Source organism: Hydrogenobacter hydrogenophilus (assembly GCF_900215655.1).
GTDB lineage: Bacteria > Aquificota > Aquificia > Aquificales > Aquificaceae > Hydrogenobacter > Hydrogenobacter hydrogenophilus.
This window is the reverse complement of the sequence record NZ_OBEN01000003.1, coordinates 57,672-114,515: the sequence shown is the minus strand read 5'-3', so window position 1 is coordinate 114,515 and position 56,844 is coordinate 57,672. Positions and strand designations below refer to the sequence as shown.

Annotated in this window: 54 protein-coding genes, 1 tRNA gene and 1 CRISPR repeat array (2 of these 56 running past the window's edge); of the genes, 24 read left to right on the top strand and 31 right to left on the bottom strand. The window is 42.1% G+C overall.

Features of this window, described 5'->3' with window-relative positions:
- The 6 genes from CP948_RS04370 to CP948_RS04345 form a co-directional block, all read right to left on the bottom strand.
- On the bottom strand, positions 1–1,244 hold the 5' portion of the coding sequence (locus CP948_RS04370) for a heterodisulfide reductase-related iron-sulfur binding cluster (RefSeq protein ID WP_096601590.1). 49 nt of this gene lie to the left of the window's left edge; the window shows 1,244 of its 1,293 coding nt (coding positions 1–1,244); the start codon lies at positions 1,242–1,244; its stop codon lies beyond the left edge, outside the window.
- Between the two features lie 81 nt (positions 1,245–1,325).
- Positions 1,326–2,414, bottom strand: coding sequence for an FtsW/RodA/SpoVE family cell cycle protein (locus tag CP948_RS04365; protein ID WP_096601587.1), 1,089 nt, complete (start codon positions 2,412–2,414; stop codon positions 1,326–1,328).
- A 1-nt stretch (position 2,415) separates the two neighbouring features.
- Positions 2,416–3,183, bottom strand: coding sequence for an undecaprenyl-diphosphate phosphatase (locus CP948_RS04360; RefSeq protein WP_096601584.1), 768 nt, complete (start codon positions 3,181–3,183; stop codon positions 2,416–2,418).
- Entirely contained in the window at positions 3,183–4,358 is a 1,176-nt protein-coding gene (locus CP948_RS04355; protein WP_096601656.1) for a class I SAM-dependent rRNA methyltransferase, read from the bottom strand. Before CP948_RS04355 ends, CP948_RS04360 begins: the two co-directional genes overlap by 1 nt.
- Positions 4,355–4,906 carry a DJ-1 family glyoxalase III gene (locus CP948_RS04350; RefSeq protein ID WP_096601581.1) on the bottom strand — a complete coding sequence of 184 codons (552 nt, stop codon included), beginning with the start codon at positions 4,904–4,906 and terminating at the stop codon, positions 4,355–4,357. Before CP948_RS04350 ends, CP948_RS04355 begins: the two co-directional genes overlap by 4 nt.
- Before the next feature lie 12 nt (positions 4,907–4,918).
- The gene (locus tag CP948_RS04345; protein WP_096601578.1) at positions 4,919–5,218 is read right to left on the bottom strand and encodes a hypothetical protein; all 300 of its coding nucleotides are present in this window, start codon (positions 5,216–5,218) and stop codon (positions 4,919–4,921) included.
- Between the two features lie 17 nt (positions 5,219–5,235).
- Between CP948_RS04345 and CP948_RS04340 the strand changes: the two genes are divergently transcribed.
- From CP948_RS04340 to CP948_RS04330, 3 genes are read left to right on the top strand one after another with little or no spacing between them, the layout of a single operon-like run.
- Positions 5,236–6,648, top strand: a complete 1,413-nt coding sequence (locus CP948_RS04340; RefSeq protein WP_096601575.1) for a GspE/PulE family protein — start codon at positions 5,236–5,238, stop codon at positions 6,646–6,648.
- Positions 6,645–7,799 carry a cell division FtsA domain-containing protein gene (locus CP948_RS04335; RefSeq protein WP_096601572.1) on the top strand — a complete coding sequence of 385 codons (1,155 nt, stop codon included), beginning with the start codon at positions 6,645–6,647 and terminating at the stop codon, positions 7,797–7,799. The genes CP948_RS04340 and CP948_RS04335 overlap by 4 nt, the downstream gene beginning before the upstream one ends.
- Before the next feature lies 1 nt (position 7,800).
- Entirely contained in the window at positions 7,801–8,838 is a 1,038-nt protein-coding gene (locus CP948_RS04330; protein WP_096601569.1) for a glycosyltransferase family 9 protein, read from the top strand.
- Here CP948_RS04330 and CP948_RS04325 read toward each other — a convergent pair.
- Genes CP948_RS04325 through CP948_RS04275 form a run of 11 tightly spaced genes read right to left on the bottom strand, consistent with a single transcriptional unit; the run spans position 8,791 to position 20,156 of the window.
- Complete coding sequence (locus CP948_RS04325; RefSeq protein ID WP_245810083.1) at positions 8,791–9,534, bottom strand: metal ABC transporter permease; 744 nt, start codon at positions 9,532–9,534, stop codon at positions 8,791–8,793. The two genes, CP948_RS04330 and CP948_RS04325, sit on opposite strands and share 48 nt — an antisense overlap.
- Positions 9,525–10,415 carry a metal ABC transporter solute-binding protein, Zn/Mn family gene (locus CP948_RS04320; RefSeq protein ID WP_096601566.1) on the bottom strand — a complete coding sequence of 297 codons (891 nt, stop codon included), beginning with the start codon at positions 10,413–10,415 and terminating at the stop codon, positions 9,525–9,527. The genes CP948_RS04325 and CP948_RS04320 overlap by 10 nt, the downstream gene beginning before the upstream one ends.
- Positions 10,416–10,426: 11 nt before the next feature.
- Positions 10,427–11,842: a hypothetical protein gene (locus CP948_RS04315; protein ID WP_096601563.1), complete on the bottom strand. Its 1,416-nt coding sequence runs from the start codon at positions 11,840–11,842 to the stop codon at positions 10,427–10,429.
- A gap of 51 nt (positions 11,843–11,893) precedes the next feature.
- On the bottom strand, positions 11,894–12,157 hold the full coding sequence (locus tag CP948_RS04310; protein ID WP_096601560.1) for a hypothetical protein: 264 nt from the start codon (positions 12,155–12,157) through the stop codon (positions 11,894–11,896).
- The gene (rlmB, locus tag CP948_RS04305; RefSeq protein ID WP_096601557.1) at positions 12,154–12,879 is read right to left on the bottom strand and encodes a 23S rRNA (guanosine(2251)-2'-O)-methyltransferase RlmB; all 726 of its coding nucleotides are present in this window, start codon (positions 12,877–12,879) and stop codon (positions 12,154–12,156) included. The genes CP948_RS04310 and rlmB overlap by 4 nt, the downstream gene beginning before the upstream one ends.
- Positions 12,876–13,940: a tRNA 2-thiouridine(34) synthase MnmA gene (mnmA, locus tag CP948_RS04300; protein ID WP_096601554.1), complete on the bottom strand. Its 1,065-nt coding sequence runs from the start codon at positions 13,938–13,940 to the stop codon at positions 12,876–12,878. Before mnmA ends, rlmB begins: the two co-directional genes overlap by 4 nt.
- The gene (locus CP948_RS04295; RefSeq protein WP_096601551.1) at positions 13,940–14,362 is read right to left on the bottom strand and encodes a hypothetical protein; all 423 of its coding nucleotides are present in this window, start codon (positions 14,360–14,362) and stop codon (positions 13,940–13,942) included. Before CP948_RS04295 ends, mnmA begins: the two co-directional genes overlap by 1 nt.
- Positions 14,363–14,373: 11 nt before the next feature.
- Complete coding sequence (locus CP948_RS04290) at positions 14,374–15,660, bottom strand: complex I 51 kDa subunit family protein (RefSeq protein WP_096601548.1); 1,287 nt, start codon at positions 15,658–15,660, stop codon at positions 14,374–14,376.
- Entirely contained in the window at positions 15,635–16,099 is a 465-nt protein-coding gene (gene nuoE, locus CP948_RS04285) for an NADH-quinone oxidoreductase subunit NuoE (protein ID WP_096601545.1), read from the bottom strand. The genes CP948_RS04290 and nuoE overlap by 26 nt, the downstream gene beginning before the upstream one ends.
- 17 nt (positions 16,100–16,116) lie before the next feature.
- Complete coding sequence (dnaG, locus tag CP948_RS04280) at positions 16,117–17,661, bottom strand: DNA primase (RefSeq protein WP_096601542.1); 1,545 nt, start codon at positions 17,659–17,661, stop codon at positions 16,117–16,119.
- Positions 17,628–20,156 (bottom strand): cation-translocating P-type ATPase, encoded by a 2,529-nt coding sequence (locus CP948_RS04275; RefSeq protein WP_096601540.1) that lies wholly within the window; start codon positions 20,154–20,156, stop codon positions 17,628–17,630. Before CP948_RS04275 ends, dnaG begins: the two co-directional genes overlap by 34 nt.
- Before the next feature lie 15 nt (positions 20,157–20,171).
- Here CP948_RS04275 and CP948_RS04270 point away from each other — a divergent pair, with 15 nt between their 5' ends.
- Positions 20,172–21,140, top strand: coding sequence for a GDP-mannose 4,6-dehydratase (locus CP948_RS04270; protein ID WP_096601651.1), 969 nt, complete (start codon positions 20,172–20,174; stop codon positions 21,138–21,140).
- Here CP948_RS04270 and dxs read toward each other — a convergent pair.
- Genes dxs through rgy form a run of 3 tightly spaced genes read right to left on the bottom strand, consistent with a single transcriptional unit; the run spans position 21,120 to position 26,865 of the window.
- Positions 21,120–23,006, bottom strand: a complete 1,887-nt coding sequence (dxs, locus tag CP948_RS04265; RefSeq protein WP_096601537.1) for a 1-deoxy-D-xylulose-5-phosphate synthase — start codon at positions 23,004–23,006, stop codon at positions 21,120–21,122. The two genes, CP948_RS04270 and dxs, sit on opposite strands and share 21 nt — an antisense overlap.
- Positions 23,007–23,026: 20 nt before the next feature.
- On the bottom strand, positions 23,027–23,428 hold the full coding sequence (locus tag CP948_RS04260) for a hypothetical protein (RefSeq protein WP_096601534.1): 402 nt from the start codon (positions 23,426–23,428) through the stop codon (positions 23,027–23,029).
- On the bottom strand, positions 23,425–26,865 hold the full coding sequence (rgy, locus tag CP948_RS04255) for a reverse gyrase (RefSeq protein WP_096601531.1): 3,441 nt from the start codon (positions 26,863–26,865) through the stop codon (positions 23,425–23,427). Before rgy ends, CP948_RS04260 begins: the two co-directional genes overlap by 4 nt.
- Before the next feature lie 68 nt (positions 26,866–26,933).
- On the opposite strand from rgy, the gene CP948_RS04250 reads away from it, so the two are divergent.
- The 9 genes from CP948_RS04250 to CP948_RS04210 are packed head-to-tail and all read left to right on the top strand — an operon-like array spanning position 26,934 to position 34,860.
- Positions 26,934–27,299 carry a TraR/DksA C4-type zinc finger protein gene (locus CP948_RS04250; protein ID WP_096601528.1) on the top strand — a complete coding sequence of 122 codons (366 nt, stop codon included), beginning with the start codon at positions 26,934–26,936 and terminating at the stop codon, positions 27,297–27,299.
- A complete protein-coding gene (locus CP948_RS04245; protein ID WP_096601525.1) occupies positions 27,292–28,509 on the top strand; it encodes an aminotransferase class I/II-fold pyridoxal phosphate-dependent enzyme in 1,218 nt (405 codons plus the stop codon). Before CP948_RS04250 ends, CP948_RS04245 begins: the two co-directional genes overlap by 8 nt.
- Positions 28,510–28,517: 8 nt before the next feature.
- Complete coding sequence (locus CP948_RS04240; protein WP_096601522.1) at positions 28,518–29,132, top strand: methylthioribulose 1-phosphate dehydratase; 615 nt, start codon at positions 28,518–28,520, stop codon at positions 29,130–29,132.
- Positions 29,129–29,629 carry a thioredoxin family protein gene (locus CP948_RS04235; RefSeq protein WP_096601519.1) on the top strand — a complete coding sequence of 167 codons (501 nt, stop codon included), beginning with the start codon at positions 29,129–29,131 and terminating at the stop codon, positions 29,627–29,629. Before CP948_RS04240 ends, CP948_RS04235 begins: the two co-directional genes overlap by 4 nt.
- A complete protein-coding gene (locus CP948_RS04230; protein ID WP_096601517.1) occupies positions 29,626–30,906 on the top strand; it encodes a TolC family protein in 1,281 nt (426 codons plus the stop codon). Before CP948_RS04235 ends, CP948_RS04230 begins: the two co-directional genes overlap by 4 nt.
- Positions 30,884–31,384: an efflux RND transporter periplasmic adaptor subunit gene (locus tag CP948_RS04225; RefSeq protein ID WP_096601648.1), complete on the top strand. Its 501-nt coding sequence runs from the start codon at positions 30,884–30,886 to the stop codon at positions 31,382–31,384. Before CP948_RS04230 ends, CP948_RS04225 begins: the two co-directional genes overlap by 23 nt.
- Positions 31,385–31,402: 18 nt before the next feature.
- A complete protein-coding gene (murC, locus tag CP948_RS04220; RefSeq protein WP_096601514.1) occupies positions 31,403–32,761 on the top strand; it encodes a UDP-N-acetylmuramate--L-alanine ligase in 1,359 nt (452 codons plus the stop codon).
- Positions 32,742–34,394 carry a single-stranded-DNA-specific exonuclease RecJ gene (gene recJ, locus CP948_RS04215; RefSeq protein ID WP_096601511.1) on the top strand — a complete coding sequence of 551 codons (1,653 nt, stop codon included), beginning with the start codon at positions 32,742–32,744 and terminating at the stop codon, positions 34,392–34,394. The genes murC and recJ overlap by 20 nt, the downstream gene beginning before the upstream one ends.
- Positions 34,381–34,860, top strand: coding sequence for a metal-binding protein (locus tag CP948_RS04210; RefSeq protein ID WP_096601508.1), 480 nt, complete (start codon positions 34,381–34,383; stop codon positions 34,858–34,860). Before recJ ends, CP948_RS04210 begins: the two co-directional genes overlap by 14 nt.
- Here the strand turns inward: CP948_RS04210 and CP948_RS04205 are convergent.
- A complete protein-coding gene (locus tag CP948_RS04205) occupies positions 34,855–36,165 on the bottom strand; it encodes a nucleotide sugar dehydrogenase (RefSeq protein WP_096601505.1) in 1,311 nt (436 codons plus the stop codon). The genes CP948_RS04210 and CP948_RS04205 overlap by 6 nt on opposite strands.
- Before the next feature lie 19 nt (positions 36,166–36,184).
- Here CP948_RS04205 and CP948_RS04200 point away from each other — a divergent pair, with 19 nt between their 5' ends.
- Both CP948_RS04200 and lpxC read left to right on the top strand, forming a co-directional pair.
- Positions 36,185–36,898, top strand: a complete 714-nt coding sequence (locus CP948_RS04200) for a uroporphyrinogen-III synthase (protein WP_096601502.1) — start codon at positions 36,185–36,187, stop codon at positions 36,896–36,898.
- A gap of 8 nt (positions 36,899–36,906) precedes the next feature.
- A complete protein-coding gene (gene lpxC, locus CP948_RS04195) occupies positions 36,907–37,740 on the top strand; it encodes a UDP-3-O-acyl-N-acetylglucosamine deacetylase (protein WP_096601499.1) in 834 nt (277 codons plus the stop codon).
- Here lpxC and tkt read toward each other — a convergent pair.
- Positions 37,731–39,710 carry a transketolase gene (tkt, locus tag CP948_RS04190; protein ID WP_096601496.1) on the bottom strand — a complete coding sequence of 660 codons (1,980 nt, stop codon included), beginning with the start codon at positions 39,708–39,710 and terminating at the stop codon, positions 37,731–37,733. The two genes, lpxC and tkt, sit on opposite strands and share 10 nt — an antisense overlap.
- Positions 39,689–41,584: a 2Fe-2S iron-sulfur cluster-binding protein gene (locus CP948_RS04185; RefSeq protein ID WP_096601493.1), complete on the bottom strand. Its 1,896-nt coding sequence runs from the start codon at positions 41,582–41,584 to the stop codon at positions 39,689–39,691. Before CP948_RS04185 ends, tkt begins: the two co-directional genes overlap by 22 nt.
- 106 nt (positions 41,585–41,690) lie before the next feature.
- Here CP948_RS04185 and CP948_RS04180 point away from each other — a divergent pair.
- Positions 41,691–41,778, top strand: a tRNA-Ser gene (locus tag CP948_RS04180).
- Positions 41,779–41,785: 7 nt separating this feature from the next.
- Here CP948_RS04180 and CP948_RS04175 read toward each other — a convergent pair.
- On the bottom strand, positions 41,786–43,027 hold the full coding sequence (locus tag CP948_RS04175) for a sigma-70 family RNA polymerase sigma factor (RefSeq protein WP_180764087.1): 1,242 nt from the start codon (positions 43,025–43,027) through the stop codon (positions 41,786–41,788).
- A 188-nt stretch (positions 43,028–43,215) separates the two neighbouring features.
- Here CP948_RS04175 and CP948_RS04170 point away from each other — a divergent pair, with 188 nt between their 5' ends.
- Positions 43,216–43,578 (top strand): hypothetical protein, encoded by a 363-nt coding sequence (locus tag CP948_RS04170; RefSeq protein ID WP_143441266.1) that lies wholly within the window; start codon positions 43,216–43,218, stop codon positions 43,576–43,578.
- A complete protein-coding gene (locus CP948_RS04165; RefSeq protein ID WP_096601484.1) occupies positions 43,575–44,780 on the top strand; it encodes a hypothetical protein in 1,206 nt (401 codons plus the stop codon). The genes CP948_RS04170 and CP948_RS04165 overlap by 4 nt, the downstream gene beginning before the upstream one ends.
- A gap of 32 nt (positions 44,781–44,812) precedes the next feature.
- Here the strand turns inward: CP948_RS04165 and nikR are convergent, their stop codons facing one another.
- Positions 44,813–45,220 carry a nickel-responsive transcriptional regulator NikR gene (gene nikR, locus CP948_RS04160; protein ID WP_096601481.1) on the bottom strand — a complete coding sequence of 136 codons (408 nt, stop codon included), beginning with the start codon at positions 45,218–45,220 and terminating at the stop codon, positions 44,813–44,815.
- A gap of 8 nt (positions 45,221–45,228) precedes the next feature.
- Complete coding sequence (gene tpx, locus CP948_RS04155; protein ID WP_096601478.1) at positions 45,229–45,738, bottom strand: thiol peroxidase; 510 nt, start codon at positions 45,736–45,738, stop codon at positions 45,229–45,231.
- A 100-nt stretch (positions 45,739–45,838) separates the two neighbouring features.
- On the opposite strand from tpx, the gene alr reads away from it, so the two are divergent.
- Positions 45,839–46,855, top strand: coding sequence for an alanine racemase (gene alr, locus CP948_RS04150; RefSeq protein ID WP_096601475.1), 1,017 nt, complete (start codon positions 45,839–45,841; stop codon positions 46,853–46,855).
- On the opposite strand, the gene CP948_RS04145 is transcribed toward alr, so the two are convergent.
- The 4 genes from CP948_RS04145 to CP948_RS04130 are packed head-to-tail and all read right to left on the bottom strand — an operon-like array spanning position 46,852 to position 50,115.
- Entirely contained in the window at positions 46,852–48,297 is a 1,446-nt protein-coding gene (locus CP948_RS04145; RefSeq protein ID WP_096601472.1) for an SAVED domain-containing protein, read from the bottom strand. The two genes, alr and CP948_RS04145, sit on opposite strands and share 4 nt — an antisense overlap.
- The gene (locus tag CP948_RS04140) at positions 48,281–49,027 is read right to left on the bottom strand and encodes a hypothetical protein (RefSeq protein WP_096601468.1); all 747 of its coding nucleotides are present in this window, start codon (positions 49,025–49,027) and stop codon (positions 48,281–48,283) included. The genes CP948_RS04145 and CP948_RS04140 overlap by 17 nt, the downstream gene beginning before the upstream one ends.
- A 19-nt stretch (positions 49,028–49,046) precedes the next feature.
- Positions 49,047–49,694 carry a hypothetical protein gene (locus CP948_RS04135; protein WP_096601465.1) on the bottom strand — a complete coding sequence of 216 codons (648 nt, stop codon included), beginning with the start codon at positions 49,692–49,694 and terminating at the stop codon, positions 49,047–49,049.
- The gene (locus CP948_RS04130; RefSeq protein WP_143441265.1) at positions 49,687–50,115 is read right to left on the bottom strand and encodes a hypothetical protein; all 429 of its coding nucleotides are present in this window, start codon (positions 50,113–50,115) and stop codon (positions 49,687–49,689) included. Before CP948_RS04130 ends, CP948_RS04135 begins: the two co-directional genes overlap by 8 nt.
- Positions 50,116–50,177: 62 nt before the next feature.
- Here CP948_RS04130 and CP948_RS04125 point away from each other — a divergent pair, with 62 nt between their 5' ends.
- The 5 genes from CP948_RS04125 (at position 50,178) to infC (ending at position 55,024) form a co-directional block, all read left to right on the top strand.
- Positions 50,178–52,160, top strand: coding sequence for an aconitate hydratase (locus CP948_RS04125; protein ID WP_096601459.1), 1,983 nt, complete (start codon positions 50,178–50,180; stop codon positions 52,158–52,160).
- On the top strand, positions 52,157–53,161 hold the full coding sequence (locus tag CP948_RS04120; RefSeq protein WP_096601456.1) for a malate dehydrogenase: 1,005 nt from the start codon (positions 52,157–52,159) through the stop codon (positions 53,159–53,161). Before CP948_RS04125 ends, CP948_RS04120 begins: the two co-directional genes overlap by 4 nt.
- Positions 53,142–53,987 (top strand): fumarate hydratase, encoded by an 846-nt coding sequence (locus tag CP948_RS04115; RefSeq protein WP_096601453.1) that lies wholly within the window; start codon positions 53,142–53,144, stop codon positions 53,985–53,987. Before CP948_RS04120 ends, CP948_RS04115 begins: the two co-directional genes overlap by 20 nt.
- A gap of 97 nt (positions 53,988–54,084) precedes the next feature.
- Positions 54,085–54,480 (top strand): hypothetical protein, encoded by a 396-nt coding sequence (locus tag CP948_RS04110; RefSeq protein ID WP_096601450.1) that lies wholly within the window; start codon positions 54,085–54,087, stop codon positions 54,478–54,480.
- A gap of 28 nt (positions 54,481–54,508) precedes the next feature.
- Positions 54,509–55,024 carry a translation initiation factor IF-3 gene (gene infC / locus CP948_RS04105; RefSeq protein WP_096601447.1) on the top strand — a complete coding sequence of 172 codons (516 nt, stop codon included), beginning with the start codon at positions 54,509–54,511 and terminating at the stop codon, positions 55,022–55,024.
- Positions 55,025–55,362: 338 nt separating this feature from the next.
- A CRISPR array of direct repeats spans positions 55,363–56,796; the repeat unit is 29 nt; unit sequence GTTTCTAATGTACCGTGTGGAGTTGAAAG.
- Between the two features lie 20 nt (positions 56,797–56,816).
- Here infC and CP948_RS04100 read toward each other — a convergent pair.
- A protein-coding gene (locus CP948_RS04100) for a TonB family protein (protein ID WP_096601443.1) crosses the window boundary here: on the bottom strand, positions 56,817–56,844 show its final stretch. Its footprint extends 701 nt past the window's final position; 28 of the gene's 729 nt are visible here — the last part of the coding sequence; the start codon falls outside the window, past its right edge; it ends in the stop codon at positions 56,817–56,819.

Genomic DNA, 56,844 nt, shown 5'->3' with positions numbered 1-56,844 from the left:
GGTCTTCTACCTGTACCGAGTTCTATCTGATTGCTTGCCAAAGGACAGTCTGATACATAAAGGTCTGCTTGAGCACCTTTTAGTTCCTCAAAGAGCTTAGAGCCTACCTTGTACGCCATGTCAAAAGTCTCCTTTCTTACGCCAAAAGTTCCATCATGTCCTGAACATCTTTCCACAATCCTTACCTTTGTGTTGGGTATGAGCCTCATAAGGTTTGCAGCTTTGTAGCCTACATTTAAGGACTTAAGATGACACGGAATGTGATAGGCTATGTTCCCCATAGATACTTTAAACTCCTTGTTTAATTTACCTTCTTCGTAAAGTTTCCAGAGATATTGGTGCACATCGTAAACCTTTTCCGCTACCGCCTTTGCATTCGGATCGTCAGGAAGGAGTAGCGGATACTCGTACTTTATCTGTAAGGCACAGGTAGGTATGGGAACTACTATATCGTATCCTTTATCCACATAAGCTTTCAGAGACTTTATATTAGCTTTTGCTTTTTTTATAACTGCATCCACATCGCCTATGTCAAAGAAGGGTATGCCACAGCACTCTTGCTGAGGTAGTTCTATGAGTATGTCGTTTTTCTCAAAAACTCTTACGAGGGCTTTTCCCTTTTCAAGATAGTTATAGTTCAAAAGGCAAGTATAAAAAAGGGCAACTTTCCCATTTTCACCTCTTACCTTTTTTCTGTTTTTTTCAAACCAATCTACAAAGGTTTCGGAGTTAAAGGGTGGGAGCTTTGCTCTTCTATCCACACCCATAAAGTTCTCCATAATAACCCTTACGGGTTTTACATCCTTTACGGAATTTACAAGGGAAGACATACCAACAGAGAGCTTACCCACAAGGTCTGTGTTGAGCATAAGTTTGTCTGTGAGTTTAGCACCCTCCTTTTTGAACTTCCATATTTTGTATCTCAGAGACAGGTGCGGAAAGTCTATCCTCCACTCGTGAGGAGGCGTGTAAGGACACTTAAAGTAGCACTGCTTACAGTGAAAACAAAGCTCCAAAGGTTTTGCCAGCTCTTCTTTGCTAAGGGCGTTTATGTCATCGTCATGCCTGTCTACCGCATCAAAGAGTGCCGGAAAAGATGGGCAGTAAGAGATGCACATTCTACAGTCTTTACACTTAGAAAACACTCTTTTTGCCTCTTCCCATAGAGCATCCTCGTCAAGAAACTTTGGGTCTTTAATATCAAAGTTAAAATCCTTTACTCCACCCAAGGACACATCTTGCATAATTCACTCCTTCTTAAAGTAATTACATTTTTTTATTATATGCAAAAGATTTTCAAATGTCAAGCAATTAAGGAAGGATGCTCAAAGCCTTGGAAGAAATGAGCCTCTGCTTATTACGGACTTAGCAAGCCATATAGCTATTAGTGAAAACAAAAGGTTTGAAGGACCATAACTGAGTAACGGAAGGGCTATACCTTTTGGTGGAAGAAGGTTTACTGCCATACCTACATTCCAAAGAAAGGCGATAGCAAAGTTCATGGCTATACCAAAAAGCAGTAGCTTACCAAAGGGTTCATTAATCTTGTATGTAAAGTAAAGAAGTCTGCCTACAAGTATAGAGTAAAGACAGAAAACTAATAAAATACCTATGAATCCAAACTCTTCCCCTATGAGTGATATCACATAGTCTGTATCTGCAGCTGGCAAAGCTCCCATTTTTTGTAAGCCTTTACCTATACCTACTCCCCACAGCCCGCCGTGAGCGAAGGCAAAAAGAGACTGAATAATTTGGTATCCTGATTCTTCTGGGTCTGCAAAGGGGTCTTTCCATGCGGAAAATCTCTCCGCAACATATCCAGACTTGGAAGTCAGTATGTATAGAGTGAACAGCACAAAAAGCATTAGTATAGGTATGTAAACTTTTTTTGGAATACCACCAACGTACAGTAGGGTTCCGCAGAGCAGTAAAAGAAACACAGCTCCACCTTTATCAGGTTGAAGGGAAATGAGAAAAGCGTTTATAAGTACCAAAAAAGAAGCCCAAAGTATGTATCTCCATTCCTTTATAGACCCTTTTTCCACCAAGTAGTAAGCTATAAAGATCACAAGAGCGACCTTTGTAAACTCCAAAGGTTGCAAGCTTGTACCTATAAGCCATCTATCCACATGCCTATGTGTTATATACTTCTTCACAAGCACTATCATAAGCATAAGTGTAGATGCGGACACAAATGAGTAAACCACAGACTTTTTTTTGAGAAGTAGATAATCAAACTTTTTGCTTATAAGAAACATACCCAATAGAAAAGTGAGAAGTTGGTAAATAGGCTTTTTGTATATACTAAGGTCCCGATAGTTCTCAAAAACATAAGGTAAAAGGTTTGAGCTTATTATAACTGTCTCACCTATAATGAAGAGCAAAATGACTGCGTAAAGTATCCACCTGTCCATGTTATAGGAAAAAGAGAGCGTACGAAAAACCGAGGGCTATTCTGTATATACCAAAGGGAAAAAAGGAGTGCTTAGATATAAATTTTAGAAAAACTTTTACCGTCAAAAGAGCGGTAAAAAAAGCTGATAAGAAACCTATAAGAAGCAGATGCCATTCGCTTTGTGTAAAGGTACTATGAGACTTATAAACATCGTAAGAAGTTGCTATAATCATGGTAGGCACTGCCAACAAGAAAGAAAACTCTGCACTGGCTTTTCTGTGAAGTCCAACCAACATACCGCCTATTATAGTAGACGCAGATCTTGAAACTCCGGGTATCATGGCTAAGGATTGGAATAAGCCTATGAGAAAGGCTCGTTTTAGGCTCATGGCCCTTATGTCTCCTATATAGCAGAAGCGTTCGCAAACCCTATCCGCAAAGAGAAGGAAAACACCACCTACTATAAGAGAAAGCACAACAACCTTGTCGTTGCCTATAAGGTAGGTTTTTATGAGTTTGTATAGTAAAAAACCCAAAATGCCTGTAGGTAAAAAGGCTACTAAGATTCTCTTCCACATTTCGTAGTCCGTAGAAAGTCTTTTGGCATACAATAAGATAACAGACATTATGGCACCCATCTGAATGGCTATCTCAAAGCTTTTTGTAAAACCACTGTTATCTACGCCTAATATGTGTGCAGTAAGTATTAGGTGTCCTGTGGAAGACACAGGTAGGAACTCTGTAAGTCCTTCTACTATTCCCAAAAGCACAGCTTGGTAAATGTTCATCAAAGCACCTCCACATATATACCTTTTAGGTATAGGCTGTTTGGTACTTGAAGTATCCAAGGGTGGTCAAGATCCTGAAAACTGACCTTTAAAACCCTTATGTGTCTTTTTACATCTTTTGCTGCATCAAGGAGTACCTGAATAAGATGATCCAAGGTGATGTGAAAGGAACAGGAGTAGATGACCAATATGCCACCTTTTTTTGTAATGTGAAGGCCTCTAACTAATAGCTCTTTGTAGCCTCTGAGAGCGTTGGGTAGGCTGGCTTTATTCTTGGCAAAGGAAGGGGGATCCATAAGAACCAAGTCAAAGGTTTGACCCTCTGCATGTAGCTTTCTCATAAAGTCAAAGGCATTAGCTTCCACCCAATCTATACCATCAAGACCGTTGAGCTCTGCATTCCTTCTGCCAACTTCTAAAACCTGAGGAGATATATCAACCGCTATTACCCTTTGGGCGCCAGCCTTTCTCATGTTGAGAGCAAAACCACCCGTATGGCAGAAGATGTCAAGACAGACGTATCCCGGCTTTACCAGCTGTCTAATTAACCTTCTTGCGTATCTTTGGTCTAAGTAAAAGCCAGTTTTTTGTCCTTGGGGAATGTTAACGTAGTATCTGAGGTCTCCCTCGCGTATTATGATCTCTTCTGGTACTTCTCCGTATATGACTCCTCCTTGGGTTTCAAATCCTTCTATGCTCTGTGCGTATTCGTTTCTTTTTTCGTAAATACCTTTGGGTTTTAAAGTATCCACTATGGCTGAAATCACCCAATCTCTCATCAAGTTCATGCCAAATGTGGTAAACTCAAGCACTACGTAGTCTTTATAGACATCCGCTATAAGCCCTGGTAGAAAGTCTCCTTCTGAATGCACTAACCTGTAAGAGTCTGTATCCAAAGAAAGGCTTTTCCTGTAGTTGTAGGCTTGCTGTATTCTCTCCTCTATGAGTTCTTTGGATATCTTTTTGTCCTTGCTGAAAGAGAGAAGTCTTATGCTTATACTCACTTGGGGGTTTATGTATCCATATCCGAGGAAGTGCCCTCCCGCATCTCTGACTACCACATGTTCACCCTTTTGGGGTTTTCTGGAATAGCTTGCTATTTCAGGTCTGTAAACCCACGGAAAGTAAGCTCTGAGTTTCTCTTCTACGCCGGGCTTTACCCTCACTTGGATCATTCCCATTCTACGAGCATTTTCTGGGCTACCTCGCGAGCCTTCTCTTTACCTACGAGCTTTTCCACAAGCTTTATCCCAAAGAGCAGTGCTGTGCCAGGACCTTGACTGGTGATCACCCTGTCATCTTCAACCACTTTATCTTCTACATAGAGCGCAGGCTTTATGTCTTCTTTGAGTGTGGGATACGCTGTGGCTCTCTTACCTTCCAACAGACCAAACTTGGCAAGAGCGGTAGGAGCTGCGCATATGGCAGATATGTACTTACCCTTACTTTCAACCGCTTTTACAAGATCTTCGACCCTTTTGTCTTGCTTTAACTTTTCTACCCCACCTGCACCACCCGGAAGAATGATCATGTCAAGTTCTTGAGGGTTCAGCTCATCTACAGATACATCTGGCACTATCCTTACATTCCTTGCGCTTGCAACAGGTTCTTTTGAAAGCCCCGCTATAATAACTTCCACACCTGCCCTTCTTAGAGCATCGATAGGAGCTACAGCTTCTACTTCTTCAAAGCCATCTGCAAGTATTATAGCTACTTTTGGCATGCTTTAACCTCCTTAAGGATGCTCAAGCTTTAATTTTATAGCGGAAATGAGCTTTTCGTAAATGTATCTTATCTCGTACGCCATATCTATGAGCTTTGAGTTTTTGGTAGCTTCTGCCCTTTTGACTAAAGGGATCACGATGTTCTCAAGCTGATACTGGTACTCTTTGATGTCTGCAGAAAGCTCTTCTGATGTATAGTCATCTATGTTTATCATGTATGTTCTATAGAGCACCTTAGCGGAGGTGAGAGTATGAAGAAGCTCCTTCTCTATATCACCTTTATCAAGACCTGCTTTCGTAAAATCACCCATGTTTTAAAATTTAACACATGGACATAATAAAAACCTACAGACTTATACCCATTGAGGAGGGTAAGCACTATATAAAACTGCTCGTTCCCAAAGGTTATGATGTCTTCTCTGTGGAAGAAATAAGGTTTATCACTGGCAAAAGCGTTGAGGTGTTGGAGGTAGAAGAAGAGGAGTTTTCCAAAGAGCTACAAAAGAGGCTCGCACAGGAAGAGGTTTTCATAGAAACTGCTGTAGAAGAAGACAGAGAGCAAAAGGATATACTTCTTGAAGAAGAAAAGAGCCCTGCGGTGAGCTTTGTAAACTCCACCCTTATAAAAGCCACCACCCTTTCTGCTTCTGACATACACATAGAGCCTTACGAAGATGTGTCTTTTGTTAGGTTTAGGCTTGACGGAAGACTTCACGACTACATGAGTATACCACTCTCTCTACATGAATCTGTCATTTCACGTATAAAAGTGCTTGCCAACTTAGATGTTGCGGAAAGGAGAGTTCCTCAGGATGGAAAGATAAGAGTCAGGATAGGTAGAAGGGACTTGGACATAAGGGTATCCATAGTTCCTACCACTTTTGGAGAGAGGGTGGTCCTTAGACTCCTTGACAGGTCAGGAAGTATGCTCACCCTTGAGGAACTGGGACTTTCTCTGCAAGACCTTGAAAAGGTTAAGAGGCTTGCCAAAAAACCATACGGCATAGTGTTAGCCACAGGTCCCACAGGCGCAGGGAAAAGCACGACCTTATATGCCATGATCCTCCATGTAAAAAGCCCTGAGAAGAACATAATAACCATAGAAGACCCACCTGAGTACCAAGTAAAGGGAGTTAGCCAGATACAGGTAAATCCAAAGGTGGGACTAACCTTTGCCAGCGGACTAAGAGCCATCCTAAGACAGGACCCAGACATCATAATGGTAGGAGAGGTAAGAGACAGCGAAACTGCTCAAATAGCGGTTCATGCAGCACTCACAGGACATTTGGTGCTTTCCACCCTGCACACTAACGATGCGCCCTCTGCTATTACCCGGCTTTCTGATCTGGGTATAGAACCCTTCCTTATAGCTTCTTCTTTGGAGGGTGTGCTTGCTCAAAGACTTGTTAGGAAAGTGTGTGAGCACTGCAAGGAGCCTTATAAGCCCACAAAGGAAGAGCTGTCCCAACTGGGACTTGAGGGGAGCTATACCTTCTATAGAGGTAGAGGGTGCGATATGTGTATGGGAACGGGTTATAGGGGAAGGACAGGCATTTACGAAGTTTTGGAGCTCAGCGATGAGCTAAAACAACTCATCATAAAAACCCAAGATGCTAACGAGATAAGAAAGAAAGCAAAAGAGTTAGGTTTTAGAACCATGTACGAAGATGGACTTGAAAAGGTCATAAAGGGTATAACTACGCCTGAAGAGCTCATGAGAGCGGTAAAGGTAGAAGAATGATATACACGGGTGTAGATGGAAAAAAGCTATTCAGTGTTGAAAAGCACCTTCTGAAAAATACATGGAGGCCTACGCAAAAAACAGGCAGAAAAATATGCGTAATACCCTCAGACCTCTGCTTGGTAAGAATAGAACAAGCCTTTTCAAGAAAGATAAGCCAGTTAAGAAGTTTCTACGCTCTTGATGTGGAGCAAAGGTATGGAAAGGTAAGTTGGGACTTCTCCCTTTACCAAGATAAGGTCTTCTTAGGAGTGTATAGAGATTATCAGCCTGAAGACTGCTTTAATGTGGAGCTTGAGGTGTTTGCTCTTGCAAGGGTGTTGCAAGTGTTGGGTTATGAAAATGCATACCTTTTGGACATAGGAAGAAGAAAAACCACTCTAATAAGCCTGAAGGACGGTTTGCTAAGTGCCTACCGTGTTTTGATGAAGGGCGGGGACTACCTTACTGAACTTATCGCACAGGAAAGAAGCTTGGACTTTCAAAGCGCAGAAGAGCTAAAGAAAGAAAAGGGTTTTAACCTTGAAGAAGTCAAAAGGGGCATGCAAGATATACTAAGCTCTTTAGGTTTTAACCTAACTGATGAGCATGTGCTCTTAAGCGGTGGTGGTTCCAAGATAAAAGGAATAGAAGAGCTTTTCCAAAAAGCTCTTAACAATCATTACTGTGATCCTACTCTTAACACAGCTTTTGGTGCAAGTCTAAAGTTTTTGGTCAAAAAACCATACCCAGACTTTGTGGAAAAAGAACTTCCAAAGGAACAGTTAAAGACGGTATCTCTGCTGACAGGGTCAAGCATTTTGCTTTTCCTGGGGTCTTACGTTTTAACGGGCATGCTTTGGTCTTGGGATAATCTGAGAAGTTTGGAAAGGGAAGAGTTTAAAAAAACCTTCCCAGGTACCCCCATTGTTTCTCTTTACGATCAGGTAAGATCAAAAGTTTCTGCGGAAGAGCCATACGAACTTACAAAGAAGCTTTCCGAACTTTCCCAAAAACTAAAGCCGGATATTAAAGTCTATTCCATAGAGTTTTTGGATGGTAAGCTAACTATTAGGGGTGAGGGCAAAGAGGAGGTAATAAGCCAGATAAATCCTCAGAAGATAAAGAAAACACCTACTGGAAGCGTAGAGTTTGAGCTTGAGATAAAGTAGGATGCGTAAAATTCTCATGCTTATGGGACATTCTGCAGGTATTGGGGACATGCTCAGAGGTAGCGCAAGCTGGAGAGCCCTAAAAAACCATTTTCCCGATGCAGAACTTCACCTTCTGTTTCTTACAAAAGACAAAGGAGCGGTGTCAGAAAGACTCATATCAAGACACCACCTACTCTCTTCCTTCTACGTTATTGACAAAAACATCAAAGGTATAAGGGATTGGGTGAGATTTTTTAGGGAGTTTGACCGTGTTGTGAAAAAGGTAAATCCTGACTTTATTATTGACTTTGAGCCTCACGGTCTTAAGTCTTCGTTGCTCTGCCTTTATGCAAGGTTAAAGTACGGTATAGTGTCCTTAGGAGTTGCAGAAATACCCTTTAGAGGATACTTTTACAGTATCTCCTCAGAGTCATCAAGAAAACTAAACATACAGGATTATACAGACAGATACTTTGTAGTTTTGAAGGCTTTGGGTATAGAAAGAAGGGGCATTCCTATAGAGCTTGAAGAAACACCAGAGGCGTTAAGGTTTAGAAAGAGCTTTAGAAAAAGATTTTACATTCCTGAAGACAGGGAGCTTATTGGTCTTAACATAGGATGTGGAACACCAGATGCCCTTTGGAAAAGGCCTAACTTGGACCTTTTGAGGGAAGTTATAAAGCGGTTGCAAGAAAAAACCAACACACTGTTAGTTTTGACGGGTGCCAGTTTTGAAAAGGACATAAACCAAGAGTTTCTCAAAAACTACTCCCTGCCTGCTTTTGATCTTGCAGGACAAACAGATATTTTAGAACTTCCGGGACTTATAAGGTCTTGCAGGCTTTTTGTGTCTACAGACAGCGGACCTTATCACATGGCGGTAGCTCTAAAGGTGCCCACTCTTGCCCTTTTTGTCAAAGACTTTCCCATCTCTTACCATAGACATCCCTGGGTCTCTTGCGTGGTTTTGCGTTCCGAAAAAGACATACATTATGCGGTAGAGGAGGGTTTAAGGCTTTACGAGAATTTTAAAAAAGAAGGACAGCATAGCCCCTAAAGCCTGCCAGAAGACCACGCTAAAACCTGTGGGAAAGTCCCAAAGGTAAGAGAAGATCACTGCCCATGCGTTAAGGATAGAGCCGTAAAGCCACGCAAACAAAAGCTTCCTTTCAAACAAAAGACTCACCAGAGCAGGAGCAAGCAAAAGAGCAAAGACCACCAAAACACCAGCCAACCTTACTGAGCTTGTAAGAGTAAGGGCAAAAAGAAAGTAAAAGGTTATGGATTTATAAGGTTCTCTTAGTTTCTTCTGAGAAAGGTAGAGCAAAAAACCTATAAAAGCGTAAAGTATTCCCGCCTTTAGGACTTCTGCTTTTGGAGTAAAGAGTATGTCGCTAGCAGAGAGCTTCAAAAACTCCTCCGCTCCGTGTGGATTTTTGGAAAGGAGCAGGTAGGTGGAAGAAATACCAAAGGCATAAAGAAGACCTATAAAGGCTTCTTGGAAGGCTTTTAGTCTTTCTGAGAGATACACAAAAAGGGCACCAAGCAGAGCAAAAAGCAAGGTAAGAGAGTATGTATAGGATTCTTGAGAAAGCAAGAGGGATAGGGCAAGGCCTGTCCCAGCCATCTGCCCTACCGCAAGGTCAGTAAAGACTATTCCCTTTTGAATGATCACCCTTCCAAAGTAGGCGTGAATACCCACCAGGACAACAGACAGTAAAAAAGCGGTAAGGAGGACATCCATTATTTGCATTCGCTAAGCCTCCTTACCACCTGCTCAAAGAGGCTAAAGAGGTCTCTGGCTTCCTTTATGGCACCCACATCGTGAGGAAGGATAACCACCTTGGCATTTGTCTTGGAACTCACATACTGAGCGGTCCTATTTTCGTGATATACGTCCTGAAGTATGCACACCTTAGTACCTGCTGTCTGTATAGCTTTTATGATTTCCTCCGTGTGTTTTGCGGTGGGTGGGATGCCCGGAAGGGGCTCCAAGGTGCCTATGAGCTCTATTCCATATCTGTAAAGAAGGTAGTTGTAAAGTTTGTGGTAAGAAACCACTTTAGTGCCACGCAGTGCGGAAAGTTCCTTGTCCCAAACTTTTACTCTCTCATCCCAGCGTTTAGTAAAGTCCCTAAGGTTCTGATCATAGTAAGTGCAGTTTTTCTCATCAAGCTGGCATAACTTTTCCTTTAGTACTTTAGCAAGTATTGGTATGTTGTGGGGATCAAGCTGGTAGTGAGGATTGCCCTCGGGATGCACATCTCCCATAGCCCTTGAGACGCTAACTGGTTTTTCTATGATCTGGACAAAAGCGGATAAGTCCAAAAAGCCCTCCCTTCCGGGTTGTATCTTGGGATTGTTAGACTGCTGTATGAGCGGGGGTAAAAAACCTATCTCAAGGCTTGCCCCTTGAATTACCAAAAGGTCTGCATTTCTTAACTTTGCTATGTGGGAAGGTTTGGGAACCACAAAGTGCGGGTCCTCTGAACCTTTAGCTATGACATACAGGCTCACTCTGTCTTTTCCTATCTCCCTTACAAGCTCACCTATCCAAGGGTATGTGGCTACAACTTTGATCTGTGCAAAACTAAGAGCTATAAAAGATAAAACGGCAAAAAATACCTTTTTCATCGCTTACCTCCTTAGAACGGATGTGCTCCGTGAGCACCTATGGCAAAGTTAAACTGCAAAATAACTTCATTAACTGTTTTACGTTGTCCTTCGTAAAAGAAGGCTCTGTTTTGTCCCACCTGCAACCTTATGCGTGAAAACTCAGTAGGATCGTATTCAAGCATAGCGTAGTAGGCAGGAAGGTGTGAAGAAAGGTCTTGCTTTACTCCCATAACTTTCACGTCGTTTTTGTTTATCAGGTTATACTGAATGCCAGCTCTCCATCTTGGAGCAAACCTCCAAACAAGCTGAGCGTAGAAGCCCCCTTGCTTTTTAGATAAGTATGGAGTTATTAGGTTTCCGTTGCTGTCATAAGCGTAGCGTGTGCCCTTCTGGTCCCTATAAAGATACTCACCTTGAAAGGACACATACCTGTAAGAGTCTATGGAATACCTAGCGGTCAGGTCAAAGCCGTAGAGTTTAGTCTTTCCTGCAAAAGCGTGAGGCTCTTCAGTTTCAAGGTGATTTATCCTGCTTTTACCCGTAGCAAAGGACAGACCCGTAAGCACCGAAAGGTTGCCCACATCAAAGGAAGTTTTCACAAAGCCCACATAAAGGTTGGGTTTGCGCGCATCCCCAATGGAAATATCCCCTACTTTAAAACCATCTGTACCAAAGCTCTGCTCATTTTCCCCTTGAAGGACCTCTGCACCAAAAACCAGATAAAAGGGTGTAGGTGCAAGCCAGTTTATCTGAACACCCTTTTCTTTCAGACCGTCATCTCCCAGAAATACCTTATACACCAATGGCTGGTTGGCAAAGTCCCACACGTGAGGATGCTGAGCGTTTAGCCTTCCAAAAGAACTCCTAAACTTACCCACCTTAAACTGAAAGCCAAAGGGAAGCCCGCGCGTGACCGCATATGCCTCTTCAAGCTCTGAACCTTCCTCTGAGAAAGGAATGGTAGCATAAAGGTCAAAGTAAGGGTCTACAGGTGCATACAGGTAGAGCTCACCGTAATTGAGGTTAAACCCTCTCTTTTCGTTTAACTCTCCGTGTGCGTGTTTGTCATAAAGCCCCGGAATTTCAAGCTCTTTGTAGACCTGATCGTTTCTATTTCTGCTTACAAAAGAGGTGTCAATTATAAAAGAGATATCTGGCAGAAAGGCGGTCTGTCTGAAGGGAGACACCTGATAAGCTTTTAGTCTGTCATCATACTTTAGCCTTAGCTGTAGCGTGCGGTCAGCGGGTGCTGGTTTTTGTGCTTCTTCTTTGACCTGAGTGGTGGGTTTTGGGACCTCTTTTTGAGCCTTTTCAAGTGCTTCTATCTTCCTTTGAAGCTCTTCTATGAGCCTCTTTTGTTCTTCAAGCTGTCTTTTTAGCTCTTCCAAACTTTCTTGAGCAAAGGTGGTGCTGAATATAACAAGGCTCAAGAGTACCTTTTTCATAGTTAGCACCTCCTACGTTTTTTTTTAATCAGAAAATTTAGATAAAAGACTTTACACAGGAGGTGCCCTTGGATGTTTGTGGGTGTAAGCTTTTGAGATGGGTTTTGCTTGAGGGTTTTGGGTCTCTATGTGGAAACTTAAAAAGCTTAACTTCTTTGGCTCTATCTTTGGATTCTCTTCTATCTGCTGGCTGGATTTGAGCACGCATACAGAACAGTCAAGGTGGAGCTTTCCGTCCTTGTGCTCGTGGATAAGTACCGTTCCGCCCTCTAAGCCAAGCAGTAATAAAAGCAGAGCTAAGAGAACTCTTCTCATTCTTTGTTATACATTATAACATTCCTTACACACTCCCACATGGCTATAGCTCCTGCGGAAGACACATTCAAAGAGTTTATCTTCCCCACCATAGGTATGGATAAAACAGTGTCAGATATATCCAAAATATTTTTGGAAACCCCTTCTCCTTCGGACCCTAAAACTAAGGCACAGGGCAGGGGCATGGAAAAGCTTCTTATGTCCTTTCCTCCTCTTTCTACAGCTATTACCCAACCACCTTGCTTTTTAAATTCCCTCAAAGAGTTTGAGAGACTAGAAACCTTTGAAAGCTTAAGGTAAAACACTGCACCAGAAGAAGCCTTTACCACTGTTTCGTTTATAGGGCTTGACCTGTAAGTAGGTAAAAGAGCTCCCACTCCGCCAAACACTTCACAGGTCCGTAAAAGATTTCCTACGTTTTGTGGGTCTGTAATGTGGTCAAGAACCAGAAAAAAAGAGTTTTTTTCTATTGTAGTTTTGAAAAGTTCCTCGGGTGGTACATACTTTATAGGGCTTATGATGGCAAGAATGCCTTGGGTTTTCTTTGTACCTGCAAGCTCCTCTATCTTTTCCCTTGGAACTTTTTGGATCTTTATACCTTTCTGTTTGCAGAGCTTTACCACCTGATAAGGTGGATGAGAGTCATGAGCCACAAGCACTTTCTCTATGTCCTTGTCAGACCTTAGAGCCTCTATAACGGGATTTTTACCATAAACTATCATTCTTTGGCGATCACACCTCCACCTAAAAGCACATCCCCTTCGTAGAAAGCACACACTTGTCCGGGGGTTATGCCCCAGACCTTTTCCTCAAACTCCACAACATAGGTGTTATCTTCAGCCTCCCTTATGTCCTTTACCTTTACAGGTTTTGATCTGTAGCGCACTACTGCATAGACATCTTCCCACTCCTCTATAGGTAAGTGTGCGTTCAAGTATAAAAGCTTTAAGCTGTCTCTGTAAAGCTTATCTTCTTCTCCTACGATTAGCCTGTTGTTTTGCCAGTCCACATCTATTACATAAAGGGGCTTACCCGCAGACACTCTAAGTCCACGCCTTTGTCCTATAGTGAAGTTGTATATACCTGTGTGTTTCCCTAACACCCTGCCTTCAGTGTCTGTTATGATACCCTCTTTTGGACCAACCAAGTCTCTGAGAAACTCACCGGGCTTTTTTCCCATCAGAAAGCAAACCTCCTGAGAGTCTCTCTTTTGGGCTACTGGCAGATGGTACTCTTTGGCTATGCGTCTTACTTCCTCCTTTGTTAAAGACCCAAGAGGGAACTCAAGGAGCTCAATAGCATCACTTTCTAAAAGAGCAAGAAAGTAAGATTGATCCTTGCTTTTATCTTCAGCTTTTGCTATGAGCTTTCTGCCTTTGTATTCTAAAATCCTTGCGTAATGACCTGTGGCAAGCTTGTCTATCTGAGCTACATCTCTGAGATACTTTGCCAAAAAGCCCGTCTTTACGTCTCTGTTGCACACTGCGCAAGGGTTTGGAGTTTTCCCCTCCAAGTATTCCCTTACAAAGTAGTCAATGACCCTGCTTTTAAATATTCTTTCCCAATCTAAGGTTATATGAGGTATGCCAAGTTTTTCAGATACTCTGACTGCGTCCTTAACATCTTGTGGTGAACAGCAAACTCTTAGATCGTCTGCACTACAGCTCTCTGGAAGAGTATGAAATCTCAGAGTCACCCCTATAACTTCGTGCCCTGCAAGTTTCATAAGAAGAGCGGACACACTACTGTCCACTCCTCCACTCATACCTACCGCTACTCTCATTACCTTTTTCTCCTAAAAAAATCTCTAATATAATCAAGGACTTCCTTTCTTAAACTGTAAGAAGTTAGAAGCTCTTCCTTTTGCAGTACCAAATCCACACCCTTAGGTATTACTTGATAAGGTTTTTCTCCATCCTTTAGTATGCCCAATGAGTATGCACCCAAAAGGGTGTGTCTTACATCTTCCGCTATGCCTATCATCACTTGATCAAAGTTGTGCTTTTTATATAGCTCTTCTCTTTCTTGATCCTTCTTATTCAAAAGGGTGCTCGCAAACATGCATATTTTAGCCCATGTTGTAAGGGTTTTTTCCCACTCTTCTTTTGGTAAGGTCTCCAACTCCATGTGTATGTAGTTAAGCAGGTATTTAGCTAAGTATTCTCTTGCGGACTCTATATCTTCAAATCCCCAAACCTTAGTCATAGATTATAAATTTAAACGCTAAGGGTACGCTCGGTAGAGAACTTTCTGTATCTTTCCCATTCTTCTGGAAACTTTTTCATGGCTTGTCTTATGAGCCTTCCTGCCACCGCACCAAGACCACATATAGAAGTAGGCTGTATGAACTGGTTTACAAAATCAAAGCCCTCCCAATCCCTCTCTGTTGCGATACCTTGAATTATCCTATGTAGAAGATTTGCCTGCTCGTATGTGCCTACCCTACAGGGAGTGCACTGCCCACAACTCTCGTGAGCATAAAACTCTGCCACCTTTAAACACATCTTGACTATATCGTCCTCTTCTGTTAACACTATTACCGTTCCCGTTCCTCCAAAACCAAAGGGTGAGTAGTCCATAGGTGTGTCTAGTTCTTCTGCAGAAAAGCAGTCAAGCGCACCAGAAAATACCGCCTTAACCTTCTTGTTGTTTATAGTTCCCCCTGCGTACTTGTAAACCACCTCTCTTAAGGTGGTGTTCATGGGAAGCTCATAAACACCGGGTTTTTTAACCTTACCGCTTACTGGAAAGAGCTTTGGTCCCGGATAATCACTGGGTCCTATGTATCTGTAATCTTCCCAACCGAGCTTTACGATAAAAGGTATGTTGCAGAGAGTTTCTACATTATTGACCACTGTGGGCCTTCCAAAAAGTCCGTACTGCACAGGGAAGGGAGGCTTTATGCGTGGAAAACCTCTTTTGCCCTCAAGGGATTCTATCAGAGCGCTCTCCTCACCGCATATGTAAGCGCCTGCACCCCTTGCCACATATATCTCCAGGTCAAAACCGCTTCCCAGTATGTTTTTCCCTAAAAAACCCTTCTTTTTTGCTTCTTCTATAGCGTCTCTTAGTATGTAATACCCTGCGGTGTACTCTCCTCTTATGTATATAAAAGCCTCATTAGCACCAATGGCGTAAGCGGATATGATCATGCCCTCTATCAGAAGGTGGGGGTCTCTCTCTATGAGCACCCTGTCTTTGAAAGTGCCCGGCTCAGATTCGTCTGCGTTGCATATAAGATATCTGGGAGCAGGGTTTTGGACTGCAAACTTCCACTTTTTGCCGGTGGGAAAACCCGCACCACCACGACCTCTGAGCTGACTTTTGTCCACCCATTCTATTATTTCCTGAGGATCCATATTAAGCGCCTTCTCAAGAGCTTGATAACCTCCGCCCCGCAGATAGTCTTCTATAGTGTGCACCCTTGGTTTTTTTGCTCTTCTTAAGAGCATATCCAAGGTGGTTTCCGTGTATATGTTAGGCATAACGGGATAGGATCTCATGGAGTTTCTCCTTACTCTCAAATTTGTAAGAATCTTCGTCTATCATAAAAAAGGGTGCTTCGCTACACGCACCCAAGCATTGAACCGCTATTAGTTTAAAACGCCCATCTTTGGTAGTTTGACCAAAATCTATACCCAAAAGCTCTTTAAGAGCCTTAATTAGCTTGTCCTTGTTCATAAGCTCACACACTATGCTTACACACACTCTTATCCTGTGCCTTGCAGGCTCTCCTCTATCAAACATGTCATAAAAAGACACCACATTCTCCACATGGTTCAGTGGCAGGTCAAGAAGCTTGGCAACCTCCTCAAGGGCAAAGGAAGGTATGTGTCCGTAGTGATTTTGTACTTCGTGCAGGCACATAAGTATAGCCTGTTCCTTCTTAGGAAAGTACTCCGCATGCTCTTTGAGCTTGCTCAGAAGACCTTCTTCCAGCATGGTATTAAAATTATAAATTATTTCCTCCTTCTAAACCGGACTATGTATCTGTCTTTTTCCTCTCGCATCTTTTTTATGTCCTTTGTACTTTGGCTAAAGTGGGACTTATCTATTTTTAGAAGATGATAGCTAGTCTCAAAAGCAGACTCTAGATCATAAACCTTTGTGTTTTTTATGTCTTCTGGCACCATGTGGTAATCTCCTGCTAAGATGTACTCCGCTATCTGCATGGCTTTAGGTGAAAGCAAAACTTCTTTCAGATATTCTTCCCTTCCCAACCTCATAAGACCTAACAGAAACACTTTTTCGTTATAGGTTAAACCTAAGGTTTCCTCTTGTTCTTCCACTTTTTGAACCTTGGGCATCTGCTCATAAAGAAGGCTCACAGGAAGGCCTGATGCAGAGCTTGCTAACTTTATAAGCTCGTGTTGATAAACCTTGTCCTTTACAAAGCTTGCGTAATAAAGAAAGTCCTTCAGCGAGGAGCTTTTGCCTTCTTTAATCTCTTCTATCAAAATCTGGAAAATGTCTTGTGCATTTTGAATGAGGGTGCGCAGGCCTTCTTTGTCCTTTCTTGCCATGGTGTCTGGGTCCTCACCTTCTGGAAGGTATGCCACCTTTACATTAACACCTTGGAAAAGTAAATAGGGTGTTGCAAGTTTTACCGCTTTTTTCCCCGCGTTATCACCATCAAAGAGTAGCACCGCGTTTTTTGTGTATTTGGAGAGGACTTTGGCGTGATCTTGGCTAAAGGCTGTGCCTAAAGGTGCTACGGTGTTTTTGTAGCCCTCTTGGTGCATACTGATTACATCAAAATAACCTTCAACCACTACCACAAAGCCCATCTCCTTTATGTACTCTCTTGCTTGGTGCAGACCAAATACAACAGACCTTTTTTTAAAAAACTCACTCTCTGGTGAGTTTATGTACTTGGGATGCCCTTCCTGAAGAAGTCTTCCACCAAAGGCTATACAGTTTCCTTTTTCGTCTCTTATAGGTATTATGATTCTCCCCGCAAACAGATCCCTGTATACCCCTTCGTCAAGCTTGATCAAGTTCCCTGTCTTTTCGTAAGCATCAAGAACGCCCTCTTTTTTAAGAAAGCTTACCAAGTCTTCGGATGAAGGGGAGTATCCCAGCATAAAATTTTGGACGCTCTTTGAAGATACACCCCTGCTTTTGAGATAATCTATAACCTTAGGTGCATTCTCAAGAGCGTTATGATAATAGCTTGCTACCAGCTCAAGGATCTGAAGCACCTTGGTGGATCTCTTACTTTCTTTCACCTTGATGGGAATGTTGTATCTCTTTGCAAGCTTTATAAGAGCTTCTGAATAGCTTATGTTTTCGTACAAGGAGACGAACTTTATGGCATCACCACCTACACCACACCCAAAGCACTTGAATATACCTTTTGAAGGAGATACGAAAAAGGAAGGTGTATCATCTGGGTGGAAAGGGCATCTTGCGCTGTAATTACTTCCTACCCTTTTGAGGTCTATGTAAGAGGATATGACATCCACAATGTCTATCTTTTTAAGAATATCCTCTCTGTCGGACATGCTTTATAAATATAGAGCATCCACTTCCTCACTTCTATGGCTAAGAAGGTGAGTACAGGCACAAGGACTGCGTAGTAGAGCTCCTCAACAGAAAGGTGAACCGCGTGAAGGTATTGAGGTACGACAAAAACCACCAAAGATTGCAGTAGTAAACCTATAGATATTCCCAAATATATGTAAGGATTGAGCTTTAAGTACTGAAAGGGATTTTTGAAGAAGGGGCTTTCTCCAATCTCCTGAATGCCTACAGCCCACTGGCTTATTACCGCCGAAGTAAAGCTTATGCTCAGAGCTGTCTCATAAGGGTAGATGGCAAGCAGGTACTTAAACAGAAAGTAGTGGGCAACACCCATAATAAGTCCGTTGTATAGTACTTTCAAAAACACCTCCTTTCCTGTAAAAGCTTTTTCTGGATGGCGTGGTTTTTCCTTCATAGGGTTTCCCTCGTAATGGGTAAATGGGTAAGTTTTATCCTGCACGCTATCAGTCACCAGGTTTATCCACAGTATTTGTGTAGCGTAGAGAGGCAGAGGCAAGCCATTTATCAATGCAAGGGAGTTATAAGTTATCTCAAAGGCATTGGTGGAGAGGAGATAGACTATTACCTTAGATATGTTTTTGGTTATGAGCCTGCCTCTTCTTATAGCGTTCACTATAATGGCAAGGTTATTATCCAATATAACCATCTTTGATGCATCTTTTGCTGCTTGAGAACCAGAAGCCATGGCTATTCCAAGGTCTGCTACCCTCAAGGCTGGTACGTCGTTGACGCCATCTCCACTAACAGCCACTATTTCCCCTTTTGATTGAAGCACCTTAACTATACGGTATTTGTCCTCGGGTGTGGCGCGAGCTACAACAGAAACCCTTTTTAGCAGGTGGTAGAGCTCTTCATCAGAGAGCTTTTCCATGTCTTTACCTTCTATACATAAGCTTCCTTCCCAGTGAATACCAACCATCTTTGCAACTGTCTTTGCTGTAAGCACATTGTCTCCCGTTATCATTATGATCCTTATGCCAGCCTCTCTGGCAGTTTCAACTGCAGACTTTACTCCTTCCTTTGGCGGATCTAAAAACCCTACAAGTCCCACTATCTTTGCCTTTGCATCTTCTATACTTTTCGGAATTTCTTCAAGCCTTGCATATCCAAAAGCCAACACCCTCAAACCTTTTTCTGCCATCATATCGTGGTGTTTCCATACATCTTCCGGTAATTCTTTATCGCACAGAAGAGCCAAGCTTTCCAGCGCACCCTTTATGTAAAGATGCAAGCCTTCACCTGAAGAGACTATAACCGCCATTAGTCTCCTTTTGGTATCAAAGGGGTGCTCCCAAAGGCGTGTATGGACCTTTCTCAAGAACTTCCAGTTTACCCTCTCTCTTTCTAACCACTCAAGCAGAGCAACCTCCAACGGATCGCCTCCTTTTTCCGTGGCATCGTTGCATAAGGCTGATGCTAAAAAGAGCCTCAACCTGTCATAGCTAACGTATTCTTCAACCCTTAGCTTTCCTAAGGTTATGGTGCCCGTTTTATCAGAACAGATGTAGGTGGCACTTCCCAATGTTTCAACAGCAGGAAGGTGCTTTACCAAAACCTTTTCCCTTGCTAATCTCAACGCACCCACCACAAGAGCTATGGTAACCACCACTGGAAGCCCTTCTGGGACCGCAGAAACCAGCTGAGCAACAGCAAAAAACATAAGATTCTTAGGCTCTCTTCCTTGAAGCACACCTATGAGCACTAAGAAAGATAAAATAATCAGAAGTACCACTATCCACTTTTTCCCAAAATTTTCCAGAGCCTTAGTGAGGGGGCTTGGAGGTGTCTTTTCTTGCATCTTCTTGGCTATCTGACCTATTTGAGTGTTATTGCCTGTTGCAAAAACCACTCCCAAAGCCTTACCCCTTAATATGGTCGTTCCTCTGTAAAGGCAGTTAGACCTTTGGTAAATGGGTGTGTCTTCAGGAAGAACTACATCTGCGGATTTTTCTATAGGAAAGGATTCTCCCGTCAGTACTACCTCATCGACGAGCAGACCGCTTGCATCCACAAGCCTTATATCCGCAGGAACTACATCACCTTCTGATAAGAGTACCATGTCGCCGGGGACGAGCTCTTTTATGTCTACCTCTTTCTCTCTGCCTTCTCTTATCACTTTAACCTTAGGTGAGGTCATCTCCTTTAAAGCTCTGACGGATGCCTGAGCTTTAAGTTCATGATAAAAGCCAATAAGACCATTTATCACTACGATCCCATAAACGACCACGCCATCTTTCATGTCTCCCAAGAAGAAAGCCAAAAGCCCTGCTATCATAAGTATCAAGTTGAAAGAGCTTGTAAATTGTTTTAAGAAAAGCCTCCACTTGCTTTCCTCTTCGTGGATAAGTTCATTGGGTCCGTATTGCTTGTACCTTTCTTGTGCCTCTCTTTCGCTGAGACCTTGTAAACTTGCGTTAAGTTTAAAAAGGGCTTCTTGAGGGCTTAGTTGATGCATGTTAAAATCATTATAATGAGTGTTTTTCTTGTTGCTGGGTGCACAGGGTTCATAGGCTGGAAGGTCTGTGAGAAGCTCCTTCAGAAAGGACACCAAGTTGTAGGTATAGATAACCTTAACGATTACTACGATGTCCGGCTAAAAGATTACAGACTGAACCTTCTTAAAAATTACGAAAACTTTACCTTTTATCAAACAGACATAGAAGACCTCTCCTCTCTTAGGGAAATTTTTAAAAGACATTCATTTGATGCGGTAATAAATGAGGCAGCAAGAGCAGGTGTTAGGTATTCTATAGAAAATCCTTTTGTTTATATGACTACCAACGCTCTTGGGACGCTTAACCTCCTTGAGATGTGCAAGGAGCATGGGGTAAAAAAGTTTGTCCTTGCCTCTACTTCCTCCTTATACGCAGGACAACCCATGCCTTTCAAAGAAGACCTTCCTGTGAATACACCTATATCTCCTTACGCAGCTTCTAAAAAGTCCGCAGAAGTTATGGCTTATACTTACCATTACCTCTACCAAATAGATGTGGCTGTGGTGCGCTACTTTACCGTTTATGGACCTGCGGGAAGACCAGATATGAGCATCTTTAGGTTTATCAAGTGGATTCTTGAGGGTGTGCCTTTGCAGATCTTCGGTGATGGTAGCCAGAGCAGAGACTTCACTTACATAGATGATATAGCAGAAGGCACTATCCTTGCTCTTAACACAGTAGGCTATGAGATATTCAATCTTGGAAGCAATAAACCTCACAGTCTCTCTTATGTCATTGAGCTCATAGAAAGATACACGGGTAAAAAGGCTCTTTTGGAATATAAAGAGTTTCACAAAGCGGACATGAAAGCCACCTGGGCTGATATAGAAAAAGCTAAGAGAGTTTTGGGTTGGGAGCCAAAGGTGAGCTTAGAGGAGGGTATAAAGAGAACCGTTGAGTGGACCCTCGATAACTGGGGCTGGTTAAAGCATGTGAAGCTCTGACTTTTTCACAAACTCTCTTACCCTTTTGGCTATGCCTTCTGCGTCTATACCTACCAAGCTCCTGAGCAAGTTTTGGTTTCCGTGTTCTATAAACTTATCTGGAATGCCTATGAGCAGTGTCTTCTTTAGTATACCCTTTTGGGAGAGCCACTCAAGAACTCCAGAGCCAAAACCACCAACTACAGTGTTGTCCTCTACCGTTACAAAAAGGGGATACCTTTCACACAGATGTGTAAGAAGCACATCATCCATAGGCTTTACAAAGCGAGCATTTACCACACCCGCCTTTATACCTTCTTTCCTGAGGAGTTCCGCAGATTTTAGTGCCTGATATACAGTATAGCCGACTGCAAGAATGACCACATCTTCTCCTTCCAAAAGAACTTCCCAGCTACCTACGGGTATCTTCTTAAAGCCTTCCGTTGGCACTCCGTAAGCTGGTCCCCTTGGATACCTTACTGCAAAGGGTCCGTTCCACTCAAGAGCGGTATAAAGAAGGTCCCTGAGCTCTTGCTCATCTTTGGGAGCAGAAACTACCATGTTGGGAATGCACCTAAGATAAGAAAGGTCAAAAACTCCGTGATGTGTTGGTCCATCATCTCCTACCAGTCCAGCTCTGTCTATGGCAAATACCACATGAAGGTTTTGAAGGGCTATGTCGTGAATCACCTGGTCGTAGGCTCTCTGTAGGAAAGTGGAGTAGTAAGAAGCAATGGGTTTTAACCCTTGAGCGGCAAGTCCTCCTGCAAAGGTGCAAGCGTGCTGTTCCGCAATACCTACATCAAAAAACCTGTTGGGATACTTCTGACTAAATTCTACAAGTCCAGAGCCTTCCCTCATGGCAGGTGTTATAACCACAAGTTCGGGAAACACTTCTGCAAGCTCCACTACCGCCCTGCCAAAAACAGAGGTCCATGTAGGAGGTGAAGGTTTTTTGATAAACTCTCCTGACTCTCTCTTGTAAGGAGCTACACCGTGCCAAGTGACGGGATCGTTCTCTGCTGGTTTGTAGCCTTTGCCCTTTTTAGTGTATATGTGGAGAAGTACAGGACCCTCTATGAGCTTCACATTCTCAAGAGTTTTTTCAAGAGCGGGAAGATCATGCCCATTTACTGGTCCTATGTAATTAAAACCCAGTTCTTCAAATATTATTCCGGGGGATATGAGCCCTTTAAGGAACTCTTCAGTGAGCTTTACTATCCTGCCTGCACCGCTTATGTGTTCAAGCAGATGCTTTACTTTCTGTCTTGTCTCTTGTACAAATCTTCCACTAAGAATCTTACTGAGATAAGTGGATATGGCACCTACATTAGGAGATATGGACATCTCGTTGTCGTTGAGTATCACTATAAAGCGGTTAGGTCTCAGATGCCCCGCATTGTTTAAAGCTTCGTAAGCCATACCTGCGGTCATAGCACCATCGCCTATAACTGCAACTACATAACCTTCTTGACCCAGCAAATCCATCGCTTTTCTAAAACCAAGCGCAGCAGAAATGGATGTGGAACTATGCCCTGCACCAAAAGCGTCATATAAACTCTCCTCTCTTCTGAGAAAACCCGATATACCACCGTACTGTCTTAAGGTAGGAAAGATCTCCTTTCTGTCCGTGAGTATTTTCCAAGGATATGCCTGATGTCCAATATCCCAAACTATCACATCAGAAGGAGGATTAAAGGCTCTCAAAAGAGCTATGGTGAGCTCCACAACTCCAAGACCAGGACCCACATGTCCGCCGTTCTTTGCTGTCACCTCAAGAATGTAATCTCTTACCTCTTGTCCAAGCTCGGTCAGCTCTTGATAAGACATGTATTTTAAGTCTATGGGACCTGTGTATTCTTTTAGCATGCGGTACCTCTCCAACATAGCCTATGAATATAGGACTTTTACGAGAAAAATACAAGCCTTAACATCCACCCGGTAAAGAGCTGAAAGAGCACTATAAGGATCCCAACTACACTCACCAATAGCCCTTTATTGCCTGCACTCTCTCCCTTAAACCATAAAAACAGGAAGGAAAAAAGTGTGTAAAGTAAAAGAAGTATGCCGTTCCACTTGTGAGGAAACATCCAGACAAAGGGTGCTTTGGACTGCACCAATGGCACAGCAGAGACCGAAAATCCTGCAAGCACCGACAGCAACGCTACCACTATAAGAAAACCATGTAAAACAAGTGCGTACCTAAAAGCTTGGCTGTTTTTTAGCAGACTTAAACTGAGAGTATAAAGCACAAAAACTACAAGGGCTAACAGTACAGTAGCGTAAGCAAAAAGCGGGTGAAGGATCATCTTCCTACCTCCAAAAGGGGTTCTAAGGACATTATAACCCTGTATAAGTCCTTAAGTATATCCTGGTAATCCACATTACCCTCTTCCACCAAGTCCATAAGGCTTTCAAGCTTTCTTGTGAATTCTTCCGAGACAAACTCTCTTATGCCCTCCCTTTTGCTCAGGTATTCGTAAGCGGATTTGCCCAACTTTGTAGGTATCAAAAAGCCTTTCCTTTCTATCACATAGCCTCTCTCCAAGAGCTTCTCCACTATGGTAGCGTAAGTAGATGGCCTGCCTATACCCCTTCTCTTCATTTCCTGAACGAGCTCACCCTGAGTGTAGAGAAATGCCTTAGGAAGTTCTTTCAGCTCTTTTATGCCCTCTACTGGAACTTTACCCTCTATGTGCGGGTGCATCTCTAAGTACAAAAACCTGTTCCAACCGTCTTCAAGGATTTGTACTGTGAGCGTGTGTTTCTGCTCCAACTCACCTGCTTTTACAAGTACTTCAAGGGTTTTTACTTTTACGGGTCTTGTCTGGCTTGCCATGAATCGCCTAAAAATAAGGTCATAGAGCATTATGTGTTCCCTTGTGATGTTTTCCACCTGACCGCTCAGGACTAAAGCTCTTAACTCTTCCGTATCCATAGGCTTTGTTGGTCTTATACACTCGTGCGCTCCACCTTCTGCAAAGCGGTGGGGTCTAAAATACTCTTCTCCAAGCTCTTCCTTTATGTACTCTCTGGCTACGTTTATACCGTAATCAGAAACCCTCGTAGAATCCGTTCTGTGGTATGTTATGAAACCAAGTTCAAAGAGCGTCTGAGCCAAGTCCATAGTCTTTGGCAGTGAAAACTTGTACCTATCGCTGGCATCTTTCAAGAGACTGTCTGTAGTGTAAGGAGGAGGTGGATTTCTGTATTCTTCTTTGCTTTCAAGCACTTGAAATTCAAGATACTTTAGCTTATCGTAGAACTCCTTTGCGGAATCTTTGTTCTCAAAACTGAACTCCGTTTTAAAGACTTTTCCGTCCCTTTCTATCCTCACAAAGACCTTGTATATCCTTTTTCTGTATTCTTTTTCCCTTTCTATGATCCAACCAAGCACAGGTGTTTGAACCCTTCCAGCAGAAAGCCAGCTTTTTCCAAACGCCTGTTGTAAAAATCTAGAAAACTCAAAACCTACCCATCTGTCTGCAACCCTTCGCACCACCTGAGCCTTTACCAAGTTAACGTTAAAGTCCCTTGGCTCTTTTATGGCTTTAATTATGGCTTTTTTGGTCACCTCGTGGAATTCCATTCTCTTTATGTCCTTCACATATGGTTTTAGCAACTCCATAAGATCCCAGCCTATTTTTTCTCCTTCTGTGTCTGGGTCTGTTGCTATAAGCACCTGCATAGCCTCAAGGGACATTCTCCTAATGCTTTTTATGAGCTCTTCCTTTCCTTCAATGCTTTCATAAACAGGCACTATCTCTTCATTTACATAAACACCGTAGAATCCCTCTTCCTTGTTAAGGTCCAACACATGACCCAAAGAAGAGGTGATCATAAGATATCTGTCTTCAAGAGATGTCTCAAGGACTTCGTGTTGTCCTATTCTTCTTCTTACTACTTTTCCAAAGAAGTTAGCTATTGTTTTTGCTTTGTTTGGTGATTCAACCACTATGAGTACAGGTTTTAGAAGGTCTGTCTGCTGTGGAGCTTTCTCCCCCTTTAGGAACTCCTTTACCTTAGCTCTGTCATTGTCTATCTCCAAAAGCACCTTTTCCAAGTCTACGGAAGAGATGGGAACAAAGTCTATGTCTTCACTAAACCATCTTACCCTTTTCTTGAGATGATTGAAAGCTCTTGGGTCATCAACTAAAAGGAGACTAAGTCCCTTTGTTATGCCACCTGCAAACATTCTGGAGGTCCTTCCGCTTGCCTGAAGGTATCCTGTAGCGTCAGAGACCACCATCTGATAATCCCCATTTACGAGTCTTAGCGTTAGGTCCTCTGATGTTTCAATGATACTGATGACCTCTTGGCTCATCAAAAACTGCCTTATCTCCTCTCTGAGCTGGTCTATCTTATCTTTGAGATCCTTCTTCTCTTCCAGATACTCTTCGTTTATGTACTGATACCTTTTTAGCTTGGATATCCAGTTATCCACTTTTTGTATGTGATGGCTCAGGTGCTTTGCTATGTGATGCCTAACAGAAGAGAGAGCCCAAAGCAAATGAGAAAGGCTCTTTTCAAAACTCAGAGATATCACTATTTTGGGAACACCGTAGAAAAGAGCGTATCTGACCACATGAGGCATATCTAAGCCTCTTGCCAGAGGATTTCTGTAGGAAGCTATACCCACTATCACATCTATTTTGCCCTTCTCGTAGTCATGAAGATGCTTCTCATCTAAGTCCTCATAAGAGACCGCTCTTATACCCTTTTCTTCAAGGCTTTTTACAAGATTTGATACCTCTTCTTTTCCTTTGTCAGAGGGCAAAAACACAAGCCCACCTTTACCCAGCTTTTTTATCCATTCAGAAAGGTCCTGCTCTTGGTAATGTGCGTAAGCATCTACTATGTTTCTAAGGTAAAAAGTAGGAGTTCCCACCTCAAAACCCAACAGCTCTCTAAAGAGTTTTATCCTGTTGGAGCGCGGGTTTGATGTAGCAGAAGATACTACGAGCACACCCTTTACCTTTTGAGACAGCTCTCTAAGTTGGTTTGAAAGCTCCCTTATCCTCTCCCAGTCTTGATCTGTTTTTTTGAACTTCTCCTTTAACCTTATGAGGTTCATAGCTTTTTCTATATCTTCCTCACTAAAGCCTAAAAGATAAAGAGCTTTATCTACATTTTTAGCAGTTTTCAAAAAAGAGTCTACATCATCTACAAACACAAAAGACATATCCTTGGGGATAAGTTGATAGTTCCTATAAAGGAACATGGAGGTGGAAACAAGTATGAGAAAGTCTCCTTTTACTAATCTTTCCTTTTTTTCCTCCTTCTTTTTTCTTTCTTCATCACCAAAGGTAAGAAGGTCTGAATCTTTAATCCCCATCTTCTTTAGGCGCTTGCTTACCTGATTTACCAGCAGTCTGGTAGGCAGGATTATGTAAGACTTTTTTCCTTTTTTGGCAAGATAGAAAGCCAAAGACAAACCGAAGGAAGTTTTACCAACGCCTGTTGGAGCTAAAAGAGCAAAGGAACTTCCCAGAAAAACCCTTTTAGCCCACGCAAACTGCAAACTCCACGGCTTTGACCTTATGTACATCTCAAAGACTTCTTCCCACTCTTTTAATTGCTCTTCCACATAACAGAGTTTTTTAAGCTCTCCTTGCTTAAGCACGGAACATAGTGGTTTTTCCTCATCTGGCATACAAACATTACAAGGCAAACCCTTTAGCAGTCTGTCTGCACTAATATCTCCTCCACAGTTGGGACAAAGTCTAAGCAGAATACTTTTTATCATGTTTTACTATCTTATAGCAAAAGTATTAAATTTATACCTTAGATCTTCACCCAGCGTATAATTTAAATATGCGCCATCTTACAGAGGAACAAATAAAAGAGCTAAGAGACCTGCTTCTATCCATAAGGGAGAAGATCATTAAGTCTGCGGATGAGCAGATAAAAGATCCTTCCAACATAACCTTTGAGGGTGGAGACGAGATAGACAGGGCTAACATAGAAACGGAGCGCTACCTACAACTCCAGAGGGTAAAGACCAGAGAACTTAAACTTCTCAGAAAAATAGATTACGCTCTTCTTAAGATGGAAAATATGACTTATGGAATCTGTGAGAACTGCGGAAGAGAGATACCTTTTGAGAGACTAAAAGCAAGACCCGTAACCACCATGTGTATAAATTGCAAAGAACTTGAAGAGGAAACGGAAAATGAGTGAAGAGTGGATGTTTCCAAAGGTTAAAAAACTACCTAAGTATGTGTTTGCGATGGTAAACGAGCTAAAGTATAAGCTCAGAAGAGAAGGTGAGGATATAGTAGACTTAGGTATGGGAAATCCGGACATTCCTCCATCTGAGCACATAATAGATAAGCTGTGCGAAGTTGCGAGGAAACCCAATGTACACGGTTATTCTGCATCGAAAGGAATACCAAGACTCAGAAAAGCCATTTGCGATTTTTACAAAAGACGGTACGGCGTAGAGTTAGACCCAGAGAAGAACGCCATAATGACCATAGGTGCAAAAGAAGGCTACTCTCACCTTATGCTTGCTATGCTTGAACCCGGAGATACAGTCATAGTTCCAAACCCCACTTATCCTATACATTATTATGCTCCTATAATATGCAACGCAGATGCTATCTCTGTTCCGCTACTACCAGAGGAAGACCTTACGGAAGACTTTATAAAGAGACTTCACGACCTTATAAAAACATCCTTTAGGAAACCGAAAGCCATAGTTCTTAGCTTTCCCCACAATCCTACTACCCTATGCGTGGACTTGGATTTCTTTAGGCAAATAGTAAAACTTGCCAAGCAAGAAGGTGTATGGATAGTGCATGATTTTGCTTATGCGGACATTGGTTTTGATGGTTATACTCCACCCAGTATCCTTCAGGTAGATGGTGCTATAGATGTAGCGGTAGAGCTCTATTCCATGTCCAAAGGTTTTTCTATGGCAGGTTGGAGGGTAGCTTTTGTAGTTGGCAACGAGACTCTCATAAAGAATTTAGCTCACCTAAAGAGCTACTTAGACTACGGAGTTTTTACACCTATACAAGTAGCGTCCATCATAGCTCTTGAAAGCACCTATGAGATAGTGGAGAAAAACAGAGAGATATACAGAAGTAGGAGAGATGTGCTCGTAGAAGGGTTAAACAGGATCGGCTGGGAAGTTAAAAAACCAAGAGGAAGCATGTTCGTATGGGCAAAGATACCCCAATGGGTAGATATGGACTCATTGAGCTTTTCCCTGTTTTTGCTCCAAGAGGCAAAGGTAGCAGTCTCACCGGGCATAGGTTTTGGTGAGTATGGAGAGGGTTATGTGAGGTTTGCCTTAGTAGAAAATGAGCACCGTATAAGGCAGGCGGTAAGGGGCATAAAAAGAGCTTTAGAAAAATTTAAGACTAAAAGCGGTTCAAGTACCTAAGAAAAGCCATGAAAGAAAGACTTAAAGAATTTGCAAAGATTATAAAAGACCTCTATTTAAAGGGGTGGCTTCCTGCAACCAGTGGAAACTTTTCCTTAAAAGTGGATGACAAAAGCTTCTTCATAACATCCTCAGGAAAGCACAAAGGAAAGATTAGCCCAAAAGACTTTGTTCTTGTTGATATGGAAGGAAACCTTTTAGCTGGTGAGGGCAAGCCTTCCGCAGAAACTCTGTTGCATGCGGTTATATATAAGTGCATACCTTCCGCAAGTTGTGTTATGCATGTTCACTCTCCCAACTCCACAGTCATCTCAAGAATAGTAAAGGACAGTAAGATATACCTGCAAGGGTATGAGCTTTTAAAAGCCTTTGAAGGTATAGACACGCATGAGGCAGAACTTATCCTTCCCATCTTTGAAAATTCACAGGACATGCCCAAGCTTGCAAAGAAGGTAGAAGAAGAGCTAAGGAGCGCATCTGGACTTGCTGGCTTTTTACTAAGGTCACACGGCGTGTATGTCTGGGGTAAGGACATACACACTGCCCTTATGAAACTTGAGGCATTAGATTTTATTCTTGAGTGCGAGCTTAAACTTGCCATAATTTCGGGGGGTATGCAATGAGAAAGTACATTTTTACTCTCATTTTACTTTTGCCTCTTGTTTGTATGTCCGCAGTATTAAGCATTCCCTTTCTAAAGCCTTCCATGCTGAACCTAAAGGAGGACCTTGAGGATGCCAAAAAGGAAAGGAAGTATCTTTTCATAATGTTTCATCAAGAGGGCTGTCCCTTCTGCGACAAGATGAGAAAGGTCACTTTTCAGGATAAGAACGTGCAAGATTACTTTACGAAACACTTCTACATGGTGGAGATTGACATAAGGGGATCTAACGAAGTGGTTGACTTAGATGGTAAAAAGATGACTGAAAGGGAGTTTGCCCACAAGTATGGAGTAAGGCTAACACCCGTATTCATGTTCTTTGATCAGCAGGGCAATGTGGTAGCAAAGGTCCCGGGCTACATAGAACCCAAAGAGTTCATACTAATAGGAAGGTATATAGTAGAAGGCCATTATAAGAACATGAACCTTATCAAGTTCATCAGAGAAAATAGTAAATGATACTCCTGATCACACTACTTTTACTTTCTTTCACCTTTGGGCAGGAGGTTATAAAACTAACACCCCAGAAAGCTTACGAGCTTGCACTAAAAAACAACGCAGAGCTCAAAAAACTCAGATACGAAATAGAATCCATAAACTCCCAATGGCAGGAGGCAAAAAATTACTTCTTACCTTACATAACCTTGGGAGCTGGCATCTTGTACAATTCAAAAACTCAAGACTGGGAGAAGTCTTTTGGCGTTAGTTTCGTAAATGTTCTTTACGAGTATAGGAAAACCGCATCAAGGATTAAAAGTGCAGAGCTAAGACATGAGATAAAACAGGAAGCTTTAAAACAGTTAGAGAGGGATATAAAGCTTAGGATACTGGAGCTCTTCACAAAGGCAAGCTTGTATAAAAAACTCACAGAAGTAAAGAGGGAAGAGATGGCAATAGCTTACGTGCGCTACGACAGGGCAAGACAGAAAAAAGATTTGGGTGTCTCTACAAACTTGGAAGTGTATCAACTTGAAAGCATATACAGAGAAAAAAGAAAGGATCTTTTGAACGCTCAGTACGAATATAATAAGGCACTCCTTGATATAAAGAAACTAACAGGCTTAGATATGAACGCTCTTATAGATGTAGAAGATTTAGACTTTAAACCTAAGGTGGGAGAGATAGATAAAGATAAGCTTTTGGAACAAGCTATAAAAAACAATCCCATTGTGAAGATAAAGACCCTTGAAGTGAAACTTTACGAAGAGATGATAGAAGAAGCCAATAACATTATGGCACCAAGAGTGCAGTTTAGAGGAGAGCTTGGCAATTCCATCAGGGCGGGAACACCCCAAACAAGAGCATTCAATCAAAATGGTTGGAGAGCTGGTATAGAGATTTTCATGCCTCTTTTTGATCCTACCTCTCTTTATAAGATGGAAAGTCTCACATCATACAGAAAAATAGCTCAGGTGGAGCTTGAGGACACTATAAACGAGTTTAAACTCCTTTCCAACTCAGCGGATTACAGGTATTCTTACCTATTGGCTCAGTGGGACTTTGCCCTTGCAAGAAGCAGATTCGCAGAAGAAAATTTAACCCTTAGGAGGTCTGAGTATGAACTGGAACTCGCCTTTGACCTGGGATACGCCATGGCAGAAAAGTCCGAAGCAGAAAGACAGCTCATGCAAGCAAAGTACGACATACTCCTATTCCTTGCGAGACTTTACCATCTTGCAGGACTTGATCCCTTTCTTGTGCTTGAGAAAAATGATGAGTTTATCAAAGCTAATTAGTCTTTTACTTGTGTGCTTTTGTGTATCCTTTGCTCAAGATGTAAGAGTCTATGCTATAGTGAAGGGTCAAGTTAAGAAAGTTTATGTAAGTGAAGGACAGAGAGTTTCCAAAGGTCAAACTTTGGTAGAGATAGACCCAGCGCTTTACATAGCGCAAAGGGAAATGCTCATCGCTCAGCTAGAAAGCCAAAAACTCACCTTAGAAAAGGTGGAGAAGGACTTCAAAAGATACGAAGAGCTTTTCAATAGAGACCTCCTTTCAAAAAGTGAGTACGAAGATTGGAAAAACAAGTACGAAAAGGAAAAGAATAAGTACATAGCTATTAAAGCACAAATTGACGAACTTAACAAGCTGATTGAGTACTGTACTATAAAAGCACCAACAAATGGAGTTATAAAGAAGCTGTTTGTTAAGGAAGGCATCTTCGTAAACGGTACCATGCTACCTCAAGTGCTTTTGACCATAGAGGAGAGGTGAGTCTTATAATTTTAGTTCATGTTCAGAGAAAGAATAAAAAAGTTTCACTTTGTAGGCATAGGTGGTATTGGTATGAGTGGCATAGCTCAGATCCTATTACAGATGGGTTATGAGGTATCAGGGTCAGATATTAAAGAGAACAAAAATGTTGACCTTTTGAGAAAAAAAGGTGCAAAAATCTTTATAGGGCATAAAGCAGAAAATGTAGAAAATACAGATGTAGTAGTTTACTCTTCTGCTATATCTGAAGACAATCCAGAAATAGTTCAGGCTAAGAGAATGGGACTTCCTGTTATTTCAAGGGGAGAAATGCTGGCAGAGTTATTCAGGCTAAAGGAAGGTATAGCGGTTTGCGGTTCACACGGTAAGACTACCACAACATCTATGATAGCTCATGTGGTGCACGATGCAGGTTATGATCCCACAGTGATAATAGGGGGAGTACTTCATAAGTTTGGTAGCAATGCAAGGCTTGGTAAGGATAACCTTATCATATCAGAAGCGGACGAAAGCGACGGTTCTTTTCTTAAACTCATTCCAACGGTAGCAGTGATCACAAACATAGACAAAGAACATCTTGGATATTATAAAGATATTAAAGACATAAAGAATGCCTTTCTTAGGTTCGCTAACAGCATACCTTTTTACGGCTTTTGCGTGATGAATGCAGACGATGAAAACTCAAGGGAGATCATGCAAAAAGTGAAAGGGCCACTTATAACCTTTGGTATAGAAAGGAACGCTGATGTTATGGCTAAGAACTTGAGTCTGCAGGCAGGATGCTACAGTTTTGACCTTTTTTACCGTGAAGAGTATATGGGAAGAATTCAAATGTCTGTTGCGGGAAAGCATAATGTTTATAATGCACTTGCCTGTATAGCAGTAAGTCTACAGATGAACATAAGCGTAGATACCATAAAGAGAGCGTTGCAAAACTTTAAAAACGCGGAAAGAAGGCTTGAACTCAAAGGCTACTTCAATGGTGCACCTATATATGACGATTATGGGCACCACCCCACAGAGATCTCGGCAGTTATAAGGGCTATTAGGGAAATGTATCCACACAGAAGGCTACTGCTTATCTTCCAACCCCACAGATACTCAAGGACTTATTACCTTTTTGACCAATTCGTAAAGGTCTTAAAGTCTGCTGATGTGTGCTTTTTGACAGATATATACTCAGCAGGCGAGGAGAACTCTTATGGTATTTCTGGTATAGACTTGGCAAAAGCTACAGGGTGCAGATTTTTTGAAGACAAAGAAGAGCTTTTTTCTGCTATAAGAGACACTGCAAGAGATACGGATGTCATACTCTTTATGGGTGCGGGAAGTATATCCAAGTGGTGTGAGGAGTTTTATGAAAGGTATATCCGGTAGAGAGTGGCTTCTTTTAAGCGAGTTCATAAAACCACATAAGGAACTGCAAGAGAGGTATGGCTACCTGGTAGCTCAGCTTCTTGCCAACAGGAATGTAGACGATAAGGTGTTTGACAACAAACTGAAAAACCTATTACCTTGCCACCTTATTCCTAACATGGAGCAAGCTGTAGAAAGAATCATCAAAAGTATAAAGAGGGGAGAAAGGATCATCATATACGGAGACTACGATGTTGACGGTATAACTGGAAGTGTCATACTTTATGATTTTTTAAAAAAGGCAGGTGCAAGAGTTTACGCTGTGCTTCCTACAAGACAGACAGGATACGGTCTTAGAAAAGATCTCGTAGATACTTTTGCCAAATACGCTCAACTGCTCATAACAGTTGATAACGGCACTACCGCTATAGAAGAGCTCAAAAAATCCCCTATAGAAACCATTATTATAGACCATCATAACCCTCACGAAGAACTCCCTCCTGCACTGATAGTCAACCCAAAGATAGACCAAGGAACTCCCAACGAACTCAAAGAGATCTCTTCTGTAGCTCTTTGCTTTTACCTCACCGCAAGATTAAACAGAGAACTTAATGTGGAACTTGATGTACGGGATTATCTGTATCTGACCGCCATAGGGACTCTTGCGGATGTGATGCCTCTTAATCCTCTGAACCGCATACTCGTATCCAACGGCATAAGGATGCTTAACTACATACTGGCAGGTGGAGAAACCACATCATACGGTATAAAGGTTCTTTTAGAAGGCATAGGTATAAAAGGTGAGATTACTTCAAAGGACATTACCTTTTCCGTAGCACCAAGACTCAACGCACCGGGTAGAGTCTCCAGACCCAAGATATCCATGAACTTACTGCTTTCAAAAGACATAAACACCGCAAGGATGTGGTTTAAAAAGGTAGAAGAGGCTAACGAACAGAGAAAGCACATTTCTAACATAGCTTTTGAAAAAGCCATAAGTGAAGTTAGTTCTCAAAAGGAAAGGAACTTCTTAGTGGTACGCATGGGTGAGTGGGCAAGCGGTGTAGCTGGAATAGTGGCAGGTAGGCTTTCAAACCTTCTCTCAAAACCTTCCGCTGTGTTTTCCGTAGGTAAAGAGTTGGCAACGGCTTCTGTAAGGGGTGTAGAAGGTATAAATGTTTACGAAGGTCTCAAAAAGTTAGCTCATATGTACATAAAATGGGGAGGGCACACAAGTGCTGCGGGTATCACCATAAGAAAGGAGCAAGTCCAAACTTTTGAAACATTGGTGGAACAGATATTCTCGCAGATAAAAAGAGAAGAGCCAAGACTGTACATAGATATGACTTTGGACCCTGCATGCGTAGACCAAAGGGTAATATTAGCTTTGAAAAGCTTAGAGCCTTACGGTGAGGGTTTTCCTCAACCCCTGTTCGTATCACCGCCCATGAGAATAGAAAAAGTAGAAACCATTAACGGAAGATTTATTTTAAAAGCACAGCACAACATAACCTTTGTTAGTTATGATACTATGTTAAGAGATAAATGGGAGAAACTTCCCGGCTCTGTAAGAAGGATTGCCTACAGCGTAGATACAAGAAAGGGTAAGCTTTTCCACCTTGTGGATGTGGAGGAACCAAATGGCTCTTGGTAAAAGCCACGATATGATAAACATGCTACTTATGCCTATACCTCTTTACTTTATACCCAAGGAGTTTTACCTGCCTTTCACTTTAGGCTACATAATAGGTACTTTCTTTTTATCACCAGACCTTGACCTTAGACACTCAAAACCTTCCAAAAGATGGGGATACCTTAAAGTCGTATGGCTACCCTACCAAAAAAAGTCCAAACACAGGGGTATAAGCCATATACCCATCTTGGGGACAATAATCAGACTGTTTTACTTAAACTTCCTCATCTTTATCTTGTACTTTGTAATTGTAGGTATGCTGAGTCAAATAAACCTTGATAAAGCTATTCTTTCTTTTGACTTTGTAGGATTTTTGGAAAAGTTAGCAAGCAGTCCTGCAAGTCTTTACTTCCTCTTGGGGCTTTTTCTCTCTGAGGTGTTCCATGTGCTTTTGGATGTGGTTTCCACTCTAAGGCGCGTGCTATAGGCTCCAGTAAATAAAACCTTCCTTCTGCGCTTTAGACCTTTCGTAGACACCTTTAACATCAATAAGAATGTAAGGTTTTGTCATAAGAGATGCATAAAAAGATAGGTCAATATCCAGAAAAGCTCTATGTCTAACTGCTAAGATCACACAATCGTAAGGTGCTTGTGCCTTTATATCTTCTAAAAGCTCTATTCCGTACTCTTCCTTGACCTCTTCCCTGTTTGCTATGGGGTCATACACATAAACCTTTATGCCAAACTCTTCTAACTCTCTGTAAAGGTCATACACTTTGCTATTTCGTATGTCTGGTACGTTTTCCTTAAAGGTGATACCCATCAGAAGGACCTTTGCAGAATTTACTCTTTTGCCGGATTTTATAATCTGCTTTACCGTTTGGTTAGCAATATAAAAGGGCACACTTTCATTTATCCTTCTGCCTGCTAAGATAAGCTCCGGGATGTGTCCTACCTGTAAAGATTTGTAGGCAAGATAATAAGGGTCAACAGGTATGCAGTGACCACCTACCAAACCCGGTTCAAACCTCAAAAAGTTCCACTTGGTGCCGGCAGCTTTGAGTACCTCCTTTGTATCTATCCCGAGCTTATTAAATATCATAGCAAGTTCGTTCATAAGGGCTATGTTTATATCTCTTTGGATGTTCTCTATGACTTTTGCAGTTTCTGCGGTTCTTATATCTGGTGCTTTGTAAACGCCAGCTTTTATAACCTTACCGTATACGCGAGCTATCAGATCAAGGGTTTCTTCTGTATCCCCAGCAACTACTTTTGCTACCTTTTCTATTGTATGTTCCTTATCACCCGGATTTACTCTTTCCGGTGAATAGCCTACAAAGAAGTCTTCTTTCCACTTAAGACCACTTTGACTTTCAAGTATGGGAACACACACCTCCTCAGTAGCACCCGGATAAACTGTAGACTCATAAACTACTACACTATCCTTCCTCAAATACTTTCCTACCGTCATAGAAGCTTCTTTTAAAAAGAAGAGGTCTGGGTTTTTTATCTTATCCACTGGCGTTGGTACAGCAACTACTATAAACTTAGCTTCAGATATACGCCTTTCGTCATCAGTAAAGTCTATGTTAGAAGAGATCAATTCCTCCTTGGATACCTCCCCTGTAATGTCCAAGCCAGAGATTAGCTCGCTTATCCTTGAACTCTTTTTGTCATAACCTATAACCTTGAAATGTTTGGACAAGGCAATCGCAAGAGGAAGACCTACATAACCAAGTCCCACAACGCATATTTTCTCTTTACCTTCTAAAAGATCCCTGTAGTCAATCATCTATAATATTTTTAACATAATGCACAAGGTTATACTTACCAGAAGTCCAGAAGATATAGAAAGAGACAGAAAGCTTTTTGAGAGGGAAGGTTTGGGTGTAATTGCCTTACCGTTGATAAAAACACTACCCATTGATTTTGAGCCCATTGATGAAAACTTTGATTTTGTTATATTCCAAAGTGCAAAGGCGGTAAAATACTTTTTTGAGAGAGCTAAGTTAAGAGGTAATGAAAAGATAATAGTGGTAGGAGAGGCGGTAAAAAAGGCTGTGGAAAGCTACGGATACAGTGTTTACCAAATTCCTGAAATGTATTATGCTCAGGAGATAAAACTCCTTATGGAAAAGGAAAAGCGAGGCACCGTTTTGTTGCCACGCTCAAGAGAAGGTAGGGAGGAGCTAATAAAGTGGTTAAGTGATATGGGTTTTACCGTTTATCCGTTGAATGTCTATGCAACAGAGTATGTGCTTTATGATAGAGAGGACTTTCTAAAAAGGCTTTCTATGGGGCAGTTTGTGTTTTTTGCGAGCCCTTCCGCGGTTAGAAGTTTTTTTGCAAATTTACCAAAACCTGAAGGCACAAAGCTTTTAAAGAAAAAAAAGATAGTGTGTATTGGCAAAACTACAAAAGAGGAACTTACATCCTTATCTGGGCTATCCTGTTTTTTGCCTGAAAAACAAAGCGTAGAGAGCGTGGTAAGCTTAATAAAGTCATTGGTATCAAGCTTGCATTAAAAAAGTACATGAACCAGCGCACTTTAAAGGAAAGCGTCTCTTTTGAAGGTATAGGCATACACTCAGGTGAGTACTCTAAAATAGTGGTACATCCGGAAAGAGAGAATGTGGGAATAAGGTTTTTAAAAGCTGGTGTCTATGTACCAGCAAAGTTGGAGTTTGTGGTAAATACAGACCACTCAACGGATTTGGGCAAAGACGGCATCGTTATAAAAACAGTAGAGCATCTTATGGCTGTCTTTTTTATGTTAGGAATAGATAACGCCACTGTTGAATTTTTGAAAGGTTTTGAAGTACCAATTCTTGACGGAAGTGGGTATTACTTTTACAAGGTGTTAAAAGATAAAGTGATTGTCTTACCAACGCTTGCGGATATTTTAGAGATCAGCTTAAGTTTTGAGGTTAGGAACTCTAAAGGATACATTAAGGCACTACCGTACGAAAAACTCTCAGTAGCTTATGTGGGGAGTATTAACGGATTTTTTGAAGAGAGAGTTGTTGAGTTTAACGGAAATGTAAAGGACATAGTTTTTGCAAGAACTTTTTGCTATGATTACGAACTTGAACACTTACACAGAAAAGGTTTGGCAAAAGGAGGTAGTCTGAAGAACGCCTTGCTATTAGGTAAAGGTTTTGTGTACAACAAAGGTGGTATGCGCTGTGAAGATGAACCTCTTAGACACAAGCTTTTGGACCTTATAGGAGATCTGGCTCTTATTGGAAAAAGGATAAAAGGACGGATAGTATCTTACAGAGGTGGTCACACTCTCAACTATCTATTTGTCAAGTCTTTGAGAGATCACCTAAAAACTCACCAAACCCTTGAATTATCTCAAAAGTAGAACTCTTTTATCTTTTTGGCTATCTTTTCACCAGTAAAGCCAAAGTATTCCATAAGCACATCACCTGGTGCAGACCTACCAAACTCCTCAACACCTATGATTAATCCCTCACTTCCCACATACTTGTGCCAACACAAACCCCTTCCTGCTTCTACGGCTACCCTCCTTTTCACTTCAGGAGTAAGCACGTACCTCTTGTAATCTTCGTCTTGAAGTTCAAAGACCTCGAAAGAAAACATATTTACAAGCTTTACCTTTATACCTTCTTTTTCTAATATCTCAAGCGCTGATAAGCAAGGGTGTACCTCTGAACCGCTTGCAAAGATTATTACATCTGGCTGACCTTGGGTATCGGCAAGAACATACGCACCTTTTCTTGCGCCTTCAAAGGAAGCAAACTTTTTCCTGTCTATAATGGGTACTTTCTGCCGTGTTAGAACTATAGCTACTGGACCGTCCTTTCTTTGCAAAGCCATATCCCAAGCGATACCTACTTCGTTAGCATCTGCTGGTCTTAATACCCATAGGTTTGGTATGAGCCTTAAAGAACTTAGTTGTTCTATGGGTTGGTGTGTAGGTCCGTCCTCCCCCAAACCGATAGAATCGTGGGTAAAAACATATATCACTTTGAGCCCTGACATAGCTGCGAGCCTTATAGATGGCCTCATGTAATCGGAAAATATTAAAAAGGTCCCACCGTAAGGAAGTATTCCGCCGTGATATGCCATACCGTTGAGTATTGTTCCCATTGCGTGTTCTCTCACACCGTAATGTATGTTCCTGCCTGTTGGGTTGTCTGCAAGAAAGTCTCCCATACCGTGCAGATAGGTGTTGTTGGACTCAGAAAGGTCTGCAGAGCCTCCTATCATGGTGGGTATGTACTTGGCTATAGCGTTTAATACCTTACCGCTTGCCTGGCGTGTAGCCATAGGTTCTGTAAAAATGGGTATGTGCTTTCTGTACTCCTCTCCCCATTCACCTCTAAAAGCCATTTCAAGCTCTTTTGCAAGTTCTGGATAAGACTCTCTGTAGGCTTGAAAGAGTTTGTTCCACTCTTCCTGAATTTTTGCTCCTCTTTCTATCCTCTCTTTTCTGTATTCATACACCTCATCAGGCACATAAAACTCTTCCTCAGGCCAACCGAATCTGCGCTTGGTCTCAAGGACTAACTCCTTGCCTAAGGGAGCACCGTGAACGCTTGCGTCATCTTGCTTTGGGCTTCCGTATCCTATGTGCGTCCTGATGGATATAAAAGAAGGCTTTTCCTTTTCTTCTATAGCAGACCTTATGGCGGTCTCTATTTCTTTTAAATTGTAGCCGTCTTCTACGGCTTGCACATGCCAACCGAAAGCAGAAAACCTTCCGAGCACATCCTCAGACCACGCAAGGGATGTAGGTCCATCTATGGAGATCTTATTGTTGTCCCAAATAACTATTAGCTTACCAAGTTTAAAGTGTCCGGCAAGCTGTGCTACTTCACAAGAAACACCTTCCATTAAGTCTCCGTCGCTTACTAATGCAAAGGTGTAGTGGTCAATTATAGGAAATCCCTCCCTGTTGAAAAGGCTTGATAGATATTTTTCTGCAATGGCCATACCTACTGCGTTGCCTATACCCTGCCCCAATGGTCCTGTGGTTGCTTCCACACCGGGTGTTATATGGCTTTCTGGATGACCGGGTGTTTTGCTATTTAGCTGTCTGAAAGATTTTAGATCTTCAATGGTCAGATCGTACCCCATTACAAAAAGGAGTGAGTAGAGCATAGCGCTGGCATGCCCTGCGGATAGCACAAACCTATCCCTGTTTATCCAGTTTGGGTCTTTTGGGTTGAACTTTAGAAACCTGTCAAATATGAGATAAGCTATGTGGGAAGCACCAAGAGGCATGCCAGGATGGCCAGACTTTGCCCTCTCTACCTGATCAACACTCAAAAATCGTATAGTGTTTATTATGACGGTATCTCTATCCATATGGAGTTCTTTTCGTATAGTTTTTTTAGGTTTTCGCTCCTGTCTGTTATCCAGTTGCTCTTGTAAAGATGCACCAGACGCTTTGGTGTAATACACTCACCTTTTATAACCTTTATCCCTTTATTTACTTTGGGTAAGTTTTCCAAGAGGTCAGAAAAGAAAGCTGTACTGTTAAAGGACCAAGGCAGAAATCTTTTGCCCTTCTTTAATCCCATAAGGGTGTGATAGGTCCCATCCATTTCGCCATAGAGCTCCATGGGGACCTTTACGTGCGCCAACTCTGATAGCCCATCTGCAAAAGGAGAAAAGACCACAAGCTTTTCAAGTTTATCAAAAACTTGCGTAAGTTCCTGCATATGGTAATAATCAAGAAGCTCCTCTCCAAAAACTATAAGGTTCTTGATAAGACCTTCGGAAATCCCATTTACTATACCACCAAAGTTTGAAAGGGTATCTTTTCCGAAGGTTTTATATACTCCTAAGTAGTTGGCATCTTTATGAAGCACAAGCACCTTGTAAGCCTTATCCTCAGAGAGTCTTCTTACAAACTCTCCCAAGCTCTTGGCTGATGATCCCACAATGCCCGTAGTGTTTGCTATCAAAACACCTCCACTTGGCACTTCTGCATAAAGCTCTTCCAGATTATTAAAGACTATAGGCTTGAACTTGGCATCTTTGTAAGTACTGCCGTATTTATAAACTTTACCTTTCACATAGTAAGAAAGCACAGGTGCGGTAGATGTTATGTCCTCACCAAACAGTATATAGTTCTCCGCAGATTTAATGTCATCTATGTAAATGGGAGTATAATCGCCGTATCCTTCTAGAAATGCGTAGAAATCTTCAGTGAGCGTAGAACACACATAAGAGCCACTTCTTATAGCCACATCCTTTATGTTTTCAAGGATTTCGTTGCTGAGGTAGGAAGATATGATTATGGCTGTGTTCTCTCCGTAGTTTTTGAGCAAGCTGGCTATGAAGTTAACCACATTTCCCGCACTTTCTTCTTTTCCGTAAATATAAGGTTTTAAGAGCCTGTTTGTATTATGAGCATCGTAGCCAAAGAAAGCTTTTGCACAGATATTGAGGTCATCCGTGGGCTTTGTTCTATAGACCTTTTGCTTTGATCGCCAGTCCCCTATACCATACTCCACCTGAATCTCGCACCCAACAGGACAGACATTACAGACAGTTCTCTCTTTTTGAAGAAGCCAGCTTCTGCTCCAGTACTTAAAAGGTTTAGAAATAATGGCACCCACAGGACACACATACACACAAAGCCCACACATCTCACAAGAAGATGTATCTATAGGTCTTACAGTAGGGACTATGTTAGCATGAAAGCCTCTCTCTTCCACATAAAGAGCCCGAGCTCCATTTACATCATCACAAACCCTTGTACATCTATAACAAACTACACACCTGTTTGTGTAGTATTCAAGAAAGTCACTTTCCCAATCTATGTAGTGTCTTTCTTTCTCAAGCGCTGAAACGGGAACTATCTGTCTTTGGGGTCCAAATATTGCTCCGTGATTCTGAAGGTCGCACTCACCCGCCTTATCGCAAATAGGACAGTCAAGAGGATGTCTTGTCATAAAAGCCTGAAGGAGATACTTTTGATTGTTCTTTACAAGCTCGTGCTGTGTGGATATGCTCATACCATCTTCAACCTTTGTGTTGCAAGAAGTTATAAGCCTTCCCGTCTTTTCGTTATACACTATGCACATTCTACAGGCACCTATTACCTTGAGCTTAGGATGGTAGCAAAAGTAGGGAACACTTATGCCCTCTTTTAGGAGGACCTCAAGCAGGGACACACCCTCTTGAGCTTCTATCTCTCTTCCATCTACAACTATCTTTACTTTCCTCTCCATAACTTATTGGTTAAGATAACACAACTACCACTTTCTGATAGCTTATCATGATAAAAATCATACATACGTTGAAGCGCACTTTTAAATCTTTTAATTTTAATTATTAGGAGGGGTGGCCGAGTGGACGAAGGCGGGTGATTTGAAATCACCAGTGGGTTCACAGCCCACCGGGGGTTCGAATCCCTCCCCCTCCGTGTAATATTACGCATACTGATGCATCCAGTCTTTATACATACTTATGAGGCTTTCCCTATCCATCTCAAGTTTAAGAAGAGCCCTTCTTGTGTACTCTCTTACGCTGGAGGTAGAGAGACCCATTTTCTGGGATATATTCTCATAGTCGCAACCTTCCAGAAGATGGAGTAAAACTTCAAACTCTCTGGGGCTGAGCTTTTTGTGGAGACTGTTCTGTAGGTGGTTAAGAAACTTCTCTGCAGAAACCTCCTCTTGATCTGATGGTTCTTGAGGCAATCTTTCAGACACCTCTTTAGGCACTTTCTCCGTAGAGAAGTAATACACCAAAGAAGCCACTAACATAAGACTACCAAGTCCAGTGAAAAACTCGGCGTAGTCTTTTAGCATGCCCGCATAGTAGCCAAGAACTATACCCACACATACCGTAGCAAAGCCAAGGGAAAAAGCCCTTATAGTATCTTTTATATTATAGAGAGTGAAAAGAAGCAAAAAGTCCGCAAAGCCAAATCCAGCCTGAAGCAAAAACATAGAAAGGTTCAAAAGATGCACCCCTCCCATCTGAAGAAGTGCGTATGCGGTAGCATTCAAAAAAGCAGAAACCGCCACGAGAGCCTTCTCGCCCAAAAGGCTGAGCAATTTGTAAGATACCAAAACCCCCATTGCGTAAAAGATTACTTCCAGACCATGCAGATAAGACACCTGTGCGTAAAACTCCAAAACCCCTTTGTACATGAGCCCGCCAGTGGCATAAAAGACCAAAAAGTAAGGAAGCATCCTGTATAGAGAATGTAAGGATTTATCCGCCTGAGGAACCTGTTTTGGACTGTACATGACTGCAACTAAGGACACTGCGGAGAGCAGATACTTAAAGGTTTTCTCAACAGGAAAGAAAGAAATAAAAAGTGAGCCTACATTTCCAAGTGCAAGCCCAAAAAAACTATTTATACTACCCTGCGAGCTTATCAAAAAGCCCGTGTAGGTAGCGGTAAAAGCGGACATAAAGCCAATGAGTATAAGGAGGTACTCCTTTGAACCTACATAAGGATAAACCGCAGTAAAGAGAGCAACCACCGCAGTGAGAGGTATAGCAAAAAGGAGTATCTTTCTGTCAAGCAAAAAGCAGGTTAGTAATCCTACTATGTGAGCCAGAAGAAAGTATGGCATAAGCTGAACCCTATCCAGCAGAAAGCCAGCCATAGGAAAAGACACCAACCAAAGCACAAAGCCTCCCAGAGCAAAAGTACCCATACCCTTTCCCCTACTTTTTAATATCATACCACTTTTGTGTAAAACAGCGTTGAATTCTTGCTTTGGAGCATTTTTGTAGTCAAGTTTGTAGCGCAGATAATGCGACAAAATTACTACAAGGGTGCGACTTGACAGGCAAGAGGGAAAAGAATAGGATAAGTGGAAAATCTTTGTGGGAGGTAAGAAATATGCAAGCACAGCAAATCGTAGAGGAAGCCCTTGAGATGGGGCTTGATGAGAGACAAGCCTTTGAGCTCATAGGCATGGGGCTTTCTGCAAAAAGGAAAGTCCGCCTTATGCGCGCGCAGGAAGAGGAGGAAGGCAAAAGTTTCTGGGAAGAAAACAAATGCCCTATCCTGAAGGTTTTCTGCAAAGAGATATCTGTAGGTAAAGAACTAAAGGAAGCCTTAGGAATAGTAGTAGGCTTTTTGCGTTCTTCCTTGGGTCTTCCGCTTTTGGTGGTGTTTGGCATCATCTCTCTTCTTGTGCGTTTGGGCGTAGAAGTTCTTTGTGAGATGTTTAAAAAAGAATGTAAGGAGGTGGAAGCATGAGAAGGCTTGCGCTCGGTCTGACATTTGCTCTGAGTGCGGTAGGAGCGTCTTGGGCTACCTACTACGACCTTGGGACCTCCGCACCACCCACCAGTGTAGGGGGTTGCACCTTTATACCCTTTAACCTATCCGCTCAGGCCGCCATACCAGATTTTACTTTAGTATCCACAATACCCGGTGCACCAGCTGGCTATAACCTAACTACATCTCCCGCAGTTGAAAAACTCACTGTTCCTGTATTCTGGGCTACCTGGTCTCATGGTTATACGGGTCCAGTTTTCTCCACGAGGGGAGCGTCCAGCCTTACGCTAAACATAGCGCCGGCGGTTTATGGATTTATGCTGTATGTAGAACCAGACGCTTTTGGGTTTTATAACTGCACTGTTTCCACCAATGCTGGGGATAATTCTGGTCCTGTGCCTATTAACGGAAATTCAGGTGCCAGAGGTTTTGCCTTTGTATCTGCTTCTCCAAACATAAACTCCATAACCATAAACTGCGACCCAGGAGCAGGTGGCTTTGCAGTAGGAGAGTTTGCTATATGCACAGCATCTGCAGGAGGCAGTGCTCCACCACCTCAACCAAGCTTATCCCACATCACCTCACCCCAGTTTGGAGACCTAAGGGGCATAGACTTCAAGCAAGTGCCAGTGCTCACCACAAAGGGTCCTGCTATAGTAAAGATAGAGAGCCAGTCGCTCATCTTCATAAGTGGCATACAGATAAGAGAGTTCAGAAGCACACTTACTGGCTTGTCATCTCTTAAATCTAACGCTCAAGCGAGCTCTCTTACGCCCACGCAAACCCAAGAACAAAACTTCATACTTGATTTGAATGCGGGAGAAAGGCCCTGTGGGACCACGCAATTTAACCTTGCGGGCTACTGCACGGTGGGTATCATCTTCCAGCCCAAGAGCGTAGGCAAAAAAGAGGCATACCTTGAGGTTTACTACAACACACCCTACCCTGTGAGGATGTACATAACGGGAGAAGGCGTCCAGCAAACCCAGACACAGCCACCCACACAACCTCAGCCACCCACACAGCCTCAGCCACCCACTGGTGGAAGCTCTGGCGGTAGCACAGCCTCTTCTGGTGGAGGTGGTGGTGGATGTTCTGTGTCTTATGGTGCAAGTCCCTTAAATGCTCTTGCGTGGCTTTTGGTGCCTGCGGTAGGAATCCTACGGAGGTTCAGGAAGTGAGATCCTTGGGAGGCTCTGCGCCTCCCTGTTTTTTACACATTAGAAGCCTTGGTGAGTTTTGCAAACTTAACGCCTCTGAGTCCTCCTATGTTTATGGATATACTTTCTATTTCATTGGGTTTCCCCTTTAGCACTATGTTTTCAAGACAGTTGTGGTGGTCTAAGTGTATGTGTGTGCTACAAAGCACTTTTACATATTGGTTGTGCTGTATTTCAAGCATCTTTTGAGCAAGTTCTCTCTGGTGATGATCATATATTAATGTTAAAACGCCAATAACCTCCTCCTCCTCCCGCCACGCATCTTCTACCATAAGTTCTCTTATAAGGTCCCTTACGAGCTCAGACCTTGAGGAATAGCCCCTTTTTATTATTTTCCTATCAAGTTCCTCTAACAGATACTGGGGCAAAGACACACAAAACCTTACAATCTTTTCCTTCATAAAATGGATTATAAAAGCTCCTTTATCTTTTTGACAACCTCTTCGTAATTAGGTTCTTGAGTGATCTCCGGAACAAGCTGTATGTATGCAAGCTTTCCGTCTTTATTTACAATGAAAACTGCCCTTGCCAGTATACCCTTGAGTGCACCTTCCACAATGAGAACTCCATACTTTTCCATGTCTCTGTATCTAAAATCAGAGGCTACAGTTATATTGCCTATGTTGAAGCTTTCACAAAACCTCTTTTCTGCAAAGGGAAGGTCCATGGAGACCACGGTTACATCTACACCTTCTATACCGGCAAGCATCTCGTTGAACTTTTTGGTTTCTGTCTCGCAAACTGGGGTGTCCAAAGAAGGCACAGTTATGATCACTTGCACTACACCCTTTGCACCACCTATGATCTTTTCCTGAAGGTCTTTGGTAACAACTACCGCTTCGGGTACCCTGTCTCCTACAGAAAGGGTAGGACCTGATAAAGCAACAGGATTTCCCTTTAGAGTAACAGTTTGAGCCATCTTACAACCTCCTTCTCTTAGTTTTATTAGAATTTTAAAGGGATCTGCACAAGGTCTGCAAGATGATGCAAGTCAGCCTGCGTTATAATATGTGCTTCCTATGGCAAGAGCTGTTTTGGAGATAAGTGCGGACGCTATAAGACACAACATAAAGGCGCTAAAGGATTTTTCCGGTAAAAAGATTATAGCAGTAGTTAAGGCTGATGCCTATGGTATGTCTGCTTTCCATGTGTGTAGTGTGTTGGAACATATGGATGAGGTATCCTCTTACGCTGTAGCTTGTGTTGAAGAGGGTGTAGAACTCAGAAAGGCTGGTTTTAAAAAAGATATACTAGTTCTTGGGGGCGTACTAAGGGGTGAGGAAAGAGCACTGACAGAATACCGTCTTACTCCTGTTGTTTCCCACAAAGAGCATCTTAAAGTGATAGAAGGTCTCCATGTGGGCTTTCATGTAAAGTATGACACGGGTATGGGTAGGCTCGGTTTTCTTGAAGAAGTGATAAGGGATAGCAGGATAAAAGGCGTTCTTACACACCTTTCAAGTCCATTGGACAGAGATTTTTCTTTAAGGCAGATAGAAGAGTTCAAAAAGATAGTAAAGGATTACTCAAGTGTGGATATACACATGGAAAGTTCCGCGGGTGTTATATACCGTGTGCCTTTTACTACTCACATTAGGATAGGCCTTGCCATGTACGGAGAAAAACCTGCTCCAGACTACCCAGTAGCCCTAAAAAGAGCTCTGCGGTTAAAAGCGCGCATTATATCTGTAAAATACCTCCCCAGCGGACATCCAGTATCCTATTCAAGAACTTACACAACGGATAAAAAGAAAAAAGTAGGTGTAGTTGCCTTTGGGTATGCAGATGGACTCACAAAAGCGCTTTCTAACATAGGATACCTTTACTGGAAGGATAAACCCATAAAGATTTTGGGAAACATAACTATGGACATGACTGTTGTGGATTTGGATAACACATCTGCACAGGTAGGTGATTGGGTAGAAATTGTTGGAGAGCACCAAAGTTTTGGTGATCTTGCCAAGCTTGCAGGAACCATACCTTACGAGATTATGTGCAATGTGTCCTCTCGCGTAAAGAGGCTTCTTGTGCCTTAGGCTTTTTCTATTAGGTCTCTAAGGAACTCTAAAGATAGGACTCTCTCGTAAAGCTCATTGGTTTTGTAGTTGTATATGTATCCCTTTGTGTAATGGCCAAAGGCAACACCGAGCAAGTACCCTATAGCTACTGGTGTTGACAGAAAGAAGTGAATGTTTTCATAGTGTTTTTGAGCTCTTGCGGACTGTATGTGAGATGCATACTCCTTTGCTACCTCTTTTAGCTGGTTTGGAGGTATGTTTCCCTCTTTCTCCTTTGGACTTAGCACCAAAATATCGGCGCTTATGCCCTCTTTTGTTAAGTAGGCTTTTACATCTCCGGTAGGGTCGTGATGTGCTCCCCTGATAATTACTGCAAGGTCTTTACCCTCTGAGCTATCCAGCTCTGCTTCTGTGTGTGTGTATTCCTTTACGCGTTCTTTTAATTCCCTTGTGTTGAAAACATCTATTGTATAGTATCTTTTTTCGCTGTTGCTATAGTGAAATACTCTGAAGGGTCTTGTGTGGCTATAAAGTATGCCAAGAGCCATAGCCAATGCGGTGGGACCGTTTATAACCAAGTTTAGCCGTAGCCTGTTTGATAGCTCATAGTCCATTCTCCTTATCCTGTTTATAAACTCAGTGCATACCTCCTGCCACTTTTGACCTTCAAGCTGTCCCGTTTCCAGTATAAGGTCCTCCTCAGTTATTTCATGAAAGTGCTTTAGGTTTTTAAGCACGTGCTCTTCTTCCCAAAAGTCCCCTATGTTGGGTCTGCTTCTCTCCTTTGTGATCACAAAGGGCACATCCACAAAGGGTTTAGAAAACCAGTCTATTATGTCATCTACGCTACGCACATTTACAGGGCTTATGAGTTTTTTACCAGAGGATCTGCAAGCTTTTTCTTTCTGTGGTATGTTATCCACTGCCTGCACATTTCCCTTTGCATCCACACCCCCCGTAAAACAGAACCTATCTGGCACTTTCTCTGTAAGGAGCGATAGAGCTAAACTAAGCTGAAAACTCTTCCCTGTTATATAGCTGTTTAGGAACACAGAGAGATAATCTTTCAGTAAACCCCTTGATTTAAGCAGATCCTCCACAGACTTTATGTGTCTTTTTATACCCTCCACGTTGCAAATCCTTTGAGAGGTATCTTTTATCACCATACCCTGGACCATCTGAGAGTAGCCTTGAGTGGAAACCGCAGGGAAGGTAAAGATTTTAAACTCACCTTTGAGGATTTCTTCCGCAGTTTTTTGGCTTGTCCCTAAGGTTTTGCTTAGGACATGTACATCCACATAAACACTCTTTTCTTTTACATACTTTATAAGCTCAAACTGAACAAATGGACTAAGTTCGTTGAATTCCTTAAAAACATCCGCTATGTGCTCATCCAGTTCCCCCGCATGCAAAAAGCCCAAAAGATCCTCCTCTTTAAAAGAGCTAAAGCTGTACAACATGCAGGTCCTCCTCAAAACCTCTGAAATCCCCCATGATCTCCAAAATCACACTCTCAAGTGTTCCTTCAAAAATGAGCTCATCCTTTATCCTTACTGAGATCCTCTTCCCAAGATAATCCACAGGAAGGTATAGCCTGAGCCTGTCCTCTTCAAAGACCGCAAAGTAGTTTTCGCCTCTTTTGTACTTAGAGTGTGCTGCAAGTGCCAAAGGTGTTAAAAGCTTTGAAGTATCCCCTTGAACTCTTTGAATGTACAGCTCTTCCTCTCTTTCCCATACATCCTTTAGAAGACTGACTAAAACGAGGTTAGCCCAGCGTTTTGCGTTAAGGTGAAGGAATTTTTTTGTATACCAAGGCAAGTTTTGTCTTTGCACACTTTTTATGTAGTTTTTTGCAGAGGTAAGATCCTTTATGATAAAAAGCTTTCTGGAGTAGTTTTCTATGATCTCTTTTCGGATATGATACCAAATAGGCGCTAATGCTAACCGCAGACCTCTCCACTCGTAAAGTGGGGGTAGTGGATCAGTTGTAAGAAGCTGAAGGTAAGAAGATACTGGAACTACGAGGAAAAGATCGTTATCAAGTTCTTCAAGCACAAGAAAACGCTCTTCTGGTATCATGCTAAAGGCTCTTACTTGTCCTACCTGTACTGGCTCTGGTTCAAGAGGAACTGGCGTGTGGTCTCCATCTTTGATTGTATCTTCGTAGAGTTTCAAAAGGTTTAGGATCATAGCAGTTTCCTCATTAATACTAATAATCTAACTTTTCGCATACTTCTGACAGCAACTTCTCAAACAAGTATCTTGCCTCTTGCTCACTCAACCCTTCTAAGTATTTGCTTATCTTTAACTTGAGCCTTTCCTTACGCTTATACAGGTTATTTGTGGACATGCTCTTTACCTTGGGTTTTACACCTTTTATGTAGTAAGTAATATAGTAGCAAAGGGCTATAAGGTCCTTTTGATCTAGACTTTCAAGAACAAGAGCAAACAGCTGATCCCCCTCGTGCTGTGAGAAAAACTCCCTCTCATCCTTTATGGTGCTTTCAAAACTTACCTCTCTTCCTTCATCATCTTTATAGTTTAGGTCCTCATAGCTTACGGTTTTTATGTATCTTGAGCCGTTGAGCTTGTCCACCATAAGGTTTTTTATCATAACGCTTATGTAATTTATACTAATGAATTCCTTAGATATAAGTAGGTGCTTGTTTTCCATAAGGTGAAGGAAGAACTCTGAATAAATGTCCTCTACAAAGTCTCTTCCGTACTTCTCCATAATGGGTGTTTCAAGCCCAGACCTGCGTGCTATGGTGATTATCATGCTCTTTAGCTTTCGCTCCAGAGGTGTGTTCTTCCCATCCAATAGCAAAATCAGCTCTTCCTTGTAATTTTTACTCATAATGTTCCTCAGGAAGATGGTCTAAAAATTCAAAATCCTTACAAACTCCGCAGTTGTGGAATTTAAGATGGTCTATTACTTCCTTTGGGATTAGGTAAGCTAAGATACGTTTTCTTCTCCTGTCTCTAAAGGCAAAGGCAAAGGGCTTTAGGTTTTTACAGCTTGGGCAGTTGCCAAGGTCTATAAAGATCCTCTGCACCTTAGAAGTCAGGAAAACTATTCTGTAGCTATCTTTTTCTGCAATAAACTGTCCTATAAAGGGTCTTTTGGACTTTGTGGGGTCGTGGGTTCCAAGGTCTGTCTGTAGGTATTCTTCAAGGCTTAAAAGGGCTTTCCTGTCAAACACCCCCAAAAACTTTAAACCTTTTTCTACAGCCAAAGAGGTAAAAAAGGACAAAAAATCCTTCCCCTTTGTGGACATGGTAGAATTATAGCGCAAAAAGTCTATAATATTGATCATCACTTTTTGTACAGGAGGTTCTTATGGCAAAGGGCACTGTAGCTTACAAAATAATTGAAAGACACTTGGTGAGTGGAAAGCTTATACCTGGTGAAGAGATCGCTATAAAGATAGACCAGACACTCACGCAGGATGCAACAGGAACTATGGCTTACCTTCAATTTGAAGCCATGGGAGTAGACAGAGTAAAAACAGAACTTTCTGTAAGTTATATAGATCACAACATGCTTCAGACAGACTTTAGGAATCCTGACGATCACAAGTATCTCATGAGCGTTGCCAAGCGCTACGGTATATACCTTTCAAAGCCGGGCAACGGTATATGCCATCAGGTCCATTTGGAAAGGTTTGCAAAACCCGGTAAAACTCTTCTTGGCTCTGACTCTCATACTCCTACTTCTGGAGGAGTTGGCATGCTTGCCATTGGTGCAGGAGGTCTTGACGTAGCGGCCGCTATGGCAGGTGAACCCTTTTACATGAAGATGCCCAAGATAGTGGGAGTAAAGCTTACAGGAAAGCTTCCTCAGTGGGTAACCGCAAAGGATATTATTCTTGAGCTTCTAAGAAGGCTCACTGTTAAGGGTGGTGTAGGCAAGATATTTGAATACTTTGGTGAAGGTATAAAGGAGCTTTCTGTTCCTGAAAGGTCAACTATAACTAACATGGGTGCGGAACTTGGAGCAACCACCTCCATATTTCCTTCTGACGAGATAACAAGGGATTATCTTAGAGCTCAGGGAAGGGAAAAAGACTGGATAGAGCTACTACCAGATCCCGACGCAGAGTACGATGAGATCATAGAAATTAACCTTTCAGAGCTTGAGCCTCTCATAGCGTGCCCTCACTCTCCGGACAATGTGGTGCCAGTCAGAGAAGTAGAAGGTATAAAAGTAGACCAAGTAGTTATAGGTTCTTGTACCAACTCTTCCTTTGTGGACCTGACGCGTGCAGGGAAGATGTTAGAAGGTAGAAAGGTGCATCCCGATGTGATATTTGCAGTAGCTCCAGGTTCCAAACAGGCCCTTGAGCTCATAACTCAGAACGGCATACTTCTTAACTTTTTAAAAGCCGGAGCAAGGATATTAGAAAGCGCTTGCGGTCCATGTATAGGCATGGGTTATGCGCCCCCAAGCGGTGGCGTATCCATAAGGAGCTTCAACAGAAACTTTGAGGGAAGGTCTGGCACTCCAGATGCAAAAGTGTATTTGGCATCACCTGAAGTGTGTGTTGCCTGTGCTATAGCAGGAGAGATAGTAGATCCCAGAAAGCTTGCTCAAAAAGAAGGTATAAAGTGGATAAAGGTGGAAATGCCGGAAAAGTTTCCGTACGGAGATGAAGCCATCATAGAACCCCTGCCAGAGGAAGAAGCCAAAAAGGTAGAGATATACAGAGGACCTAACATAGTGCCACTACCTGAATTTGACGAGCTTCCTGAGGTCATAGAAGGAGAGGTATCCCTTATAGTAGGTGATAACATAACTACGGATCACATAATGCCCGCAGGTGCCAAAATACTACCTTTGAGGTCCAACATATACGCCATAAGTGAATATGTCTATCACTATGTAGACCCTGAGTTTGTAAAAAGAGCCAAGAAGGTAAGAGACGAGAAAGGTAAAGCAAACATAATAATAGGTGGAGAAAACTACGGACAAGGCTCCTCAAGAGAGCACGCTGCTCTTGCGCCCAGATTTTTGGGTGTTAGGGTTGTCATAGCCAAATCCTTTGCGCGCATACACCATGCAAACCTTGTAAACTTTGGCATAATTCCCCTTGAGTTTGTGGATAAAGAGGATTACAACAAGTTTTCCATGGGAGACGAAATATACATTCCTGAGCTTATAGAAAGGTTAAAAAGCGGAAAAGAGGTGCTGGTTATAAACAAGACAACAGGAGAGGAGATCCCCTGTAGGTATAACCTTACGCCAAAGCAAGTATCCGTATTGCTCGCAGGTGGCTTACTAAGGTGGATAAAAAACAAACAGAAGGTGGAGGTACAAACATGAAAATGAGGAAAGTAGTATCCGTTATAGGTGCGGGTAATGTAGGTGAGCACACCGCAGGTCTTCTTGCTCTGAGGGGCCTTGTGAATGTTAGGATGTTTGACATTCCAAGAAAGGACGGAGATAAGCTTATAGAACCAGTAAAAGGCAAAGCTCTTGACATAAAGCAGATGCTCACAGCCATAGACATAGATGCCAAAGTAGAAGGCTACACGGTAAGTCCGGAGGGTGAGGGATACGAAGCCTTAGACGGTACTGATATAGTAGTTATAACTGCAGGATTTCCCAGAAGGCCAGGTATGTCAAGAGAAGACCTGTTAGACAAGAACCTATCCATTCTTTCCGTCATATGCGAGAAGATAAAAAAGTACGCAAAAGACGCTATAGTTATAGTAGTTACCAACCCAGTAGACCTTATGACCTACGCAGTTTACAAGATGCTCGGATTTGACAAGAGGAAGGTTATGGGCATGGCTGGAGTTCTTGACTCTGCAAGGTTTAAAACCTTCATATCCAAAGAGGTGAAAGTGTCTCCAAAGGATATACACGCCTATGTTATAGGTGGGCATGGAGACGAAATGGTCCCCCTCATATCCATATCCAACGTGGGAGGAATACCTTTAAAAGATATGCTACCTAAAGAAAAACTCTCTGAGCTTATAAAGAGGACCCAGTTTGGAGGTGGTGAGATAGTGGACCTGATGGGCACATCCGCTTACTGGGCACCTGCTGCATCTATAGTGGAGATGGTAGAAGCCATAGTTACGGACAACAAGAGGATACTCCCATGCTCCGTTTATTTGGAAGGTGAGGAAGGAGAATACTACGAGGCTCAAAATGTGTGCGTGGGTGTGCCTGTAAAACTGGGCAGTTGTGGTGTGGAAGAGATAATAAACATACCCATGCTTCCGGAAGAGAGAGAAATGTGGAGAAGGTCTGTAGAGTCAGTGAAAAGAAACTTAAAAGTAGTGGAGGATATGCTTCATGCGAGAAGTGCACTGTGAGGACATAATAAAAGCGGTTAAAGAGATAGCCATAAAAGCCAATTACGAGCTTCCCCAAGATGTAGTCTATGCCTTTGAGTCCGCAGTAGAAAAAGAAGAGTCTCCAATAGGAAAAGAAGTGCTTAAACAGATACTTCTTAATGCTCAAACCGCAAAGGAAGAGCAGATGGCTTACTGTCAAGATACAGGTGTAGCGGTGGTTTTTGTTGAGTTAGGACAAGATGTTCATGTAGTTGGTGGGTCTTTGGTAGATGCTATAAACGAAGGTGTAAGACAGGCATACACAGAAGGTTATCTAAGAGCTTCCATGGTTTACGACCCTGTCTTTGAGAGGAAAAACACAAAAGATAACACACCTGCCATAATACACTTCTTTGTAGTGCCCGGAGACAAAATAAGGATAATCTTTGCACCAAAAGGTGCAGGCTCTGAGAACACATCGCGCCTTGCCATGCTAAAACCTGCAGATGGTTGGGAAGGAGTAAAGAGGTTCGTGCTTGAGACAGTAAAACTTGCAGGACCAAACGCTTGCCCTCCACTTACAGTAGGTGTAGGGATAGGTGGAAACTTTGAGTACTGTGCGCTCCTTTCAAAAAAAGCACTTCTAAGAAAAACAGGGGAAAGAAGCAAAGACCCAGTAGCCAGAAGGATAGAAGAGGAGCTTATGGAAGACATAAACAAGTTGGGTCTTGGACCTATGGGCTTTGGTGGCACAGTGACCGCTGTAGATGTAAGGGTAGAGCTTTATCCCTGCCATATAGCTTCCCTTCCCGTGGCAGTAAATGTCCAATGCCACGCGTCAAGGCACGCAGAGGTAGAACTTTGAAGTACATACTTTTTTTGGCTCTGGTAGGATTTATAACCCTACTTTTCTTGTCAGGATTAGCTTTTAGAATCTTAAGAAAGGTAAAAACCAAAACCTTATGAGTCATCTGTTCCTTACCCTTTATGCAGGCTCGTTATTTCTGTTGGTGTTCGTTGTAGCACCTGCGCTCCTTAGAGAAAAACAAAACAAGAACCTTGCAGGTAGATTTTACGGAAGGATACTTTGGCGCTTTTATCCTCTTGCATTTTTGTTATTACTGTCTTATTTTATTCTTGATGCGAATAAGCTTTACGCTTTACTTCTCATGAGTGGGTTGGGGGCTAACATAATAACCTCTTACTATCTGAAAAAACTAAAAAAGTCCTTAGGTGATATAGACCTGTTTCCCTTTGACCATCCTAAAAGAAGGTTTTTTAGAAAGGTTTCTATGATTTCTACTTTACTGCTTTTTATAAATTTCCTTTTATCCCTTTATGTATTCGTAAAGTCATGATTTTATCTAAAAAAATCCGGAGGTGATGATGCAAAACTACAGAATAAACAGGCAGATAAGAGCAAAAGAAGTTAGGCTTATTGACGAGACAGGCAAACAGGTAGGCATAGTGCCCCTTGAAGAAGCACTAAGAATAGCAGAAGAGAAAGGTTTAGACCTTGTGGAGATAGCACCACAGGCAAACCCACCCGTTTGCAAAATACTTGATTACGGAAAGTTCATATACGAACAGAAAAAGAAAGAAAAAACCGCAAAAAAGAAACAAAGAGAACACGCCATTGAAGTAAAAGACATTCAGTTATCCACAAGAATAGACGAACACGATCTTAAAGTAAAGCTCAAGCACATGAGGGAGTTCTTGGAAGATGGAGATAAGGTAAGGGTTAGGATAAAGTTCAGAGGAAGGGAAAACATACACCCCGAATTAGGAGACAGACTAGTGCAGAGGATCTTGGAAGACCTATCAGATATAGGACAGATAGAATCAGAACCAAAGAAAGAAGGAGCTTTCTTGATGTTTTCCTTGATACCTAAGAAGAGGTGATTTGTCCTCTTGATTTTTCTTATTACATGCATTAAAATTAACTACCAAGTTTTACTGAGGGTCAGAAAACTGACCCTTGTTATCTTGGCAGTTGAATAGGGTTTGTGTTTGTAAGATAAGAGGGGGTGATATAGCTTTAATACCTTCATCAAAACATTTTGGCATTTTGATGTTTTGATGAGGCACTTCTGGAATAATTGAGTTTCAATAGTTAGGAATGGTAATTTTTCAGCCCATTTTTAGGAACTGAAGATTTCCGAAAATTAACTTCATTTGAAGAGGGTACCCCTTTTAGCAAAGTGTTGATGTATAATGTTTTTCTAAAATACCCTTTTGGGGTTTCTAATGTACCGTGTGGAGTTGAAAGTGATCCTTTGCCCCCATGCAGACAGGCATGGGATACGTTTCTAATGTACCGTGTGGAGTTGAAAGGTTAGCTGTTGAGCAGGAGCACCGTTTTTTATCACCGTTTCTAATGTACCGTGTGGAGTTGAAAGATCTTTATGGGAAAAACATTGTAGATGGTCATTATGGACTTAAGGTTTCTAATGTACCGTGTGGAGTTGAAAGTTGTAAGATGTTTTTAAAATAGAAACTTCTTTCACTGTTTCTAATGTACCGTGTGGAGTTGAAAGCTATTAAGAAGGCACTTTTATAAGCTTAAAGTGTGCGTTTCTAATGTACCGTGTGGAGTTGAAAGTGAAGAAAAGCTTTACTGCAAGCCATTAGACCTGTTATATGTTTCTAATGTACCGTGTGGAGTTGAAAGGCCAAGCTTACGCATCTTTCTCAAAAAAGTACTCTCGTTTCTAATGTACCGTGTGGAGTTGAAAGCTTACAGTCCTCTCAATGTCTTCTTCAGAAGTAGGAGTTTCTAATGTACCGTGTGGAGTTGAAAGGTCTGATACCATCTTCTTCATAGCTTACCTCCAGCGGGTTTCTAATGTACCGTGTGGAGTTGAAAGAGAAACCTGCTTAATGCCCCCTTAAAACGCTCCTTTACCTCAGTTTCTAATGTACCGTGTGGAGTTGAAAGTGAAGAAAAGCTTTACTGCAAGCCATTAGACCTGTTATATGTTTCTAATGTACCGTGTGGAGTTGAAAGTCTATAAGCTTGAGAAGGGCAGGGCAAAGCTCATATGTTTCTAATGTACCGTGTGGAGTTGAAAGGCTGGACCAAACAAAAATAAATGCCTCCCGAGGCTTAGTTTCTAATGTACCGTGTGGAGTTGAAAGTTGGAATTAGTCCTATATACCTGCTATCGTATGAGTTGTTTCTAATGTACCGTGTGGAGTTGAAAGCTTTTTTCAGTAGCTCCTCTCTTACCTTTTCTGCTTTAGTTTCTAATGTACCGTGTGGAGTTGAAAGGAGGATATTCTTTACATGGAGGTAAGGAAAAAGCAAGAGTTTCTAATGTACCGTGTGGAGTTGAAAGTCTCATAGGATATAGTGCCTCTAAACTCTTCTTCTCCGTTTCTAATCTACCGTGTGGAGTTGAAAGTCTTTTGCTTCTGCTCTCATGAAATTAATTATCCTCGTTTCTAATCTACCGTGTGGAGTTGAAAGAAGGGGAGTAAGGAAATGGCAGAGAGAAGGCTACGCACGTTTCTAATCTACCGTGTGGAGTTGAAAGTGTTGCAAAAGGTTATTACAATGCTTCGGAGGGCAAGTGGGTTTCTAATCTACCGTGTGGAGTTGAAAGTGATGTTTGATAATGAGCAAAGAACTATACGCATTTGAAGGTTTCTAATCTTCCGTGGGGAGTTGAAAGAAGAGGATAATTATAATTCATCATTCTAGTCTGAAGTTTACGGGAAGT

Excerpts from the sequence above, each read along its gene's own strand:
- CP948_RS04120 (WP_096601456.1), top strand. The coding sequence starts at position 52,157 with ATGAAAATGAGGAAAGTAGTATCCGTTATAGGTGCGGGTAATGTAGGT.
- CP948_RS04325 (WP_245810083.1), bottom strand. The coding sequence starts at position 9,534 with ATGCAAATAATGGATGTCCTCCTTACCGCTTTTTTACTGTCTGTTGTC.
- rgy (WP_096601531.1), bottom strand. The coding sequence starts at position 26,865 with ATGATAAAAAGTATTCTGCTTAGACTTTGTCCCAACTGTGGAGGAGAT.
- CP948_RS04245 (WP_096601525.1), top strand. The coding sequence starts at position 27,292 with ATGAGTGAAGAGTGGATGTTTCCAAAGGTTAAAAAACTACCTAAGTAT.
- CP948_RS04205 (WP_096601505.1), bottom strand. The coding sequence starts at position 36,165 with ATGATTGACTACAGGGATCTTTTAGAAGGTAAAGAGAAAATATGCGTT.
- CP948_RS04310 (WP_096601560.1), bottom strand. The coding sequence starts at position 12,157 with ATGAGAAGAGTTCTCTTAGCTCTGCTTTTATTACTGCTTGGCTTAGAG.
- mnmA (WP_096601554.1), bottom strand. The coding sequence starts at position 13,940 with ATGAGAGTAGCGGTAGGTATGAGTGGAGGAGTGGACAGTAGTGTGTCC.
- rlmB (WP_096601557.1), bottom strand. The coding sequence starts at position 12,879 with ATGATAGTTTATGGTAAAAATCCCGTTATAGAGGCTCTAAGGTCTGAC.
- CP948_RS04240 (WP_096601522.1), top strand. The coding sequence starts at position 28,518 with ATGAAAGAAAGACTTAAAGAATTTGCAAAGATTATAAAAGACCTCTAT.
- CP948_RS04125 (WP_096601459.1), top strand. The coding sequence starts at position 50,178 with ATGGCAAAGGGCACTGTAGCTTACAAAATAATTGAAAGACACTTGGTG.
- CP948_RS04335 (WP_096601572.1), top strand. The coding sequence starts at position 6,645 with ATGATATACACGGGTGTAGATGGAAAAAAGCTATTCAGTGTTGAAAAG.
- CP948_RS04360 (WP_096601584.1), bottom strand. The coding sequence starts at position 3,183 with ATGAACATTTACCAAGCTGTGCTTTTGGGAATAGTAGAAGGACTTACA.
- lpxC (WP_096601499.1), top strand. The coding sequence starts at position 36,907 with ATGAACCAGCGCACTTTAAAGGAAAGCGTCTCTTTTGAAGGTATAGGC.
- CP948_RS04295 (WP_096601551.1), bottom strand. The coding sequence starts at position 14,362 with ATGACTAAGGTTTGGGGATTTGAAGATATAGAGTCCGCAAGAGAATAC.
- CP948_RS04225 (WP_096601648.1), top strand. The coding sequence starts at position 30,884 with ATGAGTTTATCAAAGCTAATTAGTCTTTTACTTGTGTGCTTTTGTGTA.
- CP948_RS04175 (WP_180764087.1), bottom strand. The coding sequence starts at position 43,027 with ATGGGTACTTTTGCTCTGGGAGGCTTTGTGCTTTGGTTGGTGTCTTTT.
- CP948_RS04235 (WP_096601519.1), top strand. The coding sequence starts at position 29,129 with ATGAGAAAGTACATTTTTACTCTCATTTTACTTTTGCCTCTTGTTTGT.
- CP948_RS04145 (WP_096601472.1), bottom strand. The coding sequence starts at position 48,297 with ATGTTGTACAGCTTTAGCTCTTTTAAAGAGGAGGATCTTTTGGGCTTT.
- CP948_RS04230 (WP_096601517.1), top strand. The coding sequence starts at position 29,626 with ATGATACTCCTGATCACACTACTTTTACTTTCTTTCACCTTTGGGCAG.
- CP948_RS04130 (WP_143441265.1), bottom strand. The coding sequence starts at position 50,115 with ATGTCCACAAAGGGGAAGGATTTTTTGTCCTTTTTTACCTCTTTGGCT.
- CP948_RS04365 (WP_096601587.1), bottom strand. The coding sequence starts at position 2,414 with ATGGACAGGTGGATACTTTACGCAGTCATTTTGCTCTTCATTATAGGT.
- dnaG (WP_096601542.1), bottom strand. The coding sequence starts at position 17,661 with ATGTCCGACAGAGAGGATATTCTTAAAAAGATAGACATTGTGGATGTC.
- alr (WP_096601475.1), top strand. The coding sequence starts at position 45,839 with ATGGCAAGAGCTGTTTTGGAGATAAGTGCGGACGCTATAAGACACAAC.
- CP948_RS04165 (WP_096601484.1), top strand. The coding sequence starts at position 43,575 with ATGAGAAGGCTTGCGCTCGGTCTGACATTTGCTCTGAGTGCGGTAGGA.
- tpx (WP_096601478.1), bottom strand. The coding sequence starts at position 45,738 with ATGGCTCAAACTGTTACTCTAAAGGGAAATCCTGTTGCTTTATCAGGT.
- CP948_RS04260 (WP_096601534.1), bottom strand. The coding sequence starts at position 23,428 with ATGATCCTTCACCCGCTTTTTGCTTACGCTACTGTACTGTTAGCCCTT.
- CP948_RS04270 (WP_096601651.1), top strand. The coding sequence starts at position 20,172 with ATGAGTGTTTTTCTTGTTGCTGGGTGCACAGGGTTCATAGGCTGGAAG.
- CP948_RS04110 (WP_096601450.1), top strand. The coding sequence starts at position 54,085 with ATGAGTCATCTGTTCCTTACCCTTTATGCAGGCTCGTTATTTCTGTTG.
- dxs (WP_096601537.1), bottom strand. The coding sequence starts at position 23,006 with ATGTTGGAGAGGTACCGCATGCTAAAAGAATACACAGGTCCCATAGAC.
- tkt (WP_096601496.1), bottom strand. The coding sequence starts at position 39,710 with ATGGATAGAGATACCGTCATAATAAACACTATACGATTTTTGAGTGTT.
- CP948_RS04350 (WP_096601581.1), bottom strand. The coding sequence starts at position 4,906 with ATGCCAAAAGTAGCTATAATACTTGCAGATGGCTTTGAAGAAGTAGAA.
- murC (WP_096601514.1), top strand. The coding sequence starts at position 31,403 with ATGTTCAGAGAAAGAATAAAAAAGTTTCACTTTGTAGGCATAGGTGGT.
- CP948_RS04170 (WP_143441266.1), top strand. The coding sequence starts at position 43,216 with ATGCAAGCACAGCAAATCGTAGAGGAAGCCCTTGAGATGGGGCTTGAT.
- CP948_RS04275 (WP_096601540.1), bottom strand. The coding sequence starts at position 20,156 with ATGCATCAACTAAGCCCTCAAGAAGCCCTTTTTAAACTTAACGCAAGT.
- CP948_RS04185 (WP_096601493.1), bottom strand. The coding sequence starts at position 41,584 with ATGGAGAGGAAAGTAAAGATAGTTGTAGATGGAAGAGAGATAGAAGCT.
- recJ (WP_096601511.1), top strand. The coding sequence starts at position 32,742 with ATGAAAGGTATATCCGGTAGAGAGTGGCTTCTTTTAAGCGAGTTCATA.
- nikR (WP_096601481.1), bottom strand. The coding sequence starts at position 45,220 with ATGAAGGAAAAGATTGTAAGGTTTTGTGTGTCTTTGCCCCAGTATCTG.
- infC (WP_096601447.1), top strand. The coding sequence starts at position 54,509 with ATGCAAAACTACAGAATAAACAGGCAGATAAGAGCAAAAGAAGTTAGG.
- CP948_RS04315 (WP_096601563.1), bottom strand. The coding sequence starts at position 11,842 with ATGAAAAAGGTACTCTTGAGCCTTGTTATATTCAGCACCACCTTTGCT.
- CP948_RS04250 (WP_096601528.1), top strand. The coding sequence starts at position 26,934 with ATGCGCCATCTTACAGAGGAACAAATAAAAGAGCTAAGAGACCTGCTT.
- CP948_RS04210 (WP_096601508.1), top strand. The coding sequence starts at position 34,381 with ATGGCTCTTGGTAAAAGCCACGATATGATAAACATGCTACTTATGCCT.
- CP948_RS04330 (WP_096601569.1), top strand. The coding sequence starts at position 7,801 with ATGCGTAAAATTCTCATGCTTATGGGACATTCTGCAGGTATTGGGGAC.
- CP948_RS04200 (WP_096601502.1), top strand. The coding sequence starts at position 36,185 with ATGCACAAGGTTATACTTACCAGAAGTCCAGAAGATATAGAAAGAGAC.
- nuoE (WP_096601545.1), bottom strand. The coding sequence starts at position 16,099 with ATGCTGGAAGAAGGTCTTCTGAGCAAGCTCAAAGAGCATGCGGAGTAC.
- CP948_RS04345 (WP_096601578.1), bottom strand. The coding sequence starts at position 5,218 with ATGGGTGATTTTACGAAAGCAGGTCTTGATAAAGGTGATATAGAGAAG.
- CP948_RS04320 (WP_096601566.1), bottom strand. The coding sequence starts at position 10,415 with ATGAAAAAGGTATTTTTTGCCGTTTTATCTTTTATAGCTCTTAGTTTT.
- CP948_RS04115 (WP_096601453.1), top strand. The coding sequence starts at position 53,142 with ATGCGAGAAGTGCACTGTGAGGACATAATAAAAGCGGTTAAAGAGATA.
- CP948_RS04355 (WP_096601656.1), bottom strand. The coding sequence starts at position 4,358 with ATGATCCAAGTGAGGGTAAAGCCCGGCGTAGAAGAGAAACTCAGAGCT.
- CP948_RS04135 (WP_096601465.1), bottom strand. The coding sequence starts at position 49,694 with ATGAGTAAAAATTACAAGGAAGAGCTGATTTTGCTATTGGATGGGAAG.
- CP948_RS04340 (WP_096601575.1), top strand. The coding sequence starts at position 5,236 with ATGGACATAATAAAAACCTACAGACTTATACCCATTGAGGAGGGTAAG.
- CP948_RS04290 (WP_096601548.1), bottom strand. The coding sequence starts at position 15,660 with ATGAGATCCTATCCCGTTATGCCTAACATATACACGGAAACCACCTTG.
- CP948_RS04140 (WP_096601468.1), bottom strand. The coding sequence starts at position 49,027 with ATGATCCTAAACCTTTTGAAACTCTACGAAGATACAATCAAAGATGGA.